The organism is Serratia sp. root2 (assembly GCF_031931805.1).
Lineage (GTDB): Bacteria > Pseudomonadota > Gammaproteobacteria > Enterobacterales > Enterobacteriaceae > Serratia > Serratia inhibens.
Map to the genome: position 1 here is coordinate 2,799,290 of NZ_JAUJXB010000001.1, position 55,615 is coordinate 2,854,904.

Here is a 55,615-nt window from a genome sequence, read left to right on the forward strand (position 1 = left end):
CGGCTGGTGTCTGGACGCCACCCGCTGCACCTTGCACAATCCGCAACGGCAACCTGTCGATCTGACCCAGGGTGAATATGGCCTGTTGCTGGCGCTGGTACAGCACGCACGCAAAGTGCTGACCCGCGATCGCCTGCTGGAACTGACCCACAGCGAAACGCTGGAAGTGTTCGATCGTACCATCGACGTACTGATCATGCGGCTACGGCGCAAGATCGAGATCAATCCGCATCAACCCGAACTGATCCGTACCATTCGCGGGCTGGGTTATGTATTCGCCGCCGACGTCAGCCAGCCGGTGGCTGCCGCCTGATATACGCCTGCAGTTCCGGTAACGGCCGTGCGCCGTCGATAGCATTGGCGCACAGCAGATTGAAACGCGCGCAGGCGTGCGCCAGTTGCAAAGTCTCCGTCAAAGGCCAGTCTTCATGGCTGGCGTACAACACCCCGGCGCAAAACGCATCCCCGGCGCCGACGCTACCGACAATCTCGCCTTCGCTCAGGCGCCATGAGGGCTGCCAGCGTGCATCGCCGCCGTTTTCCAGACCATACGCCCCTTCAGGGCAGTGAATCACCACCCTTCGCCGCACGCCGGCCTGCAACAGCTGCTGCGCGGCCTGCGCCATCAAATGCTGCTGCAAAGCGCCGTCGGCGGCACGCAGCGCCAGCCCGGTAAACTCTCCGGCCTCCAGTTCGTTGATCACCAGGTAATCCAGCCAGCGCAGCGCCGGCAAGACCAGCGGCCGGTAGCGCGGGTCACCCTGTCGCGATACCAGATCCAGCGACGTCCGGTAACCGCGCTGCTGCAGCTGCGCCAGCAGCCGCGCGCTGCGGGTGCCGAACGCCTCATCCGGGCGATCCAGGCTGTCCAGCAGCAGCAGGTAACCGAGATGGAAAATTTTGTGTTCACTGTGCAACCTATCGAAAGCGTCCAGATCCAGCAGCCGGTTGGCGCCCGGCGCATGGAAGAAGGTTCGCTGCCCGCCCGGTTCGGTCATCACCTGCGACATGGAGGTCATCGCCCCTTCGCTGCGCTGCACCCAGCGGCCGTCAACCCGGTGCTGCGCCAGCATCTGCATGATGTAATCGCCGTCGGCGTCGCAGCCGATCAGCCCGATCGCCGCCAGCGGCAGCCCGGTTTCCATCCGCGCCAGCGTCAGCAGTACGTTAAGCGGCGCGCCGCCGGTGGCGCGCTGGCTGCGTTCAATCTCCACCAACCAGCCCGGCTGCGGCCAGTGAGCGATGTGATGTACGTGATCCACCAGCATATTGCCGGCCGAAACAATGCCACGCCGGGTCATTACAACCGCCCGGCGCTGCCGAAAATATGCATCTGCTGCTGCACTACTTCGCTAATCGACTGCTCCACCGCCAGCAGCACCTCGGCGAACTCATCGTAAATTGCGTGGCGCTGCGTCATCCGCTGCTCAATCGCGCCCAGCGCCGCCTGAGACATGCCGGTGTAGAAATTGATCTTGTGAATGCCCAGGCCAATCGCCCGCTTGAAGTCGGCCTCGCTGATGCCGGAACCGCCATGCAATACCAGCGGAATGCCGGCCTGCTGCTGGATTGTCGCCAACCGGTCGAAATCGAGCTTCGGCTCACCCTTGTATTTGCCGTGCGCATTGCCAATCGCCACCGCCAGCGCATCGATGCCGGTCAACCCGACAAACTCGCGCGCCCGCTGCGGGTCGGTGAATTTATTGCTGTCGGCCTCGCCGTACAGCGCGCCGCCTTCGTCGCCGCCGACCGCACCCAGCTCAGCCTCGACCGAGACGCCGGCGGCGTGGCACATGCGTACCACTTCCTGCGTCTGTCGCACGTTCTCTTCATAGCTCAGGCCAGACCCGTCGAACATGACCGAACTGAACCCCAGACGCAGCGCCTGCACTACCGCCTCGAAATGCAAACCGTGATCCAGATTCAGCACCACCGGAATAGCGTGCTGCGCCGCTTCGCTTTTAATCGCCGCCACCAGCGACTCCAGCGAAACGTACTTAAAGTGCACTTCGGCAATATTGATAATAAACGGCGATCGCACCGCCTCAGCGGCCGCAAACAGCGCACGCAGAAAGTGGCTGTCGAGCACGTTGAACGCGCCAAGCGCATAACCGTGCTGACGAGCGTGCGCCAACCCCTGCGCCAGTGAAATCAGTGCCATAGCTGTTCTCCTTTAATCGATAAAGCGCGAGTATTCGTTGCACAGCAGCCACTGCGGCGGCTGGTCTTCCGTTATTTGACCAAAGCGGCTGAGCGGCGTCAGAAAGCGGTTGTCGTTGTCGTCATCGTTTACCGTCGAAACTTCACCCACCAGCACGTCGCCAAAGCCCTCTTCCCCCCAAAAGCTGTGATAAATACCCGGCGTCAGGCAGATGCTTTCTCCCGGAGCCAACCGCAGACGCGAGCCGGCGGCATGGGTCTGCCGGCAACCGTCCAGAGTAACGGTTACGGCTCCGTCGGCCAGCCGTTCATCGGCATCGGCGTTGTGCAGTTCAACGATCAGATTGCCGCCGCCGCGGTTGATGATGTCCTCGCGTTTGCGCCAGTGAAAATGCATTGGCGTCACCTGCGCTTCGCGGCAGTGCATGATCTTCTCCGCATAACATTTGACGTAGGGCTGGCCGCCGGGCGAACCGTTGCGCAGCGTGAATAACGTCAGGCCATGGTGCGCAAAGTCATCGCCGCCGAACGCGGTGACATCCCAACCGAGTTTCAGATCGAAGACCTCCTGCCACGACTCACGATCGCGCTGCCGCCAGGCCGACGGGCTAAAATGGGCGAACGGTGGCAGGTGGACGTCGAAACGGGCAAAAAAGTGCTGGGTTTGCTGCAGGATCCGGTTCACGGCGGAACGGTTCATGGCACCTCCGGGCGTGGTTATCAATAAGGGGCCAGACTGAGCCGGCCCCTGTCGGCAGAAGATTATTTCACCGTCCAGCCTTTGTAGCCGCCGATATTGTGTTTATCGATCATGGTCACCGGGATCAGCACCGGGCCGGTTGGTGCGGGTTTGCCCTGCAGAATGTCATAACCGATCTCGACCGCCTTGGCCGCCATCACCTGCGGATCCTGCGCCGGCGTCGCCACAAACAGCGAGTTGTCGCGTTTGAGCGCCTCTTCACCGTCCGGCGAGCCGTCTACGCCGACGATAAAGAACTCGCTGCGCTGCGCCTGCTTGGCCGCCAGATCGGCGCCGATCGCAGTCGGATCGTTAATCGCGAATACACCGTCGATCTTCGGATTGGCCGCCAGCAACGAAGTCATGATCTCCAGACCGCCTTCGCGGCTGCCCTTGGCGTTCTGGTTGTAGGACAGCAGCTTGATATCCGGGTGTTTCTTCAGTTCGGTCATACAGCCTTCCACCCGGTTTTGCACCGCAGAAACCGGCGGCCCGTTGATGATCACCACGTTGCCTTTCTCTTTCAGGCGATCGCTGATGTATTTACAGGCCATCGCACCCGCCTGGGTGTTATCCGAAGTGATGGTGGCGTCGGCACCTTCGGCCGCCACGTCTACCGCCACCACCACGATGCCGGCGTCCTTGGCGCGTTTGACCGCCGGGCCGATGCCTTTGGAATCGGCGGCGTTGAGGATGATCATATCGACCTTGGCGGCGATGAAGTTGTCGATCTGCGCCACCTGCTGGCCAAGATCGTAACCGCTCGACACCAGCGTCACATTCACCTTGTCACCGGCCAGCTCCCGCGCTTTCAGCTCGGCGCCCTTGGTGATCTGCACAAAGAACGGGTTGGCCAGATCGCCCACCGTCACCCCGATCGATTTCAATTCTTTCGCCTGGACTACAGAGGCGCTGCCGAGCGCGGCGGTAACCAACAAAGCGGTAATCAATGGCTTGAAACGCATAGTGTTTTCCTCATTATTATCCAGATGTTATGAAGCACTGCGATTAGTGTTGATAGTTTCGGGTACGGTATTTATCAATCAGCACCGCTATGATGATCACCGCCCCTTTGATCACCAATTGCCAGAAATAAGAAACCCCCATCAGCGTCATGCCGTTGTTCAGGGTCGCGATAATCAACGCCCCCACCAGCGTGCCGGTAATGGTGCCGATGCCGCCGACGAAGCTGGTCCCGCCGAGGATCACCGCGGCGATGGCATCCAGCTCATAGCCCATGCCCAGGTTGCCGTTGGCGCTGTAGAGCCGAGAGGCGCTCATCACCCCGCCCAGCCCGGACAGCAGGCCGCTCATGCCGTAGACGAACAGCAGCACCGCGCCCACCTTGATGCCTGTCAGACGTGCGGCCTGTATATTGCCGCCCACCGCGTAGATATGAACCCCGAGCGTGGTGCGGCGCAGGATGAACCAGCACAGCGCGATCACCGCAAAGGCGATAATCACCAGCCAGGGAATCGGCCCCAGATAAGAATTGCCGATCCATTCAAAACTGATATTCGAGTTGATGATGGTGGTGCCGTCCGCCAGCAGATAAGCCGCGCCGCGCAGTGCGGTATAGGTGCCAAGCGTCACGATAAACGGCGGCAAACCGGCGTAGGCCACTAGAAATCCATTGAACAGCCCCATACCCAGTCCGGCCAGCAGCGCCAGCGGGATCGACAACCCGGCCATGCCCGGCATCAGGGAAACCGCCATCGCCACCACCGCCGTGGTGCCCAGCATCGAACCGACCGAGAGATCGATGCCGCCGGTAAGAATGATAAAAGTCATGCCCGCGGCCAGCACGATGTTAATCGACGCCTGACGGGCGATATTCAGCAGGTTGGCATCGGTAAAAAAATTCGGCGCGACAAAGCCGAAAACCGCGACGATCAGGATCAGAATCGGCAGAATGCCGACGGTTTGCATCATATCGCCCATAAACGCCCGTTTCAGCGTGGGATTTTTTGCGCCAGGCGGCAGCGGGTTCGAAGTCATGGCAGGCTCCTTGAGCGTACGGATTGAATTATTCATGGTCGGCGATTTCCACGGCTGTTTCGACGCCGGTGGCCAGCGTCATGATGTTTTCCTGAGTAATGTCGCTGCCGCTCAGTTCGCCGGCGATACTGCCTTCGTGCATGACGTAAACCCGATCGCTCATCCCGACCACCTCAGGCAGTTCGCTGGAGATCATCAGGATCGCCACCCCCTGCTGCGCCATCTGGCTCATGATGCGGTAAATTTCGCTCTTGGCGCCGACGTCAACGCCGCGCGTCGGTTCATCGAGGATCAGAATGCGCGGGCCGATCGCCACCCAGCGTGAAATCAGCAACTTTTGCTGGTTGCCCCCGGACAGGCCACCGGCGCGCACCTGAGCATGCGGCACACGGATATTCAACAGGCCAATAGCGTCTCTGGAAATGCTCTGCGCCTTGCGGCGATTCAGCAGGCCATAGCGGCCATCGCGCTCCAGCGTTGCCATAACGATATTTTCATGGGCCGCCAGATCGAGAAACAGCCCCTGCTCCTTGCGGTTTTCGGTGAGAAAACCGATACCCAGAGCGATGGCGTCGCGCGGCGAATGGATATTGGCCGTTTTGCCGTCAATCTCCACCGTGCCGCCGCTCGCCTTGCGCACGCCGAAAATCAGCTGCGCCAGTTCAGAGCGCCCGGCGCCTACCAATCCGGAAAGGCCGACAATCTCGCCGGCGCGCACCTGCAAGCTGACCGGCTTCACTTTCTTGCCGTCAGTCAGCCCGTGCAGCGTCAGGCGCGGTTGGCCCACCGCAATCCCCTGTTCCTTATTGAACAGATCGCTCAGCGGACGGCCCACCATCATGCGCACCAGTTCGCCGGCAGACAGTTTGTCGCGCGTCAGGCTGCCAACGTACTGGCCGTCACGCAGCACGCTGACGCGATCCGACAGTTCATACACTTCCGCCATGCGGTGGCTGATGTAAATGATCGCCATGCCCTCATCGCGCAGGCGCTTGATCAGCTCAAACAGCCGATGCGTTTCACGCGAAGAGAGCGCCGCCGTAGGCTCGTCCATCACCAGGATGCGGCTGTTGCGATGCAACGCGCGGGCGATTTCCACCTGCTGCTGCTCGGCGATGGTTAATTTCATGACCCGATCGCCGGCACTGAACTGCGCGCCCAGCCTGTCGATCACCTTCTGCGCTTCCAGCAACATCTGCCGGCGTTTCACCAGGCCGCCGCGCTGGATCTCGCTGCCCAGAAAAATGTTCTCCGCCACCGTCAGATTGGGTGCCAGATTCATTTCCTGGTAAATCAGCGTGATACCTGCCGCCAGGGCGTCTTTTGGCCCTTTGATGGCGAACGGCTGCCCATCGATAAAAATTTCCCCGCTGCTGGCGATATACGCGCCGGCCAATATTTTCATTAACGTGCTTTTACCCGCGCCGTTTTCACCCATCAGCGCGTGGATCTCACCGCGATATACCGTCAGGTCGACGCCTTTCAGCGCATAAAACTGACCAAAACTCTTGGCGATGTTGTGCATTTCCAAAATCGGGGTCACGCTCATCGTCATACCTCAGGCTGCGGTTCGGATTACATGCAGTTAACCACGCATAAATAAATGCAAAATGTCAGCGCCCGTTCATGTTTGTCATATTGTTAATGGAACGGGGATTTATAATACGAACAGTCAGTTACGGGAGATACGATGCGCAGACTACCTTTCCTTGCCGGTGCGCGTGGGCGCCTGCTGATGTTCAACCTGCTGGTAGTGGCGGTGACGCTGATGGTCAGCGGCGTGGCGATCGTCGGCTTTATGCATGCGGGCAAGCTGCAGGAACAGGTGCAGGCGCAAACGCTGAAAGAGATGAACGGCAGCATGGCGCTGAGCCGCGATACGTCGAACGTCGCCACCGCCGCCATCCGGCTTTCGCAGGTGGTTGGCGCACTGGAGTACCAGAGCGAATCCGCCCGGTTGAAACAGACCCAGTTGGCTCTGCAGGCATCTCTCAACCGGTTGGCGGACGCCCCGCTGGCCCACAGCGAGCCGGCGCTGGTCAAGCGCATCATCAGCCGCAGCAACGCGCTGGAAACCAGCGTCACCCGCATGCTGGAACTCGGTCACGCGCGGCACCTGCAACGCAACATCCTGCTCAGCGGGCTTTACCAGACACAGAGTACGCTGCGGCATATCACCAGCCTGAGCCAACGCGACAATCTGGACCAGCCTTCGCAACCGCTGCTCGGCCAGATTGACCGGCTGTTGGCGATCGCCATTCAGACCCCGACGCCCAAGGCGGCCGCCCAGCAACTCGACAGCGTAATGATCTACTGGCCGCAGCACAGCTCGAATGCATTGGTGGATGAGAAAATGCGCCAGTTTCGCGCCAGCGAACAACGCCTGTTGCCCGAAACGCTGGAACTGGAGCAAAGCGACCTCGCCCTGGCCTATTATACCTACCATATCAAAGCGTTAGTCGAGATGCTCAACGGCGACATCAACCTGTACGTGCAAAAGGTGGCGAACGAGTCGGAGCTGCGCACCCATCAGACGCACCGAGAACTCAGCTCCATCAGCGTATTTATCGGCCTGTTCGCCCTGCTGGCGTTGGTGATCACCGGCTTCGCCGGGCTGTATATCTACCGCAACCTCGGTTCTAACCTGACGGCGATCGCCAACGCCATGACGCGGCTGGCGCGCGGTGAGCGTGACGTCAGCGTGCCGGCGCTGCAACGCCGCGATGAACTTGGCGAACTGGCGCGCGCTTTCAACGTGTTTGCCCGCAATACCGCCTCACTGGAACAAACCTCTCGCCTGTTGAAAGAAAAAAGCACCCAGCTGGAAACCACTTTCCTGGCGATGCGCGACGGTTTTGCACTGTTTGATAACGACGGGCAGCTGGTGGTGTGGAACCCGCAATACCCGCTGCTGCTGGGGCTGAACGAACACCAGTTGCACCGCGGCCAGCACTACCGCGAATTGCTGCAACACGTTACGCCGCCACGGGGCCAGCGCTGGGAAGCGGTACTGGCCAATCTGTCCAGTGAACTGCCGCAGCCGCAGGAGCTGCGTCTGGATGACGGTCGCACCGTCGAACTGCGTTTCAGCCCGGTGCCCAACCGCGGTGTGGTGAACGTGGTGTTGGAACGCACCGAGCGCAAGGCGCTGGAAGAGGCGTTGCTGCACAGCCAGAAAATGAAGGCGGTCGGTCAACTTACCGGCGGCCTGGCGCATGATTTTAACAACCTGCTGGCGGTGATTATCGGCAGCCTGGAACTGACAACCGGGCAAACGCAGGACGCGCAAACCGCACAACGCATCGCCCGCGCGCTGAAAGCCGCCGAACGCGGCGCGCAACTCACTCAGCGGCTGCTGGCGTTCTCACGCAAACAGGCGCTGCACCCTCAAGCCATCGCGCTGCGTGCACTGGTGGAAAACCTGCAGGAACTGCTGCGCCATTCGCTGCCCGCCACCCTGTCGTTGACCATAGAGGCACAACAGCCCGGCTGGCCCGCGTGGATCGATGCCAATCAGTTGGAAAATGCGTTGATCAACCTGGTGGTCAACGCGCGGGATGCGATGGAGGGCCGCAGCGGGGTGGTGAAGATCCGTATTTATAACCAGCGAGTGGTGCGCAGCAGCGGCAAAAAACAGGACATGGTGGCGCTGGAAGTGATAGACGCCGGTTGCGGAATGTCGGAAGAGGTCAAGGCGCAGGTGTTCGAACCCTTCTTCACCACCAAGGCGGTCGGCAGCGGCAGCGGGCTTGGCCTGTCAATGGTTTACGGTTTTGTCCGCCAGTCCGGCGGGCGGGTGCAGATTGAAACCGCACCGGGCAAGGGCACGCTGGTGCGTTTGCAGTTGCCCCGTGCGCCCATGCAGGCGGTAACGGAAACGCCGCTGCAGCCGCTCGACGACAGTGACGGCACCGATAATCTGGTGCTGGTACTGGAAGATGAGAACGATGTGCGCCACACGCTGTGCGAACACCTGCACCAGCTCGGCTACCTGACGCTGGACAGCGCAGACAGCCAGGAAGCGTTGGCGCTGCTGCGCCAGACGCCGGATATCGCGCTGCTGATAAGTGACCTGATGCTGCCGGGCGAACTGAACGGTGCGCAGGTGATTGAGCAGGCGCGGGAGATCAATCCCCACCTCTGCGCTCTGCTGATCAGCGGCCAGGACATGCGCCGCCACTCTCGGGGAGATCTGCCTGAGGTTGAGCTGCTGCGCAAACCTTTCAGCCAGCGGCAACTGGCGCTGGCGCTGCAACGGGCACGACGAAGAAACGCGGCCGGCGACGCAATTCAGAGGGAATGAGGCGATTTTTCGCCTCTGATTCGTTATCATGCCGCCCTGCTTTTGATGAACAAGCGTGCCGACTGCACGCCCAGCCAGGGACAACATTATGCTGTGGTTTAAGAATTTGATGGTTTACCGTTTGAGCCGCGAAGTTGCGCTAAACGCGGATGAAATGGAAAAACAGCTCAGCGCTTTTGCTTTTACCCCTTGCGGCAGCCAGGACATGGCGAAAACCGGCTGGGTCTCCCCAATGGGTTCCCACAGCGACGCATTGACGCACGCGGTTAACGGCCAGATCGTCATCTGTGCGCGCAAGGAAGAGAAAATCCTGCCTTCGCCGGTCATCAAGCAAGAGTTGCAGGCCAAGATTGAGCGGCTGGAAGGCGAACAACACCGCAAACTGAAAAAAACCGAGAAAGACGCACTGAAAGATGAGGTGCTGCACAGCCTGCTGCCGCGCGCCTTCAGCCGTTTCAATCAGACCTTTATGTGGATCGACACCGTCAATGACCTGATCATGGTTGACGCCGCCAGCGCCAAACGCGCGGAAGATACCCTGGCGCTGTTGCGTAAAAGCCTGGGTTCACTGCCGGTGGTGCCGCTGACCATGGAAAGCCCGATCGAGCTGACGCTGACCGAGTGGGTGCGCTCCGGCGAGCTGCCGGCCGGTTTTATCATTCAGGATGAAGCGGAGCTGAAGGCGATTCTGGAAGATGGCGGCGTGATCCGTTGCAAGAAGCAGAACCTGATCAGCGACGAAATTGCGGTGCATATCGAAGCCGGCAAGCTGGTGACCAAACTGGCGGTGGACTGGCAGGAACGTATCCAACTGGTACTGGCGGACGACGGCTCGTTGAAGCGCCTGAAGTTTGCCGATGCGCTGCGTGAGCAGAATGACGATATCGATCGTGACGACTTTGCCCAACGTTTTGACGCCGATTTTATCCTGATGACCAGCGAACTGGCGGCGTTAATCAAGAACACCATCGAAGCCCTGGGCGGCGAAGCGCAGCGTTAAACACACAAAGGCGCAAATCACTGCGCCTTGCTCTACATACGCCGCTTTTGCAAAACAAACAGCATACCCAAATCAATTGGAGTTGCAGCCAGGCGGCAAGTGCGGGACAAATCGGCCGGGAACAGATTTGAACGCTGCTTACAGCGGCCCCAAAAGGGATGAGGCCCACGGATGGGCCGAATATATGCACGCAGCCAACAACGCTGCAGCCTCAAGTAAGAAGGGTATGGATTACTAGCTTAAGTAACGGCACAGATAGGCGGTAGCGTCAGCCACCTGCAGGTTGAACTCACTGTGAGCCGGTACGAAGAACTTCTCACCCGGCATAAACACCTGCCAGTCCGGCGAGCCCGGCAGCAACACTTTCAACGCGCCGGTAATCACGGTCATCTCTTCCGGCTGGGCGGTGCTGAAGGTGTACTCACCCTCTTCCATCACACCGACGCTGGCAAGGCCGATGCTGCTACTATCGAAACCGATAGACTTCACTTTTCCGGCAAAATACTCGTTCACTTTCAGCATAGACTGGCACCCGCATAATCAACTTTATGAGAAATCCATATTGGGGGATTGCGGTTGATCTGTCACTGGTTTTTCACGCGAAATGCGATCGTGGCGCAGAGTAAAATTCTGCCCGGCGATCCGTCGTCAGCCTTCCGTTCTGAATCCGCAACAAAAATAGCGCCAGGCCACCGCCGGACAGTCAGCGTCATGGCATTTTATTAGTATTCGAATCAGATAATTAACTCAGCGGCCGGCAAGATCAATGCGCACGAAGTGCGCCTTCAGCAAAAGGCAAAAAAGAAACCGGCATCGCGCCGGCTTCCGTAGGGTACAGGTTAATCTTCCAGCGCCGGATCCTCGTAGCGATGCTTGGCGTCGAGCGCTTCCTGCTCGGTTGCGTGCTCACTGAGCAGCGTATTCGGCTCAATGTCGTCGGTGCGCACCTCAAAACGATGCATATGCAAGCTGGGGTCGCCCCGGTCAACTTCGACCACCCGAGCGGTTCTCGGATAGCCTGGTCGGTTATTTTCGCGCATGCTGTTCTCCCGTGTGAATCACACAGGGTTAAGTATAGCAGCCGAGTTTATGCCGACACGCGTGACCCCAGATCGCGATCGCCATGTTCGCCTTCCAACAGCTGCGTCAGCTCATCGCAGGCACAGATCTTGCCGTCGCGTACGGTGAAATGCGCCAGCACCTTGACCAGGCTGCGGCCACCGTCGCGCTTTTCCACCCGCACCTGATGGTGCGTCAGTACCGTCTCACCCTGTCCGGCGACGGCGATAATTTCCAGCGCCATACTGCGGGTGAGCTGCTTCAACAGGGCCATATGCTGCATAAATTGCGCATAATCGAGTACTTTGCCGTCCACCTGCTGGCGGTAATCTTCGCTGAACAGTTCAGCTATCAGCGCCGGCTGGTGTTGCGAGCCGGCTACCACCCGCTGCAAGGCGTCGAGCACCACGGCTATTGAGGGATTTTCGTTCATAGAGGATCTCCAAAAATGATATGACACGGGGATCCTAGCGGAAACAAGCAATGGCATAATAACCGTACCTGGACTTTTTATACCGGTAATCGGCCAATATGATGATCCTGCACAGCGAACGGCTTTTGCATGAGAAAAAACATCTCACTCCCTGGCATCACCATGCCGACGGGCAGATCTATCTGTTAACGCACGGCATGATGGCCCTGGAAACCGCAGGGAGGCAATGGGCAATGACCGCAGGCAGTGTCGGCTGGTTGCCGCCACACTGCGCACACCAGGCGTTGGCCTGCGGTAACGTGGCGGGCTGGATCCTGTATCTGGGGGAACAACGCGGTACGACGCTGCCAGAATCTCCCCGGCTGAGCACCGCCTCAGCGCTGATTCAGGCGCTGGTCGAGCGTATCGCGCAGTTTGCCGGGCAGCCGCTGAATGCATCGCAACAACGGATGTTGCAGGTATTGCTGGATGAAATGCACGTTCATGAAAGCCCCCCGCTGCAACTGCCGCTGCCGCAAGATACGCGGCTGTTGAAAATCGCCCGCGCACTGCTGAACGAACCTGCCGGAGAGCGCACTCAGCGTGAATGGGCCGACTGGGCCGGATTGAGCGTCCGCACCCTGAGCCGCCGTTTTATCGGCGAAACGGGCGTGACTTTTTCACGCTGGCGCCAGCAAGCCAGGGTGCTCCGCTCGCTGGAACCGCTGTCGCGGGGGGAGCCCGTCGGCCAGATTGCCGGTGACTGCGGTTATGACAATGTCAGTGCCTATATCGCCGCCTTCCGCGAACGTTTCGGCACCACGCCGGGAAGATATTTTACTCAGCGCCCTTTGGCAGCAGCGCCTGACGCGCCGCGTCGAGAAACTGTTCCGACAGCTCATCGCCGCGAGTAGCCCGCGCCAACGTCAACGCCCCCACCAGCATCGCCATCTGTACCAGAGCCTGCTGATGCCGCTGCTGTTCATCTTCCGATGGCGACAGCGATTCCAGCCGCGCCAGCATCGCTTTTGCGCCGCTCAGGTAGGCCTGGTGTACGGGTTTATCGGCCCCTTCCCGCGCCACGTCGCCGGCTAGCGCGGTGACCATGCAGCCTTCGGCGGGACAGTCCCGGTGTTTCACGTCCAGATAGTTGTCAACCAGGGTTTGCAAAGTGTGTTTGCCGGGCTGGCCGCTCAGCGTCTCCCAACGTTGGCCTGATTCCTCCGCCGCTCTGCGGCTGGCTACCGCCGCCAGCTCATCCTTGGAGGCAAAATGACCATAGAAACCGCCGTGGGTCAGCCCCACCGCCGCCATCAGGTCATTAACGCTGACGCCGTTCAGGCCACGTTCACGAAACAGTTGTGAAGACACCCGTTCAATCGCCTCGCGATTGCGTTCCATTTGTTGCTTTGATACCCGCGCCATGGTGTTTTCTCCTTATCAATCGGGCATCATCTTAGGCCATCCGCTGGCCACGCTCAATGATGATGCCCTTCATCAAAAGATTCAGGCGCGCGGAATGCGCAGCGCGGAAAAACTGTCGCTGTCACCGCCCTGCGCCCGCGCCAGCGTGTCGGCAATCTGCCGGTGAGGCGTGCCGGGATCGATAGCGCTTACCCGATCCAGTCGCGCCACTTGCTCTTCGCTCAGCGTCAGGCTGAGCGCCGCCAACGTATCGTCCAGCTGCGCTAACGTGCGCGGCCCCAAAATGGGGATCAGGCTGGTGCTGGAGTGCGCGGCCCGGTTACGCAGCCAGGCAATGGCGATATGGGACGGTTGGGCGCCGTGTTCCTGCGCTATTGCCAGCACTTCATCCAGCAGCGCGGTATCTTTCTCGCGATGCACCAGACGCCCCAGTTCGGTCAGCCGCCCGGCGTTGCTGTGCCGATATTTACCGGTCAACAGGCCACCGCCCAGCGGTGACCACAGCGTAGCGGCCATCCCCAATGCTTCGGCCATCGGCAACAGTTCGCGCTCTGCGGTGCGTTCCACCAGGCTGTATTCCACCTGAATGCCGGCGATGCGCGCCCAGCCGCGCAGCTCGGCCAGGGTATCCGCCCGGGCAATACGCCAGGCCGGGAAGTTGGACAGTCCGGCATACTGAATCTTGCCGGCGCGAGTCAGATCGTCAAACGCACGCACAATCTCCTCCAGCGGGGTCAGATTGTCGGAGAAATGCGCCCACAGCAGATCGATACGATCGGTTTTCAGGCGTTTCAGGCTGGCCTCCACCGAGGAAATCATGTTTTTACGGCTATTGCCGGTATGCGCAATACTGGCTTGCGGCGTCGCGCCCAGCGTGTATTTGGTGGCGACGACGAAGCGATCGCGTTCGGCAGCGATAAATTCCCCCACCATTTGCTCCGACTGGCCAAACTGATAGGCATCGGCCGTATCAATGAAATTGCCGCCGGCGTCGACGTAACGATCGAATACCTGCCTGGCCTCTTCTTTTTCCGAGCCGTAGCCCCAGCCGGTGCCAAAGGTGCCGGTGCCCAGAGCCAGTTCGGCAACGCGCAGGCCGGTGTTGCGGCCAAAGGTGGTGTATTTCATGCAGAGCCTCGCAATCAGCTTGAGTTAAACATTATAAATGATGGATGACATTCATTTATATATGTCACTCATCATTTATAAAAGCAAGCGTGATTTGTCGTAAGACCGGAAAAACCAGAGGAGAAAACAGAGTATTGGGCACAACCCACTGTGCCCAAAGGAGAAACTGCGGTGGGTTATTTTACCGTTTCGCGCTGCAGCGCCGAGAGGATTTGTTCGACCACCTGTTGTGGGCTGCCGGTGCCATCCATGACGAAGTGCGCGGCCTCCTGATACAACGCTTCACGCGCCGCCAGCACTTCAAGCATTTCTTCGGCAATCGGGCGGCCGGTGAGCGTTGGGCGCTGCGCGTCCTGCGGATACTCTTCCAACCGCTGCGCCAACACGCCCGCAGGCGAACGCAGATAAATCACGGTGCCGTGCTGGCGCATGAAGCGACGATTCTCTTCCGCCAGGATCACGCCACCGCCGGTGGCAACTACAGTTGACGGCTGAGTTACCCTTTGCAGGGCAATGCTTTCACGGTGGCGAAAACCCAGCCAGCCTTCATGTGCGACCATTTCCGCCACGCTCATTTGCGCGGTCTGCTGCATATACAGATCGGTATCGGTGAATTGATAGCCCAGTGCCTGCGCCAGCGCGCTGCCCACCGTGGTTTTACCGGCTCCGCGAGCGCCTACCATGAAAATGGTTTGTGTCATTACGGGTTGTCCCTTATACGGTGACTTGAGTGCATTTGTACGCCTGAAAATCGGCGCGCAGATCGTGCGATGGCGTGGTTGCTTGCATCATACCGCCATCAGCCTGTATTTCAATATTTACGACAGTGTAAATTCCATTGCACAGCGGCTGCCAACGCCCCATCCCTGCTCCACCTCCTCCGCCAGCCGTTGCCGCAGCGGCGGGGTGAGCCGATCGGCTGTGATCTGCCGGAATCCTAACCGCTGGTAGTAAGGCGCATTCCAGGGCACGTCGATAAAGGTCGTCAGCGTCAGGCGCTCCGCGCCCTGCAATTTGGCCTGTGCGGCAACCTCGGCGATCAAACGCCGGCCAATGCCCCGCCGTTGCCAGTTAGCGGCCACCGACAGCTCGGCGATGTGCCAATCCTGCTGTTGCGGCAATATGGCGATAAACCCGGCCGCCTCACCCGACGCACTTTCAGCCAACCATTCCCGCTGGTGCTGAATAAAATCAGCATGCTGTTGCCGGCTCATCACCGGGCCATCGGCAAGAAAACGCCACGCCGGTTGCTGCAGAAACAACTGTGCCGCCGAGCGCTCAATGGCGATCAACTGGGTGATATCCTGCGGTTGCGCTAAACGAACAGGCAGACTCATCGGGTTCTCCTTAACGGCCGGGGGCTGTATAACCCAACGTCGGTATCGATGCGCAGGCCGCCAGAGGTCCTGCGTACCGGTAGCCACGTTTGGCGTTATTCGTTATTCAACTGGCTCCAGTAGGTGCCTGAGAAAGGTAACGGCAAAAATTGCTGGTATAGCTGCTTAAAGGTCTGCTGCGGATTGATGTCTGCAAACAGATCCGGATAGAAGGCTTTGGCGAACATCTCGACCGCCACGACGTGATACGGGCTGAGATAGAAGTTATGCCAAATACTCCATGCCTGGTGATTCTTTATCGCTTTCAGGTTGGCGAGCATCGGCTGTTTTTGCATGATCATGCGGAAGCTTTCATCAGCCTCTTGCTGGGTAACCAGCGGCCCAAGGCGCAGATCGGAAAAACGCTTGCCCTCTGGCCCGGCCATGCCGGTGGCGATGTAGATGTCGGGATTGGCAGTCAGGATGGTTTCCGGATTCAGCTCGCCGTACACGCCCTTGATGCTGGCATTGGCGATATTGTCACCGCCGGCAAAGGCCAGCAGATCGCCAAGATTGCCGTGCGCCGCAGTGGTGCAGCAGGTTTCGCGCCGTCCGAGATGCAGGTGCAGCATCACCTTGGGTTTGGGCCCCTGGTAGCCGGCCAAGCGCTGCCGGATCACCGCCATATGCTGCTGATAGAAATCGATGAACTGCGCCGCGCGTTGCTGGCGGTTGAGTACCTCGCCCAGCAGACGGACGCTCGGCACGGTATTGTTCAGCAGATCAACCCGTAAATCGACGTAAATTACCGCAATACCGGCCTTGTTCAATGCCGTTAGCAGAAAATCACTGTCGCCCTCTTCGCGCGCGTAACGCGCCAGGATCACCAGATCCGGCTTCAGTTGAATCAAGTTTTCGACGTTAACCTGGCGGCAATTGCCCTTGCTGATGGAAGGGATCGCCTTGATCTGCGGGAATTTTTGCGTATAGAGCTGCCAACTTTGCGCATCGTAACGTGCCATGTCTTCCGGCCAGCCGACCACGCGCTGGGCAGGATTACCCGGCTCCAGCAGCGCCAGGGTATACAGCATGCGGCTTTCACCCAATACGATGCGCTGCGGGTTATCCGGCACCTTGACCTGTCGGCCTGTAATGTCGGTGACCATTTTCGCCTGAGCGCTAAAAACGCCGAGCAACAGGGAAAGCAGCAGTAAAACGAAAGGATTGCGCATGAGTGGGCCGGGGGCAGCTAAAAGATGGGTGCATGATAATTACTCTCATTAACAGTTTCAATTGATAACGCGCGCAGCGCAGGACAAATCCGCTGAATCACGGTGTTTCGGCGCCGATAAATGCAAAACCGCGGTAAATGTGGTTTTCTATAGTAAAAAACCGGCCGATAAACCGATAAAAATGGCGGGATGGGGAAAACCAGAGGAGTACAGATGAGCCAACGTATTGTTTCGCTAACCGAATGCCCGCAGTACAGCGATGTTTGCGCCGCATGGGCCTTTGGCCAGTGGGGCTCACAGCGCGGCGGGTCGCTGGAGCGCACACTCCAGCGTTTTACCCTGTGCGCCCAACCGAGCGAAGACTATGTCACCCTGTTAATACTCGATGGCGAACGCCCGCTGGGCATGGCCAGCCTGTGGCCGTGCGACGATCATCAACGAAGGGATCTTTCCCCCTGGCTGGCGGGGGTTTTTGTTCACCCTGACCACCGGCGTCAGGGCATTGCGCAGCGTCTGGAAGAGGCTATCGTGCAGTTGGCCCGCCAACGTAACCATCCCGTCTTGCACCTGATCACCGACAAATCAGAGGCTTTGTATGCAGGCTGGGGCTGGCAAACTATCGAACGCCGCCGGCAATATGATGGCGAAGTGGTGGTAATGAAGAAAAAACTGTAGCTAACGCGGCGTGCAGATATACACCAATGCCGGCGGGAAGTTACGCACCACTCGTACCCGCTTCCAATGAAAATAGCGAGACAACAGTTTTTCCGACAGGTGGCTGTACTGGAACAACACCAGAGTGCCGCCACGTGCTCGCAACCGCTGCTGGGCTTGCTGCAGAATACGTACGCTGATTTTAAGCGGGATGGACAGCAGCGGCAGGCAGGAGAACACCACATCATAGTCGCGGGCCATCTCTTCTGCGGAACGGTCCATAACGTGCAGACGGCGATCGTCAATCTTGCGCAACTGATGCACAAAATTAGGCTGGATCTCAAACGCCTCGAGCGAGGCATCGGCACGCATGCGTCCCAGTATGCGTTTGGTGAGCACGCCATCCGCGGCGCCCAGCTCGGCAATCGACAAGGCGCTTGTCCATTCGATCTGATTCAACATCGCCTGACACAGCCAGGGGGAAGAAGGCGCCAGGGTGCCAATGGTGCGCGGTGAAGCCATAAACTGCTGGAGATAGGAAAAATGGTTCTTCAGTTGCAACCGTGTCGCATTTAACATTGGGGCCTCCGTTGGGTTGAGTAGCCACCAATCTGCCCTCAATTTCTTAAGTATTCATTAACATGAATCCGAAAGCCATCGAAACAGTTGTAATAAAATGCGACCAGCGGGTGCCAAAAACATGAAACGGTTGCAGCAATAATCTTAGGGTAATCAAACGATAGCATTACCGGTCAGATTATCTTCCGCAACCGTTTATTTTATCGGCCACCTGGCGGTGGCCAAATAATTATCTTCAACCCGCTTTTTAACGATAAATTTCTGCATTACCGCGCCAGTTGCTGGAATCTCCCGGGGTGTCCAGGGCGATAATACGGTAATGGCTTGCGCCATCCGCCGCGGCTTTTTCTTTCAGCGCATGAACCGCGTCGCCCGGTGAACCGCTGATGCCGGAAACCGACACCACACCGATGCTCTGCAGGTTGCTTGCCTGCTCGCTGTCAATCTGTTTTACCGCTGACAGTGGCGCGGCGAAAGAAGAAAATGAAGCGGCTGCGATTAGGACTGCTGCGAGACCAGGTAATAGTTTCATGATTAACTCCAGATGTTTTTTGTTTATTTTCTCTATCAGTGGGGTTAATTATCCGCCTGGCTGTGCAAAGCGACGTCATTCAATGTAAAGAACATCAATCATTGTGAGGTAAATAAGGAGGAAATGCGTACACCGATGTCATGAAAGGATAATTCCAAGATTGCTGAGAAAACGTTACCGCTGTCCGGCTGCAATTAAAAGTCCATTGTTCACCGTAATATAAAAACCTTCATTTTTAAGAATTTTCTTCCCTCAGCTCCCCCCTGAACTACGCTGTTTTCTGAAGGTTATCACTTTAGAAGGACTCTCTATGTCGCAAACCTTACTGCGTGTGCGCGATGGTCGAGGCGCTTCGGTTTCGTTCTCGGAACTGTTATTCGATCTGATCTACGTTTTTGCCGTTACTCAACTTTCCCACTACCTGCTGCACCACCTGACGCTGACCGGCGCGCTGGAAACCCTGTTGCTGTGGTTTGCCGTCTGGCTGGCGTGGCAATACACCGCCTGGGTGACCAACTGGTTTAATCCGGATACCCGCCCCATTCGCATCCTGCTGTTCGCCATCATGCTGTTGGGGCTGTTCGCCTCCTCCGCGCTGCCGCAGGCGTTTGGCGAACGCGGGCTGATGTTCGCACTGTTCTACGTGGCGATTCAGGTTGGCCGTTCCTGGGTGGTCCTGAACCTGCTCGAGGCCGAGCACCCGTTGAAGCAAAACTTCCGCCGTATTCTGGGCTGGATGTGCATTTCGGCGGTATTTTGGATCCTGGGTGGACTGGCGGAAGGCAATAGCCGGCTGCTGCTGTGGGCGCTGGCGGTGCTGTGCGAATACGTTTCGCCGATGTTCGGTTTCCGCCTGCCGGTGCTGGGCCGATCCGACAGCAGCAGTGAATGGACCATAGAAGGCCATCATCTGGCGGAACGCTGCCAGCTGTTCGTGATCGTGGCGCTGGGGGAAACCATTCTGATTACCGGTTCTACCCTCAGCGAAATGGAAACCTGGACAGTGCCGGCGCTGATCGCATCTCTGGTGGCCTTTATCGGGAGTCTGGCGATGTGGTGGGTCTATTTCGATACCAGCAGCAAAGCCGGCAGTCACGCCATCAGCCAGGCGGAAAACCCCGGCCAGTTGGGTGCCAACTTCCACTATGTGCACGTGGTGCTGGTCGGGGCAATTATCGTCTGCGCCGTCGCCAACGAACTGGTGATCGCCCATCCCGACGGCCATATCGGCAACGTGACGGCAGCGGTGTTGCTTCTCGGTCCGGCCATTTACCTGCTCGCCAACGCCTTGTACAAACGGCTGGTGTATCGCCGCTTTCCGTTGTCGCATCTGGTGGGCCTGATCGCGCTGGCCGTGCTGACGCCGATAGCTTACCTGACCGATTTGCTGATGGTGAACGGCCTGACCACGCTGATTATGGTGGTAGTCGCGGTGTGGGAGAGCATCTCGCGGGGCAGAACGCCGCAGAAACAGAACGGCGCGTCCGTATAACAAAGGCGGACAGGGGGCGTTATTCCCCCTGTCACGGCCGTTACTTCAGCGATTGCGGCAGTTTCAGCACCCACAGTTCGCTCAGTGATTCCGGCTTATCCAGCGGCCGCAGTTCGATGCTCGTCGACACGGCTTTACCGTCAAGGGTCAAGCCTCCCTGCTTATCCAACTGGTAATCGCCGATTTTCTTGCCCTTGGGCTCAGCATTCACCAACCTGGCCTGCAGACCAAAATCGTTGTCGTTAATCACCGCAAGCGTGCGATCGTCGATCAACGTCAGACCTTCCACTTTTTCCTGCTGCCAACCCAACTTGCGCAGATCCACCACTTCGCGCTTTTGCGCCAACTTCACGCCGCGTTTGGCGAGATCCTTCGCATCATCAAACTCCAGCGCTTTGTCCTTGCCGTCGAAGGCCGTCAGATCGGTCGCCTGGCTGAGATCGACCAGGTAGATTTTGTTGATCATCTGCTTGTCTTTATCGCTGCCCTGCTCAATCAACAAGATATGCTGGTTGTCCACCGCCACGATGTCGCCGACTTTGGCGTCCTTGGCCTTGTTATAGCTGTCTATATCAATCGGGTAGCCGTACATCGCCGTTTTACCGCTGGCCGGATCAAAACTGACCAGGCGAGTGAATTGCGCCTTGTTCTTGCTCTTGCCATCGACGTCCAGCGTGCTTTGCACCGCCGCCAAAATGCGGCCATCCGGCAAGCGGGTGATGCCCTCGAAGCCTCGGTTAGGTTGACGCCACTTGATAATGTTCGGCAAGCCGCCGGCCACCGCCTGCTCCCCTTTCTGCGGCGCAGGGCCGTATTTGGCGAGGATCTTGCCTTTACTGTCGATATGGATCAGGAAGGGGCCGTATTCGTCGCACAACCAGTAACCGCCGTTACCGTCTGCCGCGATGCCTTCGGTATCCAGCCCGCGCCGATCGCTCGGCAACGTTTTAAGCGTATCGCTCAGCGCCACTTCGTTGGTGGAACCAATCAGCCCGCCCGGCAGCGGCAGCCCGCTGATCGGCCCCTGTTCGTCATGCAATGGGCGCTGATTGCCGGCCACGGCTTTCCCGCCGCCAACGCGGATATCCATCAATGAGGGAACAAACGTGGGGTTGGCGAAGATTTTTGCCTCCTGTTCACCGACCGCAGGCGCATCGGCGTTAGGACCGCGATCGGTGACGGTAGTCAGCAGCAGGTCATTGCCGTCACGGCCATTGAACACCAGGCCGGAGCCGATACCTACCGGCAATCCCTGCGGAAAATTCTTGGCGAAAGCACCCTGATAACTTACGTGCTCCCCGCCGGGAAAACTGACGACATAGCGCTCTACCTCAACGTCAGCGGCATAAGAGATGAGAGGAAACAACGAGGTGATTAACAGCGAAACCGGTTTTATTTTCATGGTTATGGCTCAGAGTCAAGGGAGTGAAGTTCGCAGCTTGCTAAGGTATTAACCTAGCATGACATTTTGATGACAGCCCCGCTAATGTCATGAATCCTAGTGCTAATTAAACATGGCAAATAGAAATTAACAATTAACCTCGGCGAATTGAATGGAAAAAGCAGATGGAAAATTAAATTTTATAAAGGTCTGCTTCAGCTAAAAACAGATCCAACATTTAAGCTTAGGGTAAATTCTTATAAGAAAGATAAAAAAATAAGCAAACGCGCGAAAAACAGAAAAAATATAGCTAAAGTCGCATAGACAAAACTAATTCACGGGGATTTAATACCCGCCGTTATTTAAGGCGCATTAAGAAAATCCTGATAGAAACCTGCATTAATTGAGAAAGGTGTTCTATAGTTTTTAGTGCTAACGATCGTTAGTATTTTCCGTAGGATGGAGTTTATGTCAAAGCGACTATTTGCTGAATTTTTTGGCACATTTTGGTTGGTGTTTGGTGGTTGTGGCAGTGCAGTATTAGCAGCGGCATTTCCACAACTGGGTATTGGTTTTGCCGGTGTGGCACTCGCTTTTGGTCTTACCGTAGTCACAATGGCCTATGCCGTTGGCCATATTTCTGGCGGGCATTTTAACCCGGCCGTTACCGTGGGATTATTTGCCGGCGGCCGTTTCCCGGCCAAAGACGTCATCCCCTATGTGATCGCTCAGGTCATCGGCGGTATCGCTGCAGCGGCCGTGCTGTATTTGGTTGCCAGCGGCAAAGCGGGCTTTGATCCAACCGGCGGCGGCTTTGCCTCCAACGGCTACGGCGAACATTCACCGGGCGGCTATTCTCTGCAATCCGCCATTGTTATCGAACTGGTCCTGACCGCATTCTTCCTGATTGTTATTCACGGCGTGACAGATAAGCGTGCGCCGGCAGGGTTTGCCCCTTTGGCGATCGGTCTGACATTAACGCTGATTCACTTAATCAGCATTCCGGTAACCAATACCTCCGTTAACCCGGCGCGCAGTACCGGCGTGGCAATATTCCAGGGTACCTGGGCATTGCAACAGCTTTGGGTATTCTGGCTGGTGCCGTTAATCGGCGGTGTCGTCGGCGGCCTGATTTATCGCTGCCTGCTGGCAGACAAGAAGTAATTGATATCCTGTCAGGGCAGCCGTTATATCCGATGAATTTCAGATTGAAGTCTGAAAACCGAAGGGGATATCGGCTGCCCTGGCGTTATTTATCCTCTGACGACCTCGAACATCATAATGTCGCTGGTGAAAGAGCCGTCGGATTGAATGGCAAAGTGCTGAAGCACTTCTTCAGAAACCCCCTGCTGCAAAGCGCGAATGGCGGTAACGAAATGCTCCGGCGTACGCATGCGCGCCACCCAACTGCCGAACTCAAGATACAACCGATCCGAAGTCACTTCCCGCACCACCAGCCCAGCCTCAGTCAGCAGACTCAGCCATTCACCAGGCGAATAATTGCGCACATGTGAAGTGTCGCGCAGCACCTCAACAGTTTGCAGATAAATATCCAACAACGGGTGCCCCGGTGACACCACATCCATAAAGATCGCCACGCCGCCCGGTTTCAGTACGCGTTTGACTTCTCGCAGTGCCTGGCCCACGTCATGCCAGTGGTGTGCCGAATAACGGCTGATCACCAGGTCAAAGACGGCATCGTCAAACGGCAGCGATTCCGCCATGCCCTGCTGTACCTGAATATTGTTCAGCCCTTTATCCACGGCCGCCTGGCTAACCACCTCCAGCATCTGCGCGGACAAATCGTAGGCCACTACCTGAGCCACTTTCGCCGCCGCCGTAAAGCTGGCGTGCCCGGCCCCGCACCCCAGATCGAGCAGCCTGGCACCGGCATGGGATGCCAGCAATGTTGCCAGACGCTGCAAATCTTTACCCTGCGCATGCACCGCGCTGGTCAGGTAGGCGCTGGCCTGCTCGCCGAACTGACGATCGACCGCATTTTTATGGCTGTTGCTGATGCTCATGTTTGCTCCTGTTATTGTCAGACTTACGCCCGTGCCGGGTGGCTTTCTTCTCTCGTCATTGCCTCTAAGCGCCGCTGGCGATCACAAACAATTACGGGATACAACCCACTATAATCAGGCTGATATACGGGTACAATATAAGCAGTTATCCTAGTATGAGCAGGTACCCCCCTATGCAATCTGAAGCCTTATCCGGCCCCAAAGCCCTCGGCGCCTTTCTGCGGGCGCACCGCGAGCGCATCACGCCAGACATGCTGGGACTGCCCAGCGCCCCACGCCGCCGCACCAGCGGCCTGCGCCGTGAGGAACTGGCGCAAATCAGCGGTATCAGCGCCACCTGGTATACCTGGATAGAGCAGGGTCGCGAGGTGTCCATCTCTCCGCATACGCTGGCGCGCATCGCCAAGGCGTTACGCCTGGGGCATGCCGAACGTCACTACCTGTTTACCCTGGCGCGGGTGGCCGATCCTGAGCAGGAACAGCATCAGGACCTTGCCAACAGCGCTGTTTTGCAAAGCGTTTACCAGGTGGCGGCGCCCTGCTACCTGCTGGATCTCACCTGGAACATCGTAGCCTGGAACCCGCAAGCAGAAACCCTGTTCAGCGGCTGGCTGGGCCGGGCCAGGACACCCAATCTGCTGCACTTTATGTTCTTCCACCCGCTGGCAAAGACCCTGGTCAGCGACTGGGACGATCGTGCACGGCGCGTAGTGGCCGAGTTTCGCGCAGAAACCAGCCACCACCAGAATACCGAAACGATGCGCGCCTTCGTGCGCAACATGACGCACAACAGCGAAGCCTTTAATCACTGGTGGAAACAGCATGACGTGATGGCGCGCGAAGGCGGCGAACGGGCGTTTGCTCATCCGCTGCAAGGGGCGCTGCGCTATCGGCAACTGACGTTTCATCCGGCGGAAAACAGCACGCTGAAGCTGGTCATGCTGATCCCTTTGCCGTAACTGGTAACAAATTCATAAACAGGTTTACTCACCATTTATTTATTGGTTCACACAAACGCGCTAGGGTGATAGCTACCGATGATAATCATCATCCAGCTTTGTTATTTATCTCCTGAGGTAACCCTATGCAATCTGAAGAACAACGCCTTATCGATGGTTTGTTTGGCCGCTTGAAAGAAGCCGAGACCAAGACGGGCCAGAGGGATCTCCAGGCAGAACAGCTCATCAACCAGCATATCCGTGAACAACCTTCTGCACCTTATTACATGGCGCAGGCGATGATCATTCAGGAAGCGGCGCTGAAGCAACTGGACCAGCGGGTAAAAGATCTGGAGAACCAGATTGCCCAGCAGCAGCAAAATACCGCCAGCCAACAGAGCAGCGGCGGTTTCCTGGCCGGGTTGTTCGGCGGCGGCAATCGCAATACGCCAAGCCCGCGCGACCAGTACCAGGCGCAACAGCAGAATAATGCAGCCTGGAATAATCAGCCGCAGACGGGCTATGCCCCGCAGCAGCAGCCACAACAAGCGCCACAGCAGGCGGCTGCGCCCTCTCGGGCCGGCGGGTTCCTCGGCGGCGCATTGCAGACTGCGGCAGGTGTGGCCGGCGGCGTGGTGTTGGCCGACATGCTGACCGGCATGTTCCGCCATTCACAGCCGCAAGAGATTGTGAACATTATCGACGAAACCCCGGCACAGCCCGTAGATGACAGCGCAATGAAAGATTTTGACGCGTCCAACAACCTCGATACCTTTAACAACGGCGATAATCGCTTTCTGAATCAGGACAACGGCTTCCAGAATGCGGGTTATCAAACCGACGATAGCGCCGACTTCGCGGATGACGATTACAACGACGACGATTCATTTATCTGATCCCGCCCCCTCTCCCCCCGGAGAGGGGTTTTATGTTTCCTCCCCCGCGCAGCTGGTCTACAGTTAAACCTGCCCAATCACAGCAGGTTACGAGAATCCATGCCCAAGATGACCCCTACCGATCCCTATGTCAGCGCTCGCCTGTTGATGCGCCCGCCGGTGGCCGACGATCTGGCCAGGTTTTATGCCATTTTCGGCGACCCGGAAACCCAACGCTTTAACCCCGCCGGCCCCGTAGCCAGAGAAGAACAGGCACGGCAGGTGCTGGCTGAACGGATCGAGAAATGGCGGCAGCACGGCTATGGCTCCTGGGCGATTGCGCTGCGTGAGCGGCCGGAGTGGATCATCGGCTTCGGGGGGCTGTCGTGGCATCCGCTCGGCGCACAGCGCACGGTGAATCTGGGCTACCGCTTTGATACGCAGGTATGGGGAATGGGATTGGCCACGGAAATGGCATTGGCTGCGCTCGAATACGGTTTCGAACACCTGCGGCTGGATGAGATTTCCGCCACCGTGCGTGCAAACCATCTGGCCTCACGTCACGTGTTGGAAAAAGCGGGGTTGCGTTTGGTGGATACGTTAAACGATGTGCCTGACGCCGAGCCAAGCCTGATTTATACCCTGATGCGCAGCGACTATCAGGGCGGTTAAACGGAGGGATCGTCGTTGATTTCCGCCAGCACCCGGCGATAGGATTTCACTTTCTTGCGCTTCTTCAACCAGATGACGGTGGAAACCATAAAGATCACCCCGGACATCGTCAGCACGCCAACCGGATGGCCGTAAAATACCATCAGGGCAAAGTAAACGGCTGAAACGATCGCCACCCATTTCGCCGAATTCCCCACGGCGTTCTTTTCGTGGGTTAGACGGCGGAGATGCTCTTCTTCACTGATTCCCATACGCGCTCCTTTTTTTGGCTGAACGTTTCATTATATGGAGCCAGAGCGCTGATATTTCAATCAATTAAAGAGTAAAGAAGCGTAAAGCTCAGCGGGAACGGCGGGAGCCGGAATGCAGATAGCGCCCCGGCAGATCGGCGCCGGGCAAGGCGGAGCCGTTATTGCGGCCAAATAGCCGGTAGCGATTGCTTGCCACCGCATTGTAAACCCCATCGGCCAGCCGTTGCGGCAGAAAACGCGCCAACGCCAACAGGCGAAATGGCCAACCAAGCTGGCGCAACGCCTGAAAAAACGCCGCCGAACGCAGCCAATGGTGCCCCTGTTCAAGATAAACGATAGAGTCGACACGGTCAGTGGGCAACCCCAGCCAACTCAGGATCGCCTGCCCTTCCGCCGATTGCACCGTCGCCAACAGGATTTTGGCTGGTCGATCGGCGCGGATCAGAAATCTCACCAACCCGTGGCAAAGGTTGCATTCGCCATCGAATAACAACACCCGATCGCCAGGCCGTAGATAAGAAGAGAGATTAGGGGGGATCTTTGGCGAATTCATCCAGCCTCCAGAGGTCTTCACCCCAGACTAGCGCGCATTCCCCCCCAGAGCCAGCAGACTGATGCGGCGTTTAAGGGGCCGGCGGTGCTGGCGGCGTATCCGGCAATGCCACGACCGAGATGCGTACCTCATAATGCTTGGCGCTGCCGGCCGGGATCACCGAGGTCAGCTTATTGATGGTTTCGGTCGGGTTGTCGCTGGCAGAAGTGGCGCAGAACAACTCCCCACCGTGACAGAAGCCTAGCTTCGGCATATGCCCCTCTGGGAAAGGCGGCAAACGGAAGTCTTGCCCTGCCGGCGGCGCATTTTTGTCTGTCGGAGTCGGAGCGGAAAGCGCGCTGACGCTGAACAGCGCCGCGGCTGCCAGGAAAGGCAGCGCCAGTACTTTGCATGCATTTTTCATGATATTGACCTCATTTGCCGGGATTGGGTTTAACCTACCCCGCCCCCGGCAGATGAGAAAGCCGCTTTTCACGACCTTTTCACACCGATGATCTTTGCTTACATCCTGGCGCCAACGTGATCAAAGCTTAAGGATCTTGTAAAGACACATCGGTATTTGCATCCCGCTCGTCGTCTTATTTACCGCGAGTCAGCGTGCTGTAACTGGTCATCAGGTTACGGTAGTCCGGGATATGATTGGAGAACAGCGCGCCCAACCCTTCCACATCGTTACGCCAGTCGCGGTGCAACTCACAGGCCACGCCGAACCAGGTCATCAGCTGTGCGCCTTCGGCTTCCATGCGGCTCCAGGCCGACTGACGCGTCAGCTCATTGAAGGTACCGGAGGCGTCGGTGACCACAAACACCTCAAAACCTTCGCTGAGGGCAGACAGCGCCGGAAACGCCACGCATACCTCGGTGACCACGCCGGCGATGATCAGCTGTTTGCGGCCGGTGGCTTTCACCGCTTTCACGAAGTCGTCGTTATCCCAGGCATTAATCTGCCCCGGACGTGGAATAAAAGGCGCATCGGGAAATTGGGCCTTCAATTCCGGCACCAGCGGGCCGTTCGGGCCTTCTTCGAAGCTGGTGGTCAGGATGGTTGGCAGGTTGAAATACTTCGCTAAATCACCCAGCGCCAGTACGTTGTTTTTAAAACGATCGGGATCGATATCACGCACCAGTGAAAGCAGCCCTGCCTGATGATCCACCAGCAATACGACAGCCTGATCCTTGTCGAGGCGTTTGTAATTTGCAGTCATGGTTTACTCCTGTCGGGTTTTGATTGTTTGCGGGTATATGCGCCCCCGGCCACAAAGCCGGGAACACAGAAGTATCAGTGTAGTGTCTGACCCGGAGAACGTGTTCCGGGCCAGGAGGGATGGCTTAGCTCGTCTCGTACTTTGTAGCCATGGTACCGAACTTGCCGCCGTTGAAATCGCTGAAAGCCTGCTGGATTTCAGCGTCGCTGTTCATCACGAACGGGCCGTAGCCGACGATAGGCTCATCGATCGGTTCGCCGCTCAGCACCAGCAAGGCGACATCGTTATTGGCTTCGATAGTGATCGAATCGCCCGCACGGTCAAACCTGACCATTTGGGTTTCACGCACCACTTCCTCGCCGTTAACATGAATGGCGCCGTGCAACATCACCAACGCCAGCGTATGGCCTTCTTCCACCGTCAATGTGGTGGTATGGCCGGCGTTCAGCTTCATGTCCCACACGTTGAGCGGGCTGAAGGTGCGAGCCGGGCCGGCGTGGCCGCCAAAGTTACCGGCAATCACCCGAACCTGCCCTGCGCCGTCCGCCAGCGGAACCACCGGAATATCCGCATTCAGCAGCGTCTGATAACCCGGCTCGGCCATTTTGTCTTTGGCCGGCAGGTTGACCCACAGCTGTACCATTTCCATGGTGCCGCCGTTGCGTGAGAAATCCCGTGAATGGAACTCTTCATGCAAAATACCCGAGGCGGCGGTCATCCATTGCACGTCGCCGGGGCCAATCACCCCGCCGCTGCCGGTGGAATCGCGGTGCTCCACTTCGCCCTGATACACGATGGTCACCGTTTCAAACCCGCGATGCGGGTGCTGACCAACGCCACGGGTGCCGGAGGCAGAGCGGAATTTGGTTGGCGCGGCATGATCCAGCAGCAGGAACGGACTCATTTCCGCCCCCAGATCGTTATAGGAGAACAGCGAATTCACCAGAAAACCGTTGCCGACCCAATGGGCTTCAGGGCTATCGTAAATACCGAGGATCTTTTTCATCTTGAACTCCTGTTTCAGGTCTCGCGACCTTACGTTGATGCCAGAAGTTTAATTGAACGCCATTTGCTGCAGTAGTAGGCAAGATGTACACTCAGCGTTCTATAGGTAGAACGATAAGGACGGGCGATGTTCACCGATTTGAACGATCTGTTTTATTTCGCCAGCGTGGTCGATCATCAGGGATTTGCACCTGCCGGCCGGGCGCTGGGCATCCCGAAGTCCAAGCTCAGCCGCCGCGTGGCGCTGCTGGAAGAGCGCCTGGGCGTGCGCCTGATTCAGCGTTCAACGCGGCGTTTCTCCATCACCGAAGTCGGCCAGAACTACTACGTTCACTGCAAGGCGATGCTGGTGGAAGCCGACGCCGCGCAGCAGGCCATTGAGCAAACCCGCGCGGAACCCTGCGGCACGGTGCGCATGTCTTGCCCGGTGGCGCTCCTGCATACTCGCGTCGGCAGTATGGTGGCGGCCTTTATGGCCGATTACCCCAAAGTGACGGTCCATCTGGAAGCCACCAATCGCCGGGTGGACGTTGTGGGCGAAGGCCTGGATCTGGCGATCCGCGTGCGGCCGCCGCCGCTGGAAGACAGCGATCTGGTACTGAAGATCCTGGCTCAGCGCATCTGGTACATCGCCGCCAGCCCCGCGCTGGTGCGGACCCTTGGCCCGGTGCAGCGGCCTGAAGAATTGGATAAATACCCGACGCTCGATCTTGGGCCGGCGCGGGCACAGCACCAGTGGCAACTGACCGGGCCGGACGGTGAGAAAGTGGAATGGGAACACAGGCCGCGGCTGGTTACCGACGATATGCTGATGCTGCGTACCGCAGCAATTGCCGGCGTCGGCATTGTGCAGCTGCCGTCGATGATGATGCGCGACAACATGCTGCGCGGTGAGCTGGTGCCATTGCTACCCGACTGGCAACCGCAGGGCGGCGTAGTGCATGCGGTCTACCCATCACGCCGTGGGCTGCTGCCTGCGGTGCGGTTGCTGCTCGACTCTTTGGCCCAGCAGTTCGCGATCCTCGAAGAAGAGTGATCAAGCGGTAATTTCGATGGCGTTGCCGTCCGGATCGCGGATGATCGCCTCGTAAAAACCATCGCCGGTCCAGCGCGGCGGTGCCTGCAGGATCCCTTCCTGCCGGGCGCGCTGCGCCAGCAAATCGACCTGGCCCTCATCGCCAACCGACAGCGCAATATGCGCCCAGCCTACGCGCTCATTGGCCTGTTCCGCCGACAGCAGATCCGGCAGGCGCATAATTTCCAGTTGCGGGCCGCAAGCCAGGCTGACAAAACGGGAAACAAAACCCGGGCGGTTGCGGCTAACGTATTCTTCCCCGGCAACGCCGTTGAAATAACGCTGCCAGAACGCCACCTGAGCATCAATATCGCGGGTCCACAATGCAACATGGGCTATTTTCATCTCAGTCTCCGTTAGGCAAATCACTGTAGAGCACCTTGCCACCGCCGTGGGTCACCTGCTGCTCGAGCTGCGGATGCTCGCCGTTTGCGGTAACCAGATAATCGACTCGCCCGGCGGACAGGAAGGTGTAAGGGGCGTAGGTATTGAGTTTGTCGCGGGTACAGAGCACGGCTACGCTGCCGGAGCGCGTCAGCAGACGCAGCTTGAACTGGGCATCCTGGTAATTCAGCGCCGAAAAGCCGCTGGCCGGGTCGTAGGCGCAGATGCCAATAAAGGCCATATCAAAATGAAAACCGTCAATTTCCTGCGCGGCTTTGGCATCCACACAGCCCCCCACATCGGCATCCAGCTCACCGCCGATTAAAATCGTGCGGATCCCCGGCCGTTCCAGCATTTTACCAGCGATGGAAAGCGCATTAGTGACGACGGTCAGCCGCTGGTCGCGTGGTAGCAGGTCGGCCAGATACAGATGGGTACTCCCGGCATCAAGAAAAATGATCTGCCCTGGTTTCACCAGATCCCGCGCGACCAGCGCCAACGCCTGTTTCTCATCGCCGCTTAAATGCAGCCTTTCACTCACCGGCCCGGATGCCGGCGTGGGTGCCAATGCGCCGCCATAAATGCGCTTGCACAGGTTTTGCGCCGCCAACTGGCGCAGATCGCGCCGAATGGTAGCCTCGGTGGTATTCAGACGCTCCGCCATTTCAACCGCCAACACCCGCCCCTGGCGCCGCAGGGTGGCGAGGATCGCGTCATGACGTTCGTTGGGTAATAGTTTTGACATTTTACGGCTCGAAGATGAACAATCGATCACAAATGTACACAAACGAACAAAACCGTACAACATGCGAAGGAAAGAAAAATGCCGGGGAGGGATTTTCGTCGGCGAGATGTTGGCTATACTGAGGCAAGCATCGTTACCGCAGAACGTAACGGCTTGGGCGCTAAGGGAAAAAGATGCTGTCGAAAATCGCGAAGTGGTTATTTCAATTACCGGGCAGGCTGCTTGGACCCATCTTCAGGAATCGCCTGACGATTTTTATCTTCTTTATGCTGATTGCCGCTGGGGTATTCAGCGCCAAACGCTATCTGCGCGCGCATCCAAGCGATGATGAATTTGTGACGACCACTCCCACCGATTACAACCGGGCCATCCAGCGCGAAATGCCGCTGCGCGAAGCACGTGAACAGTGCGGCGGGCCGCTGCACGACAATGCAGGGCAAGCCTGGCCGTCATCGGCCGGTTATCTGCATCAACCGGAACGCCTGACAGGTGCCGGTTTGCATCGTCTGACGCTGGACAATCAAGGCAACGATTTTGCGGTGTTGGTCAGGCTGGAAACGCCCGCAGCACCGCAACAGTTGGCGGAGGTGTTCATTCCCGCCGCCGGCAACTTCGATGTCAAAATCGATTCGGCCGCGGAACACGTGATGAAAATAAAGAACATCAAGAGCGGCTGCAATTTCCGCTCCAGGGCCTTCGCCCTGGGCAAAGACAGCGATTGGCGTATGCCGCTGGAGATGCACGCGAACAGCGGCATCGAGTTCCAATCCATCAGCGATCGCGAATTCTGATATGGCGCCAGATAAATGCCCCGACGCCGTAAAGCTTACTTCTTCACCGGGTGATCGCGGCGAAACAGTTCCCAACTCTCGATTTCCTGGCCATTCGGCAAGGTGCAGGTGGAATACTGGCCGTCGGCGTTTTGCCTGGCGTTCAGCTTGCCGCCGAGCCCGGTGCAATAAACATCTGCCGGGTTTGCCATCCCAATAGGTTTCACCTGCGGCGGTGGCGGCGCTTCGGGAGATTTCACCGCACACCCCTGTAACAGCGTCACCCCCGCCAGCAGGGAGAACATCAGAATTTTTTTCATTTTTGCTCTTATAAACCCCTATGAATTTCAAGTTGCAACCAACAACGCTGCGGCTTGAAATCCGACGGGGAAGTAAAACGGCGGATGGCCGTAGCCCCCCGCCGTTCTGGCTATCAGGAAATAAAGGACGCGCCCTGCTTCAGCACCAGATCGCAGGCTTTTTGCTTCACTTTTTCGGTGATTTGCGAAACGCCCAGGTTGTTCAGATCCAGGCTCTTGCCTTCGCCGGTTTTCAACAGACCGCCCAACCCTTGCTGGTAATCCTGGCTCTTGGCGTTTTCCGTGCTGCTGATACCCAACTTGCTCAGCAATTTGTCTTTCACCGCTTCGGTGCCATTGGCCGACAACACATTGTTTTTCACGCAGTATTGCAGGATGCCTGCGGCGTTGGTCATGCTGCCGGAACTCAACGCCTTATCGCCGCCATTCAGCAGGCCGGTCAGCGAAGACAGCGAAGTGCCGCCGGTGCTGTCCCCTGACTTGCTGAGTTCACCGGCGGCGCTGCTGATGGAATCCATCAGCCCGGCAGCCTGTGCTGCCCCGCAGGTCATCGCCGTGGTCAAGGTCAGCGCCAACAGTAAACGGTGTTTGGTGTTCATTAGGGTAAAGCTCCTGTTTATTTCGCGATAGCGGCGCGCTAAGCGCATGCGCCGGGTTACCTCTTCCGACGCCACGGCCGCCGACAAGTTCCGTTTATCTGTCGCGGCAGCCATTTTTCAGAATTCAGGTCATTTTTGGCAGGAAGAATAGCGGGCGGCGGGCCAAACGGCCCGCCGGGGTCAGAACTGCCAGCGCAGCCAGGCGAAAAACACGTTGCCGTTGTTGTAAGTGCCGGGAATATAGGTCGCCTGGAAGGTCAGCTGTTTATAGCCTATCGACGCCAGCGGCAACGGCGCCGGGATAGGAATGTAGTTCCAGTTGTCCCGCGCGGTAATGCTGGCGGTAAACCCCAGCCCCAGTCGGAAATCCTTGTCATCCAGCGGCCGCCAGATTTTCTCGTAAGCGTAACCGCCGATGGGTTCCCACTTATTGAATGAATCTTTGAACACCATCAGGTAGAGGCCATGCCAGTCTCCGTCGCTATCATAGCGCGAGATGCCATAACCACCGCCCCAAGGGCGCTCATTGTACTTGTCGATGTGCTCGTCATCGTAAGTCCAGCGGTTATGCCAGGTGATGGCCGGTAGATAGATGTCTTTATTCGGCGAGTTATTCCAGGTTTCCGACACGTTATCGGTGAAACGCTGCCACAACCCCGGTTTTTCAGCCTGTACGGAATTGCTATTTCCTGCACCAACCTCTGCGTAAGAAGGTAGTGCAGGAAATACCAATGCCACCGAGCAAGCCAAAATTGTCCGTTTAAAAAACATCATAAAGCTCCTGTAAAATTAAGGCCGGGGATTCTTACCGATCACATTGGCAAGATCAAGCTGTATCTTATTTATCCAAGCTATTTTCCCTGCCCTGTTGTCACTTGGTTAAGTTTAGCTATCGGCAAGGAATATCACCCCGCAGGTCCTATTCCGCGCGCTCAGCCTACTGCTCGCCAAATACCCCGTCTGTCGGAAAACTCCGCAATAATGGAAGGCTCCACGGCATGGGACGATCTTCGTCTTCACGCAAAGTGTAGCGAAATCGTTACTCCCGCTTGAGAGGGAAATGTGATGGCCGCCCCGTTTGCAACTGCGGCTGAAAGCCCACTTTTCAGGCCGCGCCCATCAAACCGGGGCCCGTCAGAATGCTGCGCTTATGTAAATGCAATGTTACATATATGCAACATTGAAAATAACCGCTCATGCCCACCGGTGGGCAACCGGCAAGTTAATGAGAGTATCCAGCGGAGATACTTAAAAAGAGTTATTTATGGTGGAAGGTCATGCGGGAAAAGCAAAAAAGAAACGGCAATAAAAAATGGGGATTAACCCTGCCGGCAAAAGTACCTGACAACTGCAGAGCATCCCATCACCTGTGCTCCCGATCCATTTTTGCCGCTCAATCAGATTCAATGAAAAATGCCAGGCTCGATAACCTTATTTTTAATATTGATTAATGGCAACGTAAACCCCCGAATACAATCCCGCCGTTTCCCACACCACCGCATCAACTTGAACAAGCGGGGAGTTTAAATAATGGTTAAAACCAGCGATACAAACCCGTTTGCGCCAGAGCGGGTTATTTCATTAATCGCCACACAACATCGCCGGCAATGTATTTTGCTGATTTCTGCCTGATAAAAGAAAAGAGATAAAATCCGGAGAAACACATGAAAATCACTATTGGAGCTTTTATTCTGCAACAGCTCCGTACCCTGAACATTGATCGTATCTATGGCGTGCCCGGTGATTATAACCTGGCGCTGCTGGAATTGATTGAACAGGAGAGCGAACTTGCGTTCATCGGTAATTGTAACGAACTGAATGCCTCCTATGCCGCCGACGGCTATGCGCGCCTAAAAGGTGCCGGCGCGCTAATCACCACCTACGGCGTGGGCGATCTGGCCGCGTTGTCCGGTATTGCCGGTGCCTATGCCGAATCCGCACCGGTGATCTGCCTGTCCGGTACCCCGCCGCTGCATGCGATGAAAAACCATGAACTGCTGCACCACACGCTGGCGGACGGTAACTTTGATAACGTCATGAACTGTTTTAAACAGTTCACCGTCGCCCAAGCGTTAATCACACCGGAAAATGCGGCAGTGGAAATTCCGCGCGTTATTTCCCGTGCCTGGACGGAAAAGAAGCCGGTTTATTTGCAACTGCCTTCCGATATTTGCGATGTCGAAATTGAAATATCCCAAGCGGCCACCTCACCGCAATTACCGCAGAGCGATCCTTATAATGTCCAGTTAGCGGCGATGGCGCTGCTGGCGCGCATCAAACAGGCGAGAAAACCGATTATTCTGATCGACCAAATGGTGGATCGTTTTCAGCTACAGCAATTAGTGATCGACGTCGCACATAAATTTGCGATCCCACTCACCAATATGCCGACGGCAAAATGCATTATCCCGGAAACCACCGCAGGCTGGATGGGCGGCTACAGCGGTGACCTGTCACGCCCCGAATTGTACGATCACATGGCGCACGCCGACTGCGTGCTGACCTTCGGCGTGCGCCTGGTCGATTCCACCACCGGTTATTTCTCGCATCACATCCCTGCCGGTACGCAGATTGATATTCAGCCTTTCTCGCTGAAGCTGGGTAACACCTCCTACCCGGCGGTGGCGGCGGCAGACCTGCTGCAAGCGCTGCTGACGCTGGATAAAGGCATAACGGCCCAGCAGCTGACACCGCTCCCAGAACAAAAGCACAGGCTGGCGACGCCGGGCGACGCGGCTCTCGATCAGGCCTATTTCTGGCAACGGATGCAGCGCTTTATTCGGGCGGATGACGTGCTGGTGGTGGAGAACGGCACCTCAGGAGCGGCGATTGGCGGCATGCGCATGCCGGACGGCGTGAAAGTGGTTAATCAGCCGATCTGGGGATCGATTGGTTATACCCTGCCGGCGCTGCTCGGCACCATGATGGCCGCGCCAGATCGTCGGCACCTGCTGTTTATTGGCGATGGCTCCTTCCAGCTTACCGCCCAAGAGGTCTCCACCCTGCTGCGCTATGAGCAAAAACCCATCATCTTCCTGATTAATAACGACGGCTACACCATAGAGCGCTACATTCTCGGGGAAAATTCGTCTTATAACGACATTGGCCCCTGGGATTACGCCAAACTGCCGGCGGTGCTCAACACCCAGGCTACGCCGTTCAGCGTGGCGGTCGAAACCACTCAACAGCTGGAGCTGGCGCTGGAACAGGCTTCACGCCAGGATCGGCTGGCCTTTATCGAAGTCAAGGTGCCGATGATGGATACCCCACCGGTGATGAAAGAGTTCTGCAACCGCTGCAATAACTTCAACTTCGGCCTGACCAACCCGCGCCGCGCATAGCCGCGCCGTTACCCGCCGCCTCTCAGGAAGCGGCGGTTTTCCCCAGCGCCTGTACGATCCGCTGCTGTAGCCTTTGCAGCAGCGGATGATGCCGCTTGGCACCCAGGCGCAGCGCATTCACCACTTCGGGCAGCGGCATGCTGCGTTCAAACCCGCCATCAACCTGTACCCGGCGATCGAGACACTGCTGATTGAGCAGGCCAATCCCCATTCCCGCAGAAATGGCCACCAACATGCCGGCTATCGAGGGGCACTCTACGCAGACCCGGTAATCGATGCCCGCCGCGCTCAGGCGCTCCTCAGCCAGACTGCGGTAAAAGCAGTCCGGGCCATAGCTCACCAGCTTCACCCTCTCGCCCGGCTGATAATGCCACCCGGGTGGGACACACCAGTGAATGCGTTCGCTTTCCAGCGGCACATCCTCGGCGCTCAGGGCATCGCGGAACTGCTGATGCAGCACCAGATCGAGATCCCCCTTCATCAACGCGCTGCGCAATACCTGGCTTTGTTCAATCACCAACTGCACGTCAACCTGCGGATGCTGATGGGTAAATGCCGTCAGCAAGGCGGCGAGTTGGGCCAACGGCATCTGTTCCGTGGCGCCAAAACGTACCACGCCCTGCAACGACGAGGGTGAAAAGTGGGCCAGCGCCCGATCGTGAGCCTGCAGAATGTGCCGCCCGTGCATCAGCAACGCCTCGCCATCGCTGGTGGCGGTCAACACACCGCCCTGCCGATCGATCAGAATACGGCCCAGCTGTTCCTCCAACCGTTTGATTTTCCAGCTCACCGCCGACTGGCTGAGATTGAGCTGTTGCGCGGCGCGCGTCATGCTGCCGGTATCAATGACGCATTGCAGCGCCCGTAATGCATCGATGGATAAACGCGGGTTCATCTGCACACCATGACAAAAGTGGGATTTACTTACCATAACTTGTCATTGGCGTCATGAAAAGAGAGTGAGTAGGTTGGGTACATACAGTCAATCCAATGGAGAGATCATCATGAACAACTTCCCCACCCTGCTTGATCGGCACATTATCGTCGACGGTCATCGCATTGCCGCCGGCGTGCACGGTACAGGCGATCCGCTGGTGCTGGTACATGGTACGCCCGCCCACTCGATAATCTGGCGCAACCTGCTGCCCAGGCTGACGGCAGCGGGCTTTCAGGTCCACCTCTACGATTTACTGGGCTTCGGTGCGTCAGAGCGACCGCTGTCAGCAGACACGTCGATTGCCGCACAGGCGGCGTTGCTGATTGGGCTGCTGGACCACTGGCAACTGGATACCGCCCACGTCTTTGGTCACGATATTGGCGGTGCGCTGTCATTACGTGCGGCGTTTAGCCATGCGGAGCGCTTTCGCTCGCTGACCATCGCGGATATTTGCAGCTACGATTCCTGGCCTTCCCCCACCTGGCGCGGCATTCGCGATAACTATCGTCAGTACGCCGTGATGGATGAACGGCAGCACGCGCAAACCCAGGAGCGACAGTTGAAAATGGCGGTGTTCAACAAATCGCTGATGGAAGGTGAATTATTGCAGCGCTATCTGGCGCCGATCGTCGGCGTGGTCGGCCAACCGGCGTTCTACCAACTGCAAATAGCCCATTACAATGCCCGCTATACTGAGGATTTCGCACAGCGCCTGCCCGAACTGCGCTTGCCGGTGCAGATCCTGTGGGGCGAAAACGATGAATGGCAACCGGTCAGTTACGCCTACCGTTTGCAGGCCGACATTCCCGATGCCAGGCTGCAGGTGATCCCCCAAGCGGGGCATTTTCTCATGGAAGACGCGCCAGAGACAGTGGCACAGCGGCTGGTGGCATTTATACACTCACTTTAAACGGGGCAATCTGCCCAGGAGAAAACCTGATGCAACTGATTGGCATGCTGGACTCACCCTATGTGCGCCGGGTGGCTATTTGCCTGAAATTATTGGGCATCGAATTTGAACACCGCGCCGTGTCGGTATTTAGCGATTTTGAACGGTTCAAAACCCTCAATCCGGTGGTGAAAGCCCCGACGCTGGTGCTGGCCGACGATCAAATACTGATGGATTCTTCTCTAATTCTGGAGTACGCAGTCGGGCTGGCCCCCGCAGGCCAGGCCCTGCTGCCGGAGCACGGGCCTGCACGGTTGCGCGCTTTGCAACTGACCGGGCTGGCGCTGGCCGCCTGCGAAAAAACGGTGCAAATCGTTTATGAACGGCAGCAGCGCCCGCAGGAGAAACAGCATCAACCGTGGTTGGATCGCGTTCAGGGCCAATTGCTGGCGGCTTACGCCGAACTGGAGAAGTTTCTGGCGCAAACCGCCGCGGTACCGCAGCCAATGGGCAGCGCGGAAGTGAGCGTAGCGGTGGCCTGGAGCTTTACTCAACTGATGCTGCCCGAACGGATTACTGCGCAGGCGCACCCGGTGCTGGCGGCGTTTACCGCCCAAGCCGAGCAACATCCCGCCTTTATCAGCACCCCTCAGGTTTAACCCGCCGATGCGCGCGCCAGGCAACGCTGGCGCCGCTCATCCACCCGCTTGGCAAACCAGGCGGTGGTGAGTTTACGGGTGATTTTCGGGCTTTCCAGCTGGATGCCCGGCAGCATTTCACGCGGCAACGTCTTGCCGACCGTTTTTTCCGCCAGGGCATAGACCCGCTCATAAAGACGGGTATCGGCAAACTCGAGCAGATCCCCTTTCTCCAGCGCCCCGCGAATCGCCGAATCGCTCATATCCAACCTTTTGCCAAGCGTGCGCACAGCCAGTTCGGTGGAGCCGGGTTTATCGGTGCCGTAGTTAATCAAATCACCGTCCAGCGCCAACGGAATGCCGCTCGCCCGGCTGACCGCACTCTGGAACGCCGCATTGCGGCTGGCGTACCAGCCGGCATTGAAGTCGGCAAAACGATAGATCGGCTGGCTGTAGTCGGCCGGGTAACCCAACAGGTGCGCGATACCAAAGTACATACCGCCACGGCGACTGAACACTTCACGGCGGATCGAGCCGTCGATCGGGTACGGATAACCTTTGGCGTGCGCCTCGGCAAAGGCGATGCTCACCTGCATCGGCCCGGCGGTATGCACCGGGTTCAGGCTGCCGAACAGTTTTTGCCCCATCGGGACCGTATCGATCATGTCATCGAAGATGTCGCTCAGATCCTTCTCGGTGCGCACTTTATCCAGCCGCTCGCTGTAACTTTTGCCGTTCGGCGATTTGATCAGCAGCGCGGTATGCACCAGAAAGTTCGGGATATGCAACTGGTCGGCACGGCGGTCGATCTCTTTCCAGGCGATGTTGGGCAATCCCGCGACCGGCGGATTGGCCTGGAAGGTCGATTCTTGCTCGGTCACCGCCAGCACCGAACACAGATTTTCGGTGTTCGGTTCTATGCCCTGTGCGGCAAAGGCGGCGGTGATATCGGTGGCCCAGCCCTGGCGATCGGCAGCGTTGGCCGGTATCAGCCGCACCAGTTGCGCCTTGACGTCGGCGGGACGATGCTCCGGCGCTGTCGTGGTTTTCGTAGTACAACCGGCCAGCACCAGCAGCGCGGCCAGGCTCAGCGGCCCTAAGCTTGTGGGGGAGATAAAACGGCGAATTAACATCTTTTCCCTGATCGTTTGGCATAATCTGCACTGAAGTTAGCCCAGCCGGAGAACGCGATCCAGTTAAAAATAGGCGGTTCGGATCGTCTGGGCTAAGCTCTGACGGCGAAATAAACAACAAGGGATAATCCGATGATTGAACTCAGGGACATGAGCCCGCAAGAATTTGAGCGCTATCGCACCCACGGTATCGAAGAATACGCTAAGGATCTGGCGCGCGTACTGCTGTTGAACCGGGAGCAGGCGCTGGTTGAAGCTGCCGCCTCCTTCAATGACTCGTTGCCCAACGGGGCGACAACGTCGGGCCATCGGCTGGTTTGCGCTCGGTTGGCGGGCTCGACAGAAAATATCGCCCTCGTTTGGTACGCCATAGAACAACGAACTTACGGCAAGCAGCTGTTTATATATGATTTTGAAGTGGAAACCGCCTGGCGCGGCAAAGGTTACGGCGAGCAAATTCTGAACGCGGTGCTGGACGCCGGCCGGGCCGACGGTGCGGAATATGCCGAGCTGGCGGTCTTCAACGACAACCCGACTGCGGCGCGGCTGTACGCCCGGCTGGGCTTCAAGCCGGTCAACACCCGCATGCATCGCAGGCTGTAAACCGTGCCTTTCCTCCTCTCAGGCATTTTCAAAGGGCCAATAAACATGTATTTTATATGCAACATATAAAATCATTTTGTTCGCCCGCCACGCGCCGGCAACGCCAAGCCTCAGGAGAGACGCATGAACGATCTGCTTTGTTATAAAACGCTGCCGCAATGGAACAGCGCCACGCTGCCAGCCACCTTCCAGCAACAACACAACACCCAGGCCGGTACCTGGGCCAGGCTTACTCTGCTGAGCGGCACCCTGACCTTCGCGCTGATGACGCAAGAGGGCGAAACCACCGAAACCTGGCAGTTCAGCCCCGAGAGCCAACCGCCGTTTATCGAACCGCAGCAATGGCACCGCATCGTTTCATTCTCGGACGACATGATCTGCCAACTGGCTTTCTACTGTTCGCAGGAAGATTACTACGCTAAAAAATATGAGCTGACACGCACCCATTCGGAAGTGATCGAAGCCGCGCGGCAAATCGCCCCCGGCAAGACGCTGGATCTGGGCTGCGGCGGCGGGCGCAATTCACTTTATCTCAACCTGAAAGGCTTTGACGTCACCGCCTGGGACAAACACTTGCCGTCGATTGAGAAGCTCAACGGCATCATCGACGGCGAAGCCTTGTCGCACATCCGCGCCGGCGCGCAGGATCTCAACACCCACTCTGTCAGCGGCGAATACGACTTTATTCTTTCCACCGTGGTGTTCATGTTCCTTAACCGAGAGCGGATCCCCTCCCTGGTGCAAGAGATGCGCAATGGCACCCTCAACGGCGGCCATAACCTGATCGTCGCGGCGATGGATACCCCGGATTACCCTTGCAGCCTGCCTTTTCCGTTCACCTTTAAACCGGGTGAGCTTAAAGACTATTACCGGGGCTGGGAAATCCTCAAATACAACGAGGACGTTGGCCAACTGCACAAAACCGACGCCGCCGGCAACCGCATTTCCCTGCGTTTCGCCACGCTGCTGGCGCGTAAGCCTTAACCCGGAACAAAACATTGGCGTTCGTCACAGCGGATTTTGACTGACGCCATTTTCGGCAAACAACATGAAGTTTATTACGTTGCCAACCCAGCTCCACAGCGTTAGGATCGCGGCCGGCTACGGGCGTAGCCAGTTTTTTTGCCTGTCAGTTCCGCGCATGGAGAGGTTATTGTGTTAGAAAGTTTTGGCGTCCTGAATCTCTGGACCTATCTGGCCGGGGTGGTTTTCATCATCATCCTGCCGGGCCCGAATACGCTGTACGTACTGAAAACCGGGGTTTCACGTGGCGTACGCGCCGGCTATACCGCTGCGCTGGGCGTGTTTATCGGCGATGCGATCCTGATCTTCTGCGCCTATATCGGCGTGGCTTCGTTGATCCGTACCACACCGTTCCTGTTTACCCTGGTGCGTTTTCTCGGTGCGATTTACCTGCTGTTCCTGGGCGCAAAAATCCTCTACGCCACCTTTATCCAGAAAAACGCAGCGCAACAACAGCAGGTGGAAGGCAGCCACAGCATCCTGCGCAAATCGCTGACGCTGAGCCTGACCAACCCGAAGGCGATTTTGTTTTACGTGTCGTTCTTCGTGCAGTTTATCGATTTCAACTATGCCCACACCGGCCTGTCGTTCACTATCCTGGCCGTGATCCTCGAGTCGGTCAGCTTTATTTACATGACCACGCTGATCTTCTCCGGCGCGATGCTGGCGCACTTCTTTAACCATAAGAAAGGGCTGGCAAAACTGGGCAACGGCCTGATTGGCCTGCTGTTCCTCGGCTTCGCCACCCGCCTGGCGACGCTCAGTTCGTAATCTCTGTTTAGCAACGGCTGAGCGTCTCAGCCGTTCCCTCCTCGCAAACTGTCACGCAGCACAAACCGAATGTCAGGCAGACAAAAGGCGATCCCGGCCGCCTGTTGTAGGCTTTGAAGGTTAACGATAACGACCTTTTTTGTCTGACAGGAGGGCGTATGCCTGACAATACCCAAGCAGTGATGGACAGCGTTTCGCGTTTTCTCGATCGTCAACACGGGCTGTATATCGACGGCCAATGGTGTGAAGCCAGCGCCGATGGCCGGTTGGCGGTGTATAACCCCGCCGACGGGCAGCAAATCTCCTCCACCGCCGATGCCAACGCGCAGGACGTAGCCCGTGCGGTGCAATCGGCCCATAAAGCCTTCACAACCGGGGTCTGGGCACAGCGCTTGCCGGCCGAACGCGAGCGTATCTTGCTGCGCTATGCCGATCTGGTTGAACAACACGCCGAAGAGCTGGCCCAGTTGGAAACGCTGGAACAAGGCAAATCGATCAATATCGCACGCGCCTTTGAAGTGGGCTGTACGCTGAACTGGATGCGCTATACCGCCGGGCTGACCACCAAGATTGTCGGCCAGACCCTGGATGTGTCGATCCCGATGCCGCCGGGGGCAAAATATCAGGTCTATACCCGTAAAGAGCCGATTGGCGTGGTGGCCGGCATCGTGCCATGGAACTTCCCGCTGATGATCGGCATGTGGAAGGTGATGCCGGCGCTGGCGGCGGGCTGCTCGATCGTGATCAAGCCGTCTGAAACCACCCCGCTTACCCTGCTGCGCATGGCCGAACTGGCCACCGAGGCCGGCGTTCCGCCGGGCGTATTTAACGTGGTGACCGGCCGTGGCACCGGTTGCGGCAAGGCGCTGACCGAACACCCGCTGATCGCCAAAGTGAGCTTTACCGGCTCCACCCCGGTCGGTAAAAACATCGCACGCACCGCAGCGGATCGCCTGACGCGCGTCACGCTGGAGCTGGGCGGTAAAAACCCGGCCATCGTGCTGAAAGACGCGGATCCGCAGCAGGTGATCGAAGGCCTGATGATGGGCAGTTTCCTCAACCAGGGCCAGGTGTGCGCCGCCAGCTCGCGGATTTACATCGAAGCGCCGATTTACGACAGACTGGTGGCCGGGTTCGAGCAGGCGGTGAAATCGCTGTCGGTCGGGCCGGGCATGGACGCCACTGCACAGATAAATCCGCTGGTCTCACGCGATCACCGCAATAAAGTGGCGGCCTATCTGGACGATGCCAGAGCCAAGCACGCAGAGTTGATCAGCGGCGCAGCCGGGCCGGATCCGCAAGGATTCTACATCCCGCCGACGCTGGTGATTAACCCGGACGACAAGCTGAACCTGACGCGTGAAGAAGTGTTTGGCCCGGTGGTCAACCTGATCCGGGTAGCGGACGCCGAAGAGGCGCTGAGCAAAGCCAACGACACCGACTACGGCCTGACCGCCAGCCTGTGGACCACCAGCCTGCAACAGGCGATGGCTTTGACGCCGCGCATTCAGGCCGGTACGGTGTGGGTCAATACGCATACGTTGATAGACGCCAACATGCCGTTCGGCGGTTTCAAACAGTCCGGCAGCGGCCGCGACTTCGGCCCCGACTGGCTGGACGCCTATACCGAAACCAAATCGGTGTGCATTCGCTATTGAGAATCGGCTAAATCATCAGGGCGCCGCCTGCGGCGCTACTGATACTGTTTGCGGTACTCGCTCGGCGAGACGCCAAAGCGGGCTTTGAAGGCGGTTGAAAAGTGGCTGTGATCGGTAAAACCCCAGTCATAGCCGATCGTGGCCAGTTTTTGCCGCCCCGGAACGCGACGCAAGGCCTGCGCGCAAAGATCCAGACGGCGGTTCTTGATGTACTGGGCAACCACCAGTCCCTGGCGGGCGAACATCCGATACAGGCTGCGTACCGAAACGCCGAGCTCCCCGGCGATCCACTCTGGGCGCAACTGTTCCGACTGAATATGCGTATCAATAAATGCCAGCGAACGGGCGAAAAGCTGCGGCTGCGCTTCGGATGTCACGTCAGGGTCGACAAGTGCCGGGCGCAACAACGTAGCCACCGCGTTCAGGATCGCCTCGCTCTCTGCAGCGCTCGTCTGCGGGTCTTGCATGCAGCCCAAGACCAGTTGCCGGCTGAGTCGCACCACGCTGTTCCCCGCCCCGATCCTTCGCGCGCACGGCAAATCGGTCACGCCCAGAGGGTGTTCGATATAGCTGCGCGGCATCAGTAAGGAAATTTGGCGGGAATCGTTTTGAAAGGTAAAGCTGCTGGGCCGAGAGGCGTCTATTAACGTAATGTCACCGGCGGACAACACGGCCTGCCGGTCGCCCTGCTCCATCAATGCGCTACCGCGCAGTTGAAAGACGGTAAAAAAGTGCGAACCGTCGCTGCGGGCAATCTCTTGTGGCGTGCGATACAACCGGGTTTGGGCGGCATCGACCACGCTCAGACGCAGCGCGTGCGCGCGAAACTCCTGTATCGCGCCGCTAAACCCCGGCCCCAGCGTCTTGGCGCAGAACCGGCCGCAGGCGGAATTGATTTTCCCCAGCCACGCCTCAAATCCGGCGTCTCTGACCTGTGCGGAAATTGCCATGATTTTCCCCTTCAAACATCAGCGATAAAACCGCGAGCAGTACTGAACAGAAATTCAACATAACAACCCGATAACGCACAATCAACGCCGGGATGGCGATCTGGCGCAGAGATCACAAATTGCCCATTTCGCCACGCATGAATGAAAAACCCGGCCGTAGCCGGGTCGGTCAAAGCAACGTTACCGACGCGCCGTTATGGCTGCGTATCCAGCAAATACCGGACCACGGCCGCGTACTCCTGCGCATAGCCGTCGACGCTGGTACTCGCCATACCGGCGTTATCGATCTTGTATTTGCCGGAAACATAAAACGATGGCGTCGCACGCACGTCCAGCGCCTTCACCGCCTCATTTTGCTTGGCGATCAGGCCTTTCACCAACAGGCTGTGGCGCGCGTTTTCATAAGCGGCCGCATCCACGCCGGCGGCGCTGAATACCCGCTGGATATCCTCAACGCTGTTGATGGCGCGCTTCTTTTGCAGCTCGTCAAACAGCGGCCCTTCAATTTTATCCTCAATCCCCAGCACCATCGCCACCGACCAGGCCTCGGTCAGCTCGTTGCCCAGTTTCCCCATCAGGCCAACGTGATATTTGGTCAGTTTACTGCCGGCAGGCAACGCCTGGCTGACGGTGCTGCCGACGTGGTAGGTATCGGCAAACTGATAGCAGGGGCCGCAGTAAAAAGAGAAGAATTCCACCACCGCAGGGGCGGAGGCCACCGGCTTATCCAGGCGGGTATATTGTTCGCCTTCGCGATAATCCGCCGCAGTAGCGGCAGGAAGCAATAACATCAGTAGTACAGCGGCGATTAACCGATTCATTGTAGCCATCATAAACACTCCCGTTTCAGATTCGACTATTGTCCCTAACGGCGGTGTTTATAATAAAATTATCGGCCCAAGGCCAGTTTTATTATCTTCTGTTTATAGGGCGTTGACACACATCAAAATCAAAGCCTGAAAACCGGCGTTTCATTGGTATTCTCTACCTCAACCACTATCCTTGAAAAAGGAGAGTGGTACGCAAAGGTCCCGCAGCTGGAACCGGCGCAATAGAGGTAAAAATGACAATGATTAATAAAAACGTGGGCGAATATGACTTCACTGCGGAAAAGAAAGGAGGGATGATCACCGGAACCATCAGCGGCGAGTTTCCGGACAGCGACGCCAACCTTCCTCTTCTGCCCTTCTCCGGCACCTTTTCGGCGTCTTCTGTCGCGGGGGCGGTTGCGGACATTACGCGACAGTTTCCTGACATAGAACCCGCGATCGTCGATTTACTGCGAGAAGAGATGCTCAAGGCTGGGTTTTAGCCCGTATTATTTCAATCGGTCTAAACTCCCCGATTAGAATAATCTTACTTACGGAATCTTTTCGGTTTGCCTACTCTTTCCATATTGCTAACCCCCCTGTCGGAAGATAATACTAGCCACCTCGATTTAGTTATAAAGGTTATATTATGCGTCGTATTCTGATGTTCATCAGCGCGGTGACTATTAGCGCAATGCTGTCCGGTTGTTTATTCCCACCTCCTGGTGGCGGTGGCGGTGGTGGTGGCGGCCGCGGCCCAGGTGGCCCCGGTTATCACTTTAACGCACCACGCTAAATAACAGCCCCTTTAATAGGGGGCTTAATAAAATATATTTATCAGAACTCAGGATGTAATAATGAAAAAAATGATGCTTATCATTACCGCCGTGATGGCGTTAAATAGCGTACAGGTCTTCGCGGCACCACCGGTAAATGAACCTAATGAAAAACCGATGACTCACCAGAATAATAAAAAACCGCATGGCAATAAAATACAACCAAAGCCGCATTACAATAAAAAACCGATCAAGAAGACGCACAACCCAGCGCCGGAAAAACGCGCGTCAGAGGCTCGCTTCGACCGCAACAAGCATACCGGATATTAAATCTGCGTCAGCGGTGGCTGACGCAGCACGGTAAGGTTAGTTTTTGTGCAGTTGAATGCGCACTACGCTTTCCGGTTTGCCGGCCTTGGTGCTTGCGCCGTCATTTTTCACCGTCACGAACAGCACATTGTTGCGCGTATCCAGCGCCAGGCTGTTAGGGTGCGGTGGCAGTGCCACGGTTTGCAGGCGCTTGAGGCTGTTCGAATCAAACACCGTCAAGGTGCCTGCCCCCTGATCGACGCGGATCCCATTACGGTTGGCAACGTACACGCGTTGATTGCTGTCGTCCAACAACAGGCCGATCGGCACTTCATCCGTCAGTTCGCTGGCCAGCACCTTGCCGCTGTCCGCATCCAGAGCAAACACCCGGTGCCCGCTGCTGCGCTTGGCATAGTCGCGCTCCAGATGAGTGTTACGGTAGTCGTCACGATCGATCCCCTGATCCACCCCTAACAAACGGTTATTCTTGCCGTCATACACCAGATTCAGCAATTGATCCGCCTGGATCTCTTTTGTCGAGGTGATCGCCAGCGTATCGGCATTCAGGGTGATCAACTGCCCCTGCATGTTGGAGACAAATACCCGTCGCCCTTTCTCGTCGAGGGTGATGCCCACCGCGTTATAACCAAAACCGGGAATGATTTTTTCCAGCTTGTTATTGCGGGTGTCGACCACAAACAGCACGCTATCCACGCCAAACCCCAGCCCCGGCAGGAACAGGCGGCCGGTCTGCGCGTCATATTTCACCTCGCGGATCCGGTACTGGTAATCCTCGGTAATCTTGAAGCGCTTAAGCTCCTTGAGCAGGAACTCCAGCCGTTTGCCGCTGATGCCCGCCTGTTTGTAGGTCTGCTCGAGCTGGGTCTTTTCGGTCACCGGGATGCTGCTCAGCGCACGGTTGGTCTGAGTATCCACCACGCCGACCGAGCCGTTGAAACCCTGCGTCAGATACAGTCGTTTACCTGCGTCATCCAGCGCCACGCCAAACCCCTTAACCTGCAGCGGGATCTCCGCCTGCACCGCCAGCGTTGCCGGATCCAGGCGCAAGACGCGGGAACGCGCCTCCTCCTTCCAGTCCGGCGCGCTGACAAACAGCGACTGCTGGCTCGGGCTGTAGGCTATTTCCACCAGCGCAGACGACAGCGGTTGACGCTGGATATCCTCTGGTTTGATCTCGGCATCGCGGGCCTGTGCCGCACCGGCCACCACCAACGACGTTGCGATCAACAGCGACAGTAAGGCGCGGGGTGTTCCTATTGTTCCAGACATCCGTTTATCTCCTTGAAATAATAAAGCCAGTTAGGGTGAACAACGTCATTCCTGCGGTGCCGGCGACAGGGCCGACAGCGGGATATCCCCGCCGGTATGCTGCGCAAAATGTGAGAACACGTGCTGAATGGTGCCGGCGATCAGCCCCGCCTGTTGAGCGGTGTAGTGATCGGTGCGGTAGGTCATCATCACGCGCAGGGATTTCACGCCGTCTAGGTTTTCCTCCATCACCTCAAATTGCAGGCCAAGCAGCGATTCGGTTTTTTCCGGCTCCACCTGACGGTAAGCCACCGTACTGCCGTCTTGCAGAGTGAATTCCCCGTTCAGCTTGATGCGGCTGTGGATCTGAATGAACACTTCGAACATGTGATTCTTGCGATCGGCGTGCGCGCCAAACAGCCCCTCCTCCACCAGATCGATCGGGATATCGGTGTAGGGCATCGAGCCGTTGATGGTGTTTTTGACCTGGTCGATCAGCCCCGCCAGCGTCAGCGAGTCAGCGAAACGTACCCGGTGCACGACCACGGTGGTGAAGTAGCCAATGGTGTCGAAGAATTCGGCGTCGTTACGGCCGGAGGTAGAGGTGCCTACCAGCAGATCCGCCGGGCCGCCAAGCAGGCGCAGGGCAGAGGTAATACCGGCGTAGACCACGTTGAACAGCGAAGCGTTGTTCTTTCTGGCCTGAGCGTACAGCCCATCCGCCACCGCCGGATCGACATCGAACTCCAGCCACCCGCCATTGACGTCGGCCTCTGCCGGTACCGCAGGATGGTGTGAAGGCTCCTGCCGGAACAAAGGTTGGCCGACCGGTGCATCGCGCAGGTTATCGAGCCAGTAATCCAGGTGCTTTTGCCTGACGCCGCTCGCCTGTTGCTGCCGGGCGAAGGCATAAAACTGCGGCACCTCGGTTTTCCACATCGGCGACTGCCCCGCCACGCGATAGCGATAGGCAATGCCCAGTTCTTCCATCATCAGGTTCAGCGACCACTCATCCAGCACCACATGGTGGAACAGCAGCGAGAGCAACTGCCGGCCCGTTGCCGCGTCGCGCAGGAAGGTGGCGCGCAGCGGCAGCTCGGCGGCCAGGTTAAAGCGGTGTTCACCGGCTTTGGCCAGCATGTCGCTCGCGTCGCCGGGCGGGGTTTCATGGGAGAAACGAAACCAGGCATAGTCCGGCAGCTCAAGGGCCGGCACCACCTGCTGACGCACCTCGCCTTGCCACTCGATAAACAGCGAGCGCAATACGCTATGGCGTACCATCACGTCAATAAACGCCTGGCGCAATGCCTCTTCATCCACAGGATCGAGGAAGCCGATGGCAAACGGCAGGTTGAAGATTTCGTCGTGACCAAAGGCTTCGTAAACTTTCCACAAAGAGTGCTGTGCCAGTGACAGCGGCGCCTGTACCGTTTCGCCCTGATCCTGCGTGACTACCTCCGCCACCGGGGCCGCAGCCGCCTGCCGTTTCGCGTAAACCGACAGCCCGCGAGCGGTGGCATGGCTGAACAGATCGTTAATGTTAAGCTCGATGCGATGCAGGCTAAGCAGCCGACCGATAACGCGGGTCGCCACCAGCGAGTGCCCGCCGCGATCGAAGAAATCTTCATCGAGGGTCATCTCCGGCGCAGCCAGCGCGTCGCGGAATTCCGCCAAAATCAGCTGCGCGATCTCTTCATCTGCTCCGTCGTCTATCGCCGTACCGCTGTTGTCCGGCACCATAGGCCATTCACTGGCGGGAAGCGGCGCCGCCGTTATCCTCTGCCCGGCAAGGGAAGCGACAAACTGTTCCAGCAGGAAAGGCGCTGCATGCGGAGTTAATCTTGGGTCTGCGACCAGCTCCAGCAGCACAGAGTCGGGATCCGGCAGGCTGAGGGCCAGCACCAGTTCAAAGGGGGTATGCAGCGGCGGCAACAACAGGCGCACGGCGCTCACGCCATCCAGTTGCAAAGCCACCGACGGATCCGCCAGCCAGGTCACCAGCATTTGGGCCAGGGCGGGGTTCGGCTCTTCCGCCGTTTGTTGCGCCAACAGCCTGTTCAATGGCTCAGGGTCATGGTGTTGCAAAGTCAGGCGCTTCAAGCGGGCGGTACCCGTCCAGCACTCCAGACCGATAGCCTCTTGCGCATCGCCTTGAGGCACGCACAGTTGCAGCGGCTGCCCGCCGGCCTGAGCGGAGATAAAGCCGGCGAAGCGAACGGCGACCGCCGCCAGCAACTGTGCCGGGTTTTCTGCGGCTGGCAATATCCTGCGCGCAACACGGGCCGCGACGCGTACACCGGCCTGCGCCAGAATGCCATCCTGCTGCACGGCCGGACGATAATCCCGCAGCGCCGCCGCATGGCGCGGCCACGGCAGCACCAGGCCGGTACTTTCCGACAATCGCGCATTTAACCCCATCTGTGGCGGGGCGGCATAAATCGATGCCGGCTCCTGCCGGTTATAGAGTGCCGACAACCGGGTCAATAAGTGCCGGCATGACAACGTTTCAGCCAAAATATCGTGCGCAACCACGCCCAGCACGGCGTTTGCGCCCGTGAACAACAAAAAGCGCAACGGCGCTTCCCGCGCCAGCTCAAGCGGTGTGGCCTGCGCCTGCAACAAACGGCTGACTGCCTGTTCCTCGCTCGTCACCGGTTGAATGCTCACCGGGTTCAGCGGCGCATTGCCGCGCAGCTTGCGCAAACCCAGTTCATCATCGAAATCATAGCGGACGTCCAGCTCCGGCATCTGCCGCGTAAGGGCCTCCAGCGCACTGACCAACCTGCCGATATCCGGCTCACCGCCCAATCGCCACGCCATCGCCTGTTGGCTGCCGCCGTCTCCCCGCTGCTGGTGGGTGAACCACGCCAGCTCTTCCGCCTCACTCAAAGGCTGCGAGGCATCCGCCGCCCGCTCGCCCAGCGTCTTGAACGCCAGATCCAGACGCTGGGCCTCGTCGTCGCTCAGAATATTGTCAAAATAACCGCTCACTGCTCTATCTCCTTGTGTCCGGTCGCACCGGAACGTCGGGGAACGCTTGTCACGAAAAGGGGCGTTTGCACGCCCCACAGGCAACTGACAAAGCCCGTTATCAGAATGTCAGTTCCAATGCGGCACCGATCATGCGCGGGCGCTGCTGGGTCGCGGTATAAACGTCGTTGCTGCTGACCATCACGCGGCGTTCCGAGTCAAACAGGTTCTGCGCATACAGGGTGGCGCGGCCATAGGCGAAGGTGTACGCCAGTTGGGTATTCGCCGACCAGTAAGAACCGATACGCCCGCGTGAGTCGTTGTCGTACTGCGAGTAGTAGGAGTCCGAGAACGCCACGTTGCCGCTCAGTTCCAGACCGGCCATCAGCTGGTACCTGGCACCCATGTTGGCGGTATACGCCGGCGCACGCGCCAGTTCGTGCCCATCTACGCCGCTGCCCGAGAACTTCTTGATCTTGGTCTTCAGCAGGCCGACGTTACCGAACAGCTCGAAGTCCCAACGCGGCTGCCAGGTCGCCCCCATTTCCGCACCGTAGGTTTCCACCTTGTCGGCATTGCGGATCACGCTGGAGTTCTCACTCAACGAGTAAGGCAGCTGCATGTCCTTGTAGTCGTTGTAGAAAATGTTGCTGGTCAGAATGACGTTGGCGTCTTTCAGGTGGTGGCGGGAATACAGCTCATAGTTCCAGACATATTCGGAACCGTAGGTGTAGCTGACCACCGGCGTGCCGATAGTGATGCCGGCGCCGCCGGCGTTATAGCCGCGCGCCACTTTGACGCCGTAGGTCTGCGTGTCCGTCGGTTTCCAGGCCAGATCCAGCTTCGGCAGGAATACATCGTAGGTTTCGTCGAAATCGATACGCACGGCATTGCTGCCACCGTTGCGCCGGCGATGTTCACGTTCGACACGGCTGGCGGCCGTGATATCCACCTGCGGCGTGATGGCGTAGGTCAGTTCGGCAAAGGCCGAGTTAGTGTCGGTTTTATCCTTGAAGCTGGAACCGCCGAAAATATTAACGAACTCATCCTGCTTGGCGTGGAAATACCGCAACCCCGCCAGCCCGCGCAGGCGGCTGTCAGGCCCGCCAAAGCGCGCCACCGGCTCCACATGCACCTCTTTACCGTCGATTTCTGCATACTGAATGTTGTAGGCCGTAGGACGGTTAATGTTGAAGTCGGTGTAAATAACGCGGTTTTCCAACGTCAGACTGTCGGATTGCTCCCAGGCCAGATCCCAGACACTGCTGTTGGTGTTGCTTTTAAATACGGCACGGCGTGGATCGTGGCGCGGGTTGGTCGGGTGAACCAGCGGGTTAAGGCTCTCGTTTTGCGGTGAGGTGCTGCCGAAATGGTTAAAGGTCAGCTTGGTGGTCAATTCACGCATCCCTGCCGGGTTGAACAACAGTTTGGCGCGAGCGGTGGTGGCTTCAACCTCACGAGGATCGCCTACCGGTTCATAGGCGGGAAGGTCGACATCGCTGCGGCGACGCTGACGATCGACGCTGACGCGGAACGCCAGTTGGTCCTCCACCAGCGGGCCGGAGGCCATGGCGGACAGCTGTGAAGAATGCTGGTTGCCGGCTCCGCCCTTGAAGGCGCTTTCCCAGTCGAAAGTCGGATCCTTGCTGGTCATCACGATGGCGCCGGCAATGGCGTTGCGCCCCTGAATATAGCTCTGCGGGCCGAGGAACACTTCAACGCGATCCAGATCCCACAGCGACTGCGGACCATATGCCTGCTCGTTATAGGTCAGAGAGCGGCCGTCCATTGACAGATTGAGGCGCGGGCGGGTGCCGCTGAGGAAAGCATTGGCGCCGACGTTCGGGCCGGAACCGTCTATACCGCGCACGGTCGGCAAATTGTTGCCGATACCCAAATCGACCACGTTGGGGGTCATACGCAGCAAATCAGTGACCTGCAACGCATTCGGCATGGCAGAAATACGTTCGCTGTCGAACACTTGCACGCTGGAGCCGGTATCGAAAATGGTGCGTTTAATTTTTTCGCCGGTGACCAGCAGGCTCTCCGAGTCCTGCCAATTGTCTTGACGTTTGCCTTCTGCGGCTTCCTGCACCTTATCGTCCGGCACTGCTGCGTTAACGTTCCCCACAGACACCGAGCAAAGCCCTAAAAAGAGTGAGGAAAATGCCCCGATGGCCTGTAAGCCTGCTTTTTCCCTGTTTCCTACGGTTTTATGCCTTTGAGCCGCTGAATGCTTGCTCATAGATGTATTCTCCTTTCATCCCAGATGCACAAAAATTTGATTGTTTTCACATAGGTAACGACGCTGATACTCACACTAACAATGGCGGTGCGGCCTTCCTGACCTTGCTATTGCCTATCCCTGCAGCAGACGGCCTCCCCCCAGACGCACAGCGGGCGGATGCAGTATTTTTGTCTGGAAACGTAAAGAAATGTTAATAATGATAATATTTTACATATTTTAATGCAAATCATTATCAATAAGACCAATAAAACAGACTCATAGAGAAACGGCAGGAAGACCCAAAAAATCGTTTTTTTCGTCATTTGAAATCGCAATAATTTCTTTAAAAATTAATACAAAACATAATTATATCAAAAATAGCCATTTACCTTACGGGGGCGATACTCATTCCGGCCCTCATGACGACTTCGTTTTACAACAACAAATAAAAATAGTAATAATTTTCATTCCCATTAACATTGACATATATTCTTCCCGTCTCTAAATACTGATGGAAACCCAATGAAAGCGTTGACCACGATGCAGGCCGCCTACTGGGTGGGCCGGCAATCCGAAGCGCCGCTGGGGGGCGTCTCCGCCCACCTGTATGCGGAATTTAACGGCTGCGACCTGGACGTCGAACGACTGAGACAGGCCGTGACCGCCCTTTATTTGCACCACCCGATGCTGCGCCTGCGCATCACGGCGGACGGTCAACAGACCATTGATGCCTGCGGTCCGCGCCATTGCCTGCATATCGACGATTTCCGCCACACTGGCGTCCCCGAGGCAGCCAATGCGCTGAGCGCCAAACGCCGGCAAAAAAGCAGCCAAAAATTGCCGCTGGAACAGGGCATTCCCTGTGATATCAGCCTCAGCCTGCTGCCTGACGGCCACTGCCGGCTGCATGTGGATTTGGACATGATCGCCGGTGATGCCATGGGATTTCGCGTGTTGATGGAGGATCTGGCGCGGTTTTATCACCACTGCCCGGCCGCCCCCGACAACGACGGCGTGACCTATTTTGACTATCTGGACCGGCACCATGCCGACACGGAACTGCAGCAGCGGCGAGCCCGCGCTCAGGCCTGGTGGCGCGAACGCCTGGCGCAACTGCCGCCCGCGCCCCACTTGCTGCGCGCACCGGAACGCTGCCAGAGCGATCGGCTGGCGCTTCAACTGAACGCCACAGAGGCTCAGGCGCTGGCCGATGCCGCCAAAGCGCACCGCGTCACGCTTTCCTCTCTGTTTCTGGCACTGTTTGCCCTTACCGTCGGCCATGGCTGGAACCTGAGACGCTTCCGGCTCAACGTGCCGCTGTTCCACCGGGATGCGGAAGGCGTAGAGGGCATCATTGGCGACTTCTCCAATTTGGTGCTGCTCGGCGTGGCGCTTAATCCGGCGGAAAACTTGCCTGCCTTCTGTCGCCGCCTGATGGATCAACTGGCGGAATTGCTAGCCCATGCCGACTACCCGGGTGTGAGCGTGATGCGTGACCTGTCGCGCCTGCACGGCAGCATGCAACCTTCGCCGGTGGTGTTCACCGCCGGTTTCGGCATCCGTGGTAAAACGCTGTTTTCCGACCAGGTCACCCGTACCTTCGGTCCGCTGGACTGGGTGATTTCCCAGGGCCCGCAGGTGGCGCTGGACGCCCAGGTGGCGCACGCCAACGGCGGTATTTTGATCAACTGGGATCTGCGGCTGGATGCCTTCCCGGACCGGTTGCCGCAACAGCTGTTTGCCACCTATAGCGCCCTGTTGCAGCAGGCGGCACGCCACCCCGACAGTTTCAGGCGGCCATTGGCGCAGTTGCTGTCACAGTGCTTACCGGAAACCCAGGCCCCGGTACGCCAGCTGTTGCACCGGCTGTTGGCGCGTATAGCGCCGGACGCCAGGCTGCGCGACGGTGACGACATCACCGCCCTGCCACTGCAGGAAGACGCGTTGCTCGCCCTGCTCGGGGTGCTCAATAAATACCTGCCGGTCGCCTTGACCCCGCAAGATCTGGCGGCCCACCCCACTCCGGCCACGCTGGCCGCGCTGATCTGCGAGCGTGACCCCAACGCCGCCGAAGGCGCGCAGATGCTGCTGAAGGTGCTGGCGCCTCAGGCCTGATATCGGCTTTGGGCGCGTAGCCTCACGCGCCCTGCGTTCTTTTTCATCGGTTAGCGACAATAGGGAAATACCATGGAGACACCATTAACCGCGCTGCAACAGGCTTACCTCCTCGGCCGCAGCGAACAATGGCCGCTCGGCGGCGTGGCGATGCACGATTTCCGCGAATACCGCGGCCAACGGCTGGATCTGGTACGGCTGGAAAACCGGCTGGCCGAGCTGGTGCAGCACTATCCCGCGCTGCGTACCTGCCTCGATCCCCAGCGTTTCACCCAGCGCGTACGGCCCGAAACCACGCTGAACCTGGATCGGTACGATCTGCGCTCGCTGGAGCATGATGCGGCGCAGCAACGGCTGGCCGCCCTGCGCGA

The 55,615-nt window shown here is 57.8% G+C and carries 58 protein-coding genes (2 of these 58 cut by a window edge); 23 read left to right on the plus strand and 35 right to left on the minus strand.

Annotated features, from left to right (window positions below):
- Positions 1–313 carry the end of a response regulator gene (locus tag QZQ97_RS12975; protein ID WP_212558707.1) on the plus strand. Its footprint begins 428 nt before the window's first position, so 313 of the gene's 741 nt are visible here — the last part of the coding sequence; its start codon lies beyond the left edge, outside the window; its stop codon occupies positions 311–313.
- Here the strand turns inward: QZQ97_RS12975 and QZQ97_RS12980 are convergent.
- The 6 genes from QZQ97_RS12980 to QZQ97_RS13005 all read right to left on the minus strand — a co-directional run bounded on the left by QZQ97_RS12980 (position 288) and on the right by QZQ97_RS13005 (position 6,446).
- Positions 288–1,301, minus strand: coding sequence for a carbohydrate kinase family protein (locus QZQ97_RS12980; RefSeq protein ID WP_311993726.1), 1,014 nt, complete (start codon positions 1,299–1,301; stop codon positions 288–290). The two genes, QZQ97_RS12975 and QZQ97_RS12980, sit on opposite strands and share 26 nt — an antisense overlap.
- Positions 1,301–2,161, minus strand: coding sequence for a ketose 1,6-bisphosphate aldolase (locus QZQ97_RS12985; protein ID WP_311993727.1), 861 nt, complete (start codon positions 2,159–2,161; stop codon positions 1,301–1,303). The genes QZQ97_RS12980 and QZQ97_RS12985 overlap by 1 nt, the downstream gene beginning before the upstream one ends.
- 12 nt (positions 2,162–2,173) lie before the next feature.
- The gene (locus QZQ97_RS12990; RefSeq protein ID WP_311993728.1) at positions 2,174–2,860 is read right to left on the minus strand and encodes a D-lyxose/D-mannose isomerase; all 687 of its coding nucleotides are present in this window, start codon (positions 2,858–2,860) and stop codon (positions 2,174–2,176) included.
- Between the two features lie 62 nt (positions 2,861–2,922).
- Positions 2,923–3,864, minus strand: coding sequence for an ABC transporter substrate-binding protein (locus QZQ97_RS12995; RefSeq protein WP_073440797.1), 942 nt, complete (start codon positions 3,862–3,864; stop codon positions 2,923–2,925).
- 43 nt (positions 3,865–3,907) lie between these two features.
- Entirely contained in the window at positions 3,908–4,897 is a 990-nt protein-coding gene (locus tag QZQ97_RS13000) for an ABC transporter permease subunit (RefSeq protein ID WP_006321202.1), read from the minus strand.
- 28 nt (positions 4,898–4,925) lie between these two features.
- Positions 4,926–6,446, minus strand: coding sequence for a sugar ABC transporter ATP-binding protein (locus QZQ97_RS13005; RefSeq protein ID WP_311993729.1), 1,521 nt, complete (start codon positions 6,444–6,446; stop codon positions 4,926–4,928).
- Between the two features lie 141 nt (positions 6,447–6,587).
- Between QZQ97_RS13005 and QZQ97_RS13010 the strand changes: the two genes are divergently transcribed.
- Together QZQ97_RS13010 and rdgC are read left to right on the plus strand one after the other, a co-directional pair.
- Positions 6,588–9,200 carry an ATP-binding protein gene (locus tag QZQ97_RS13010; RefSeq protein ID WP_311993730.1) on the plus strand — a complete coding sequence of 871 codons (2,613 nt, stop codon included), beginning with the start codon at positions 6,588–6,590 and terminating at the stop codon, positions 9,198–9,200.
- 88 nt (positions 9,201–9,288) lie between these two features.
- Complete coding sequence (rdgC, locus tag QZQ97_RS13015) at positions 9,289–10,200, plus strand: recombination-associated protein RdgC (protein WP_006321205.1); 912 nt, start codon at positions 9,289–9,291, stop codon at positions 10,198–10,200.
- Between the two features lie 234 nt (positions 10,201–10,434).
- Here rdgC and ppnP read toward each other — a convergent pair whose 3' ends face one another.
- From ppnP to QZQ97_RS13030, 3 genes are all read right to left on the minus strand, one after another.
- A complete protein-coding gene (gene ppnP, locus QZQ97_RS13020; protein WP_004949189.1) occupies positions 10,435–10,722 on the minus strand; it encodes a pyrimidine/purine nucleoside phosphorylase in 288 nt (95 codons plus the stop codon).
- 317 nt (positions 10,723–11,039) lie between these two features.
- A complete protein-coding gene (locus QZQ97_RS13025; RefSeq protein ID WP_311993731.1) occupies positions 11,040–11,240 on the minus strand; it encodes a YaiA family protein in 201 nt (66 codons plus the stop codon).
- 47 nt (positions 11,241–11,287) lie between these two features.
- Complete coding sequence (locus QZQ97_RS13030) at positions 11,288–11,692, minus strand: nuclear transport factor 2 family protein (RefSeq protein WP_311993732.1); 405 nt, start codon at positions 11,690–11,692, stop codon at positions 11,288–11,290.
- Between the two features lie 98 nt (positions 11,693–11,790).
- Here QZQ97_RS13030 and QZQ97_RS13035 point away from each other — a divergent pair, with 98 nt between their 5' ends.
- On the plus strand, positions 11,791–12,585 hold the full coding sequence (locus QZQ97_RS13035; protein WP_311993733.1) for an AraC family transcriptional regulator: 795 nt from the start codon (positions 11,791–11,793) through the stop codon (positions 12,583–12,585).
- Here the strand turns inward: QZQ97_RS13035 and QZQ97_RS13040 are convergent.
- The 5 genes from QZQ97_RS13040 to QZQ97_RS13060 all read right to left on the minus strand — a co-directional run bounded on the left by QZQ97_RS13040 (position 12,509) and on the right by QZQ97_RS13060 (position 16,772).
- On the minus strand, positions 12,509–13,096 hold the full coding sequence (locus QZQ97_RS13040) for a TetR/AcrR family transcriptional regulator (RefSeq protein ID WP_311993734.1): 588 nt from the start codon (positions 13,094–13,096) through the stop codon (positions 12,509–12,511). The two genes, QZQ97_RS13035 and QZQ97_RS13040, sit on opposite strands and share 77 nt — an antisense overlap.
- A gap of 81 nt (positions 13,097–13,177) precedes the next feature.
- Entirely contained in the window at positions 13,178–14,224 is a 1,047-nt protein-coding gene (locus tag QZQ97_RS13045; RefSeq protein ID WP_311993735.1) for an aldo/keto reductase, read from the minus strand.
- A 176-nt stretch (positions 14,225–14,400) separates the two neighbouring features.
- The gene (aroL, locus tag QZQ97_RS13050; protein WP_311993736.1) at positions 14,401–14,925 is read right to left on the minus strand and encodes a shikimate kinase AroL; all 525 of its coding nucleotides are present in this window, start codon (positions 14,923–14,925) and stop codon (positions 14,401–14,403) included.
- A 117-nt stretch (positions 14,926–15,042) separates the two neighbouring features.
- Positions 15,043–15,561 (minus strand): GNAT family N-acetyltransferase, encoded by a 519-nt coding sequence (locus QZQ97_RS13055; RefSeq protein ID WP_311993737.1) that lies wholly within the window; start codon positions 15,559–15,561, stop codon positions 15,043–15,045.
- A 95-nt stretch (positions 15,562–15,656) separates the two neighbouring features.
- Positions 15,657–16,772 carry an ABC transporter substrate-binding protein gene (locus tag QZQ97_RS13060; protein WP_311993738.1) on the minus strand — a complete coding sequence of 372 codons (1,116 nt, stop codon included), beginning with the start codon at positions 16,770–16,772 and terminating at the stop codon, positions 15,657–15,659.
- A 213-nt stretch (positions 16,773–16,985) separates the two neighbouring features.
- Here QZQ97_RS13060 and QZQ97_RS13065 point away from each other — a divergent pair, with 213 nt between their 5' ends.
- Positions 16,986–17,447 (plus strand): GNAT family N-acetyltransferase, encoded by a 462-nt coding sequence (locus QZQ97_RS13065; RefSeq protein WP_311993739.1) that lies wholly within the window; start codon positions 16,986–16,988, stop codon positions 17,445–17,447.
- On the opposite strand, the gene QZQ97_RS13070 is transcribed toward QZQ97_RS13065, so the two are convergent.
- Entirely contained in the window at positions 17,448–18,005 is a 558-nt protein-coding gene (locus QZQ97_RS13070) for a class I SAM-dependent methyltransferase (RefSeq protein WP_311993740.1), read from the minus strand. It abuts the gene before it with no gap.
- Between the two features lie 247 nt (positions 18,006–18,252).
- Complete coding sequence (locus QZQ97_RS13075; protein WP_311993741.1) at positions 18,253–18,537, minus strand: YdgH/BhsA/McbA-like domain containing protein; 285 nt, start codon at positions 18,535–18,537, stop codon at positions 18,253–18,255.
- 310 nt (positions 18,538–18,847) lie between these two features.
- Between QZQ97_RS13075 and QZQ97_RS13080 the strand changes: the two genes are divergently transcribed.
- The gene (locus QZQ97_RS13080) at positions 18,848–20,029 is read left to right on the plus strand and encodes a low temperature requirement protein A (RefSeq protein ID WP_311993742.1); all 1,182 of its coding nucleotides are present in this window, start codon (positions 18,848–18,850) and stop codon (positions 20,027–20,029) included.
- A 40-nt stretch (positions 20,030–20,069) separates the two neighbouring features.
- On the opposite strand, the gene QZQ97_RS13085 is transcribed toward QZQ97_RS13080, so the two are convergent.
- A complete protein-coding gene (locus QZQ97_RS13085) occupies positions 20,070–21,431 on the minus strand; it encodes an esterase-like activity of phytase family protein (protein ID WP_311993743.1) in 1,362 nt (453 codons plus the stop codon).
- A 447-nt stretch (positions 21,432–21,878) separates the two neighbouring features.
- Here QZQ97_RS13085 and aqpZ point away from each other — a divergent pair, with 447 nt between their 5' ends.
- Positions 21,879–22,574, plus strand: a complete 696-nt coding sequence (gene aqpZ / locus QZQ97_RS13090) for an aquaporin Z (RefSeq protein ID WP_311993744.1) — start codon at positions 21,879–21,881, stop codon at positions 22,572–22,574.
- A gap of 89 nt (positions 22,575–22,663) precedes the next feature.
- Here the strand turns inward: aqpZ and QZQ97_RS13095 are convergent, their stop codons facing one another.
- Entirely contained in the window at positions 22,664–23,434 is a 771-nt protein-coding gene (locus QZQ97_RS13095) for a class I SAM-dependent methyltransferase (protein ID WP_311993745.1), read from the minus strand.
- A 173-nt stretch (positions 23,435–23,607) separates the two neighbouring features.
- On the opposite strand from QZQ97_RS13095, the gene QZQ97_RS13100 reads away from it, so the two are divergent.
- The 3 genes from QZQ97_RS13100 to QZQ97_RS13110 all read left to right on the plus strand — a co-directional run bounded on the left by QZQ97_RS13100 (position 23,608) and on the right by QZQ97_RS13110 (position 25,919).
- Positions 23,608–24,393: a helix-turn-helix transcriptional regulator gene (locus tag QZQ97_RS13100; protein ID WP_311993746.1), complete on the plus strand. Its 786-nt coding sequence runs from the start codon at positions 23,608–23,610 to the stop codon at positions 24,391–24,393.
- A gap of 125 nt (positions 24,394–24,518) precedes the next feature.
- The gene (locus QZQ97_RS13105) at positions 24,519–25,268 is read left to right on the plus strand and encodes a DUF2076 domain-containing protein (protein WP_311993747.1); all 750 of its coding nucleotides are present in this window, start codon (positions 24,519–24,521) and stop codon (positions 25,266–25,268) included.
- Positions 25,269–25,367: 99 nt separating this feature from the next.
- Positions 25,368–25,919: a GNAT family N-acetyltransferase gene (locus QZQ97_RS13110; protein WP_311993748.1), complete on the plus strand. Its 552-nt coding sequence runs from the start codon at positions 25,368–25,370 to the stop codon at positions 25,917–25,919.
- On the opposite strand, the gene QZQ97_RS13115 is transcribed toward QZQ97_RS13110, so the two are convergent.
- The 5 genes from QZQ97_RS13115 to QZQ97_RS13135 form a co-directional block, all read right to left on the minus strand.
- Positions 25,916–26,170 carry an ABC transporter ATP-binding protein gene (locus QZQ97_RS13115; RefSeq protein WP_311993749.1) on the minus strand — a complete coding sequence of 85 codons (255 nt, stop codon included), beginning with the start codon at positions 26,168–26,170 and terminating at the stop codon, positions 25,916–25,918. The two genes, QZQ97_RS13110 and QZQ97_RS13115, sit on opposite strands and share 4 nt — an antisense overlap.
- Positions 26,171–26,258: 88 nt before the next feature.
- Positions 26,259–26,723, minus strand: a complete 465-nt coding sequence (locus QZQ97_RS13120) for a thiol-disulfide oxidoreductase DCC family protein (protein ID WP_311993750.1) — start codon at positions 26,721–26,723, stop codon at positions 26,259–26,261.
- A 70-nt stretch (positions 26,724–26,793) separates the two neighbouring features.
- Complete coding sequence (locus QZQ97_RS13125) at positions 26,794–27,126, minus strand: hypothetical protein (RefSeq protein WP_311993751.1); 333 nt, start codon at positions 27,124–27,126, stop codon at positions 26,794–26,796.
- A gap of 175 nt (positions 27,127–27,301) precedes the next feature.
- Positions 27,302–27,928 (minus strand): isochorismate family cysteine hydrolase YcaC, encoded by a 627-nt coding sequence (gene ycaC, locus QZQ97_RS13130; RefSeq protein WP_006321239.1) that lies wholly within the window; start codon positions 27,926–27,928, stop codon positions 27,302–27,304.
- A gap of 124 nt (positions 27,929–28,052) precedes the next feature.
- Entirely contained in the window at positions 28,053–28,934 is an 882-nt protein-coding gene (locus QZQ97_RS13135; protein ID WP_311993752.1) for a pirin family protein, read from the minus strand.
- Between the two features lie 126 nt (positions 28,935–29,060).
- On the opposite strand from QZQ97_RS13135, the gene QZQ97_RS13140 reads away from it, so the two are divergent.
- Positions 29,061–29,969 (plus strand): LysR family transcriptional regulator, encoded by a 909-nt coding sequence (locus QZQ97_RS13140; RefSeq protein WP_311993753.1) that lies wholly within the window; start codon positions 29,061–29,063, stop codon positions 29,967–29,969.
- Here the strand turns inward: QZQ97_RS13140 and QZQ97_RS13145 are convergent, their stop codons facing one another.
- Together QZQ97_RS13145 and QZQ97_RS13150 are read right to left on the minus strand one after the other, a co-directional pair.
- Positions 29,970–30,353, minus strand: coding sequence for a VOC family protein (locus QZQ97_RS13145; protein WP_311993754.1), 384 nt, complete (start codon positions 30,351–30,353; stop codon positions 29,970–29,972).
- 1 nt (position 30,354) lies between these two features.
- Positions 30,355–31,137 (minus strand): DeoR/GlpR family DNA-binding transcription regulator, encoded by a 783-nt coding sequence (locus QZQ97_RS13150; RefSeq protein ID WP_311993755.1) that lies wholly within the window; start codon positions 31,135–31,137, stop codon positions 30,355–30,357.
- 173 nt (positions 31,138–31,310) lie between these two features.
- On the opposite strand from QZQ97_RS13150, the gene QZQ97_RS13155 reads away from it, so the two are divergent.
- On the plus strand, positions 31,311–31,928 hold the full coding sequence (locus QZQ97_RS13155; protein WP_311993756.1) for a hypothetical protein: 618 nt from the start codon (positions 31,311–31,313) through the stop codon (positions 31,926–31,928).
- 35 nt (positions 31,929–31,963) lie between these two features.
- On the opposite strand, the gene QZQ97_RS13160 is transcribed toward QZQ97_RS13155, so the two are convergent.
- The 3 genes from QZQ97_RS13160 to pagP form a co-directional block, all read right to left on the minus strand.
- On the minus strand, positions 31,964–32,227 hold the full coding sequence (locus QZQ97_RS13160; RefSeq protein WP_311993757.1) for a putative hemolysin: 264 nt from the start codon (positions 32,225–32,227) through the stop codon (positions 31,964–31,966).
- 113 nt (positions 32,228–32,340) lie between these two features.
- Positions 32,341–32,826 (minus strand): DUF2501 domain-containing protein, encoded by a 486-nt coding sequence (locus QZQ97_RS13165; RefSeq protein WP_311993758.1) that lies wholly within the window; start codon positions 32,824–32,826, stop codon positions 32,341–32,343.
- A gap of 180 nt (positions 32,827–33,006) precedes the next feature.
- Positions 33,007–33,600 carry a lipid IV(A) palmitoyltransferase PagP gene (gene pagP, locus QZQ97_RS13170; protein WP_311993759.1) on the minus strand — a complete coding sequence of 198 codons (594 nt, stop codon included), beginning with the start codon at positions 33,598–33,600 and terminating at the stop codon, positions 33,007–33,009.
- 890 nt (positions 33,601–34,490) lie between these two features.
- Here pagP and QZQ97_RS13175 point away from each other — a divergent pair.
- Positions 34,491–36,167, plus strand: a complete 1,677-nt coding sequence (locus tag QZQ97_RS13175; protein ID WP_311993760.1) for an alpha-keto acid decarboxylase family protein — start codon at positions 34,491–34,493, stop codon at positions 36,165–36,167.
- Between the two features lie 22 nt (positions 36,168–36,189).
- On the opposite strand, the gene QZQ97_RS13180 is transcribed toward QZQ97_RS13175, so the two are convergent.
- On the minus strand, positions 36,190–37,098 hold the full coding sequence (locus QZQ97_RS13180; protein ID WP_311993761.1) for a LysR family transcriptional regulator: 909 nt from the start codon (positions 37,096–37,098) through the stop codon (positions 36,190–36,192).
- A gap of 70 nt (positions 37,099–37,168) precedes the next feature.
- On the opposite strand from QZQ97_RS13180, the gene QZQ97_RS13185 reads away from it, so the two are divergent.
- The gene (locus QZQ97_RS13185; RefSeq protein WP_311993932.1) at positions 37,169–38,014 is read left to right on the plus strand and encodes an alpha/beta fold hydrolase; all 846 of its coding nucleotides are present in this window, start codon (positions 37,169–37,171) and stop codon (positions 38,012–38,014) included.
- 29 nt (positions 38,015–38,043) lie between these two features.
- Positions 38,044–38,652: a glutathione S-transferase gene (locus tag QZQ97_RS13190; protein ID WP_311993762.1), complete on the plus strand. Its 609-nt coding sequence runs from the start codon at positions 38,044–38,046 to the stop codon at positions 38,650–38,652.
- Here QZQ97_RS13190 and QZQ97_RS13195 read toward each other — a convergent pair.
- The gene (locus QZQ97_RS13195) at positions 38,649–39,764 is read right to left on the minus strand and encodes a DUF1615 domain-containing protein (protein ID WP_311993763.1); all 1,116 of its coding nucleotides are present in this window, start codon (positions 39,762–39,764) and stop codon (positions 38,649–38,651) included. The two genes, QZQ97_RS13190 and QZQ97_RS13195, sit on opposite strands and share 4 nt — an antisense overlap.
- 132 nt (positions 39,765–39,896) lie before the next feature.
- On the opposite strand from QZQ97_RS13195, the gene QZQ97_RS13200 reads away from it, so the two are divergent.
- The 4 genes from QZQ97_RS13200 (at position 39,897) to QZQ97_RS13215 (ending at position 43,819) form a co-directional block, all read left to right on the plus strand.
- Positions 39,897–40,367: a GNAT family N-acetyltransferase gene (locus tag QZQ97_RS13200; protein WP_311993764.1), complete on the plus strand. Its 471-nt coding sequence runs from the start codon at positions 39,897–39,899 to the stop codon at positions 40,365–40,367.
- Positions 40,368–40,490: 123 nt separating this feature from the next.
- Positions 40,491–41,351, plus strand: coding sequence for an SAM-dependent methyltransferase TehB (gene tehB / locus QZQ97_RS13205; RefSeq protein ID WP_311993765.1), 861 nt, complete (start codon positions 40,491–40,493; stop codon positions 41,349–41,351).
- A gap of 171 nt (positions 41,352–41,522) precedes the next feature.
- Complete coding sequence (gene leuE, locus QZQ97_RS13210; protein WP_311993766.1) at positions 41,523–42,161, plus strand: leucine efflux protein LeuE; 639 nt, start codon at positions 41,523–41,525, stop codon at positions 42,159–42,161.
- A 158-nt stretch (positions 42,162–42,319) separates the two neighbouring features.
- Positions 42,320–43,819: an aldehyde dehydrogenase family protein gene (locus QZQ97_RS13215; RefSeq protein WP_311993767.1), complete on the plus strand. Its 1,500-nt coding sequence runs from the start codon at positions 42,320–42,322 to the stop codon at positions 43,817–43,819.
- A 35-nt stretch (positions 43,820–43,854) separates the two neighbouring features.
- Here the strand turns inward: QZQ97_RS13215 and feaR are convergent, their stop codons facing one another.
- Entirely contained in the window at positions 43,855–44,769 is a 915-nt protein-coding gene (feaR, locus tag QZQ97_RS13220) for a transcriptional regulator FeaR (RefSeq protein WP_311993768.1), read from the minus strand.
- A gap of 194 nt (positions 44,770–44,963) precedes the next feature.
- A complete protein-coding gene (locus QZQ97_RS13225) occupies positions 44,964–45,602 on the minus strand; it encodes a DsbA family protein (protein ID WP_311993769.1) in 639 nt (212 codons plus the stop codon).
- 230 nt (positions 45,603–45,832) lie between these two features.
- Between QZQ97_RS13225 and QZQ97_RS13230 the strand changes: the two genes are divergently transcribed.
- Both QZQ97_RS13230 and QZQ97_RS13235 read left to right on the plus strand, forming a co-directional pair.
- On the plus strand, positions 45,833–46,081 hold the full coding sequence (locus QZQ97_RS13230; RefSeq protein ID WP_311993770.1) for a hypothetical protein: 249 nt from the start codon (positions 45,833–45,835) through the stop codon (positions 46,079–46,081).
- 354 nt (positions 46,082–46,435) lie between these two features.
- Positions 46,436–46,684 carry a hypothetical protein gene (locus QZQ97_RS13235; protein ID WP_311993771.1) on the plus strand — a complete coding sequence of 83 codons (249 nt, stop codon included), beginning with the start codon at positions 46,436–46,438 and terminating at the stop codon, positions 46,682–46,684.
- Positions 46,685–46,720: 36 nt separating this feature from the next.
- Here the strand turns inward: QZQ97_RS13235 and QZQ97_RS13240 are convergent, their stop codons facing one another.
- From QZQ97_RS13240 to QZQ97_RS13250, 3 genes are all read right to left on the minus strand, one after another.
- A complete protein-coding gene (locus QZQ97_RS13240) occupies positions 46,721–47,953 on the minus strand; it encodes a YncE family protein (protein ID WP_311993772.1) in 1,233 nt (410 codons plus the stop codon).
- A gap of 45 nt (positions 47,954–47,998) precedes the next feature.
- Positions 47,999–50,923: a condensation domain-containing protein gene (locus tag QZQ97_RS13245; protein WP_311993773.1), complete on the minus strand. Its 2,925-nt coding sequence runs from the start codon at positions 50,921–50,923 to the stop codon at positions 47,999–48,001.
- Between the two features lie 100 nt (positions 50,924–51,023).
- A complete protein-coding gene (locus tag QZQ97_RS13250) occupies positions 51,024–53,147 on the minus strand; it encodes a TonB-dependent receptor (protein WP_311993774.1) in 2,124 nt (707 codons plus the stop codon).
- Positions 53,148–53,651: 504 nt separating this feature from the next.
- Here QZQ97_RS13250 and QZQ97_RS13255 point away from each other — a divergent pair.
- Both QZQ97_RS13255 and QZQ97_RS13260 read left to right on the plus strand, forming a co-directional pair.
- Positions 53,652–55,244, plus strand: a complete 1,593-nt coding sequence (locus QZQ97_RS13255; protein WP_311993775.1) for a condensation domain-containing protein — start codon at positions 53,652–53,654, stop codon at positions 55,242–55,244.
- Positions 55,245–55,316: 72 nt separating this feature from the next.
- Positions 55,317–55,615 carry the beginning of an amino acid adenylation domain-containing protein gene (locus tag QZQ97_RS13260; protein WP_311993776.1) on the plus strand. It continues 2,794 nt past the right edge of the window, so only the first 299 of its 3,093 coding nucleotides appear in the window; its start codon is at positions 55,317–55,319; its stop codon lies beyond the right edge, outside the window.

Bases quoted from the DNA above. Each gene is read 5' to 3' on its own strand.
- QZQ97_RS13075 (WP_311993741.1), bottom strand. From the start codon at position 18,537: ATGAAACTATTACCTGGTCTCGCAGCAGTCCTAATCGCAGCCGCTTCA.
- QZQ97_RS13140 (WP_311993753.1), top strand. From the start codon at position 29,061: ATGTTCACCGATTTGAACGATCTGTTTTATTTCGCCAGCGTGGTCGAT.
- QZQ97_RS13105 (WP_311993747.1), top strand. From the start codon at position 24,519: ATGCAATCTGAAGAACAACGCCTTATCGATGGTTTGTTTGGCCGCTTG.
- QZQ97_RS13160 (WP_311993757.1), bottom strand. From the start codon at position 32,227: ATGAAAAAAATTCTGATGTTCTCCCTGCTGGCGGGGGTGACGCTGTTA.
- aqpZ (WP_311993744.1), top strand. From the start codon at position 21,879: ATGTCAAAGCGACTATTTGCTGAATTTTTTGGCACATTTTGGTTGGTG.
- QZQ97_RS13155 (WP_311993756.1), top strand. From the start codon at position 31,311: ATGCTGTCGAAAATCGCGAAGTGGTTATTTCAATTACCGGGCAGGCTG.
- QZQ97_RS13255 (WP_311993775.1), top strand. From the start codon at position 53,652: ATGAAAGCGTTGACCACGATGCAGGCCGCCTACTGGGTGGGCCGGCAA.
- QZQ97_RS13165 (WP_311993758.1), bottom strand. From the start codon at position 32,826: ATGAACACCAAACACCGTTTACTGTTGGCGCTGACCTTGACCACGGCG.
- QZQ97_RS12980 (WP_311993726.1), bottom strand. From the start codon at position 1,301: ATGACCCGGCGTGGCATTGTTTCGGCCGGCAATATGCTGGTGGATCAC.
- QZQ97_RS13230 (WP_311993770.1), top strand. From the start codon at position 45,833: ATGACAATGATTAATAAAAACGTGGGCGAATATGACTTCACTGCGGAA.
- aroL (WP_311993736.1), bottom strand. From the start codon at position 14,925: ATGACACAAACCATTTTCATGGTAGGCGCTCGCGGAGCCGGTAAAACC.
- QZQ97_RS13025 (WP_311993731.1), bottom strand. From the start codon at position 11,240: ATGCGCGAAAATAACCGACCAGGCTATCCGAGAACCGCTCGGGTGGTC.
- QZQ97_RS13110 (WP_311993748.1), top strand. From the start codon at position 25,368: ATGCCCAAGATGACCCCTACCGATCCCTATGTCAGCGCTCGCCTGTTG.
- QZQ97_RS13005 (WP_311993729.1), bottom strand. From the start codon at position 6,446: ATGAGCGTGACCCCGATTTTGGAAATGCACAACATCGCCAAGAGTTTT.
- ycaC (WP_006321239.1), bottom strand. From the start codon at position 27,928: ATGACTGCAAATTACAAACGCCTCGACAAGGATCAGGCTGTCGTATTG.
- QZQ97_RS13250 (WP_311993774.1), bottom strand. From the start codon at position 53,147: ATGAGCAAGCATTCAGCGGCTCAAAGGCATAAAACCGTAGGAAACAGG.
- QZQ97_RS13195 (WP_311993763.1), bottom strand. From the start codon at position 39,764: ATGTTAATTCGCCGTTTTATCTCCCCCACAAGCTTAGGGCCGCTGAGC.
- QZQ97_RS13240 (WP_311993772.1), bottom strand. From the start codon at position 47,953: ATGTCTGGAACAATAGGAACACCCCGCGCCTTACTGTCGCTGTTGATC.
- QZQ97_RS13045 (WP_311993735.1), bottom strand. From the start codon at position 14,224: ATGAAATACACCACCTTTGGCCGCAACACCGGCCTGCGCGTTGCCGAA.
- feaR (WP_311993768.1), bottom strand. From the start codon at position 44,769: ATGGCAATTTCCGCACAGGTCAGAGACGCCGGATTTGAGGCGTGGCTG.
- QZQ97_RS13055 (WP_311993737.1), bottom strand. From the start codon at position 15,561: ATGAGTCTGCCTGTTCGTTTAGCGCAACCGCAGGATATCACCCAGTTG.
- QZQ97_RS13235 (WP_311993771.1), top strand. From the start codon at position 46,436: ATGAAAAAAATGATGCTTATCATTACCGCCGTGATGGCGTTAAATAGC.
- QZQ97_RS13190 (WP_311993762.1), top strand. From the start codon at position 38,044: ATGCAACTGATTGGCATGCTGGACTCACCCTATGTGCGCCGGGTGGCT.
- QZQ97_RS13070 (WP_311993740.1), bottom strand. From the start codon at position 18,005: ATGTTAAATGCGACACGGTTGCAACTGAAGAACCATTTTTCCTATCTC.
- QZQ97_RS13145 (WP_311993754.1), bottom strand. From the start codon at position 30,353: ATGAAAATAGCCCATGTTGCATTGTGGACCCGCGATATTGATGCTCAG.
- QZQ97_RS13175 (WP_311993760.1), top strand. From the start codon at position 34,491: ATGAAAATCACTATTGGAGCTTTTATTCTGCAACAGCTCCGTACCCTG.
- QZQ97_RS13040 (WP_311993734.1), bottom strand. From the start codon at position 13,096: ATGGCGCGGGTATCAAAGCAACAAATGGAACGCAATCGCGAGGCGATT.
- QZQ97_RS13215 (WP_311993767.1), top strand. From the start codon at position 42,320: ATGCCTGACAATACCCAAGCAGTGATGGACAGCGTTTCGCGTTTTCTC.
- QZQ97_RS13060 (WP_311993738.1), bottom strand. From the start codon at position 16,772: ATGCGCAATCCTTTCGTTTTACTGCTGCTTTCCCTGTTGCTCGGCGTT.
- QZQ97_RS12985 (WP_311993727.1), bottom strand. From the start codon at position 2,161: ATGGCACTGATTTCACTGGCGCAGGGGTTGGCGCACGCTCGTCAGCAC.
- QZQ97_RS13200 (WP_311993764.1), top strand. From the start codon at position 39,897: ATGATTGAACTCAGGGACATGAGCCCGCAAGAATTTGAGCGCTATCGC.
- QZQ97_RS13080 (WP_311993742.1), top strand. From the start codon at position 18,848: ATGTCGCAAACCTTACTGCGTGTGCGCGATGGTCGAGGCGCTTCGGTT.
- QZQ97_RS13065 (WP_311993739.1), top strand. From the start codon at position 16,986: ATGAGCCAACGTATTGTTTCGCTAACCGAATGCCCGCAGTACAGCGAT.
- ppnP (WP_004949189.1), bottom strand. From the start codon at position 10,722: ATGCTGAAAGTGAACGAGTATTTTGCCGGAAAAGTGAAGTCTATCGGT.
- QZQ97_RS13120 (WP_311993750.1), bottom strand. From the start codon at position 26,723: ATGAATTCGCCAAAGATCCCCCCTAATCTCTCTTCTTATCTACGGCCT.
- QZQ97_RS13000 (WP_006321202.1), bottom strand. From the start codon at position 4,897: ATGACTTCGAACCCGCTGCCGCCTGGCGCAAAAAATCCCACGCTGAAA.
- tehB (WP_311993765.1), top strand. From the start codon at position 40,491: ATGAACGATCTGCTTTGTTATAAAACGCTGCCGCAATGGAACAGCGCC.
- QZQ97_RS13095 (WP_311993745.1), bottom strand. From the start codon at position 23,434: ATGAGCATCAGCAACAGCCATAAAAATGCGGTCGATCGTCAGTTCGGC.
- QZQ97_RS13125 (WP_311993751.1), bottom strand. From the start codon at position 27,126: ATGAAAAATGCATGCAAAGTACTGGCGCTGCCTTTCCTGGCAGCCGCG.
- QZQ97_RS13030 (WP_311993732.1), bottom strand. From the start codon at position 11,692: ATGAACGAAAATCCCTCAATAGCCGTGGTGCTCGACGCCTTGCAGCGG.
- QZQ97_RS13035 (WP_311993733.1), top strand. From the start codon at position 11,791: ATGATGATCCTGCACAGCGAACGGCTTTTGCATGAGAAAAAACATCTC.
- QZQ97_RS12995 (WP_073440797.1), bottom strand. From the start codon at position 3,864: ATGCGTTTCAAGCCATTGATTACCGCTTTGTTGGTTACCGCCGCGCTC.
- QZQ97_RS13100 (WP_311993746.1), top strand. From the start codon at position 23,608: ATGCAATCTGAAGCCTTATCCGGCCCCAAAGCCCTCGGCGCCTTTCTG.
- rdgC (WP_006321205.1), top strand. From the start codon at position 9,289: ATGCTGTGGTTTAAGAATTTGATGGTTTACCGTTTGAGCCGCGAAGTT.
- QZQ97_RS13085 (WP_311993743.1), bottom strand. From the start codon at position 21,431: ATGAAAATAAAACCGGTTTCGCTGTTAATCACCTCGTTGTTTCCTCTC.
- pagP (WP_311993759.1), bottom strand. From the start codon at position 33,600: ATGATGTTTTTTAAACGGACAATTTTGGCTTGCTCGGTGGCATTGGTA.
- QZQ97_RS13150 (WP_311993755.1), bottom strand. From the start codon at position 31,137: ATGTCAAAACTATTACCCAACGAACGTCATGACGCGATCCTCGCCACC.
- QZQ97_RS12990 (WP_311993728.1), bottom strand. From the start codon at position 2,860: ATGAACCGTTCCGCCGTGAACCGGATCCTGCAGCAAACCCAGCACTTT.
- QZQ97_RS13225 (WP_311993769.1), bottom strand. From the start codon at position 45,602: ATGATGGCTACAATGAATCGGTTAATCGCCGCTGTACTACTGATGTTA.
- QZQ97_RS13115 (WP_311993749.1), bottom strand. From the start codon at position 26,170: ATGGGAATCAGTGAAGAAGAGCATCTCCGCCGTCTAACCCACGAAAAG.
- QZQ97_RS13180 (WP_311993761.1), bottom strand. From the start codon at position 37,098: ATGGTAAGTAAATCCCACTTTTGTCATGGTGTGCAGATGAACCCGCGT.
- QZQ97_RS13135 (WP_311993752.1), bottom strand. From the start codon at position 28,934: ATGAAAAAGATCCTCGGTATTTACGATAGCCCTGAAGCCCATTGGGTC.
- QZQ97_RS13010 (WP_311993730.1), top strand. From the start codon at position 6,588: ATGCGCAGACTACCTTTCCTTGCCGGTGCGCGTGGGCGCCTGCTGATG.